General features: G+C 63.6%; 50 protein-coding genes. 27 read left to right on the top strand and 23 right to left on the bottom strand.

Annotated elements, in window-relative coordinates:
* Positions 1-308 precede the first annotated feature (308 nt).
* The 5 genes from IRZ56_RS19330 to gatC form a co-directional block, all read right to left on the bottom strand.
* Positions 309-1,352, bottom strand: a complete 1,044-nt coding sequence (locus tag IRZ56_RS19330) for a calcium/sodium antiporter (RefSeq protein WP_196146448.1) — start codon at positions 1,350-1,352, stop codon at positions 309-311.
* 61 nt (positions 1,353-1,413) lie between these two features.
* Entirely contained in the window at positions 1,414-1,800 is a 387-nt protein-coding gene (locus tag IRZ56_RS19335; protein ID WP_416764208.1) for a septal ring lytic transglycosylase RlpA family protein, read from the bottom strand.
* A 140-nt stretch (positions 1,801-1,940) separates the two neighbouring features.
* The gene (gatB, locus tag IRZ56_RS19340; protein ID WP_196146415.1) at positions 1,941-3,386 is read right to left on the bottom strand and encodes an Asp-tRNA(Asn)/Glu-tRNA(Gln) amidotransferase subunit GatB; all 1,446 of its coding nucleotides are present in this window, start codon (positions 3,384-3,386) and stop codon (positions 1,941-1,943) included.
* 11 nt (positions 3,387-3,397) lie between these two features.
* The gene (gene gatA, locus IRZ56_RS19345) at positions 3,398-4,849 is read right to left on the bottom strand and encodes an Asp-tRNA(Asn)/Glu-tRNA(Gln) amidotransferase subunit GatA (RefSeq protein WP_196146416.1); all 1,452 of its coding nucleotides are present in this window, start codon (positions 4,847-4,849) and stop codon (positions 3,398-3,400) included.
* Between the two features lie 15 nt (positions 4,850-4,864).
* Complete coding sequence (gene gatC / locus IRZ56_RS19350; RefSeq protein WP_084854553.1) at positions 4,865-5,152, bottom strand: Asp-tRNA(Asn)/Glu-tRNA(Gln) amidotransferase subunit GatC; 288 nt, start codon at positions 5,150-5,152, stop codon at positions 4,865-4,867.
* A 201-nt stretch (positions 5,153-5,353) separates the two neighbouring features.
* Here gatC and mreB point away from each other — a divergent pair, with 201 nt between their 5' ends.
* The 8 genes from mreB to tldD all read left to right on the top strand — a co-directional run bounded on the left by mreB (position 5,354) and on the right by tldD (position 16,511).
* Positions 5,354-6,391: a rod shape-determining protein MreB gene (gene mreB, locus IRZ56_RS19355; RefSeq protein WP_003255163.1), complete on the top strand. Its 1,038-nt coding sequence runs from the start codon at positions 5,354-5,356 to the stop codon at positions 6,389-6,391.
* A 212-nt stretch (positions 6,392-6,603) separates the two neighbouring features.
* Positions 6,604-7,686 (top strand): rod shape-determining protein MreC, encoded by a 1,083-nt coding sequence (gene mreC, locus IRZ56_RS19360; RefSeq protein ID WP_230386058.1) that lies wholly within the window; start codon positions 6,604-6,606, stop codon positions 7,684-7,686.
* Positions 7,686-8,174, top strand: coding sequence for a rod shape-determining protein MreD (mreD, locus tag IRZ56_RS19365; RefSeq protein ID WP_084854551.1), 489 nt, complete (start codon positions 7,686-7,688; stop codon positions 8,172-8,174). The genes mreC and mreD overlap by 1 nt, the downstream gene beginning before the upstream one ends.
* A gap of 31 nt (positions 8,175-8,205) precedes the next feature.
* Positions 8,206-8,805: a Maf family protein gene (locus tag IRZ56_RS19370; protein ID WP_196146417.1), complete on the top strand. Its 600-nt coding sequence runs from the start codon at positions 8,206-8,208 to the stop codon at positions 8,803-8,805.
* Positions 8,806-8,859: 54 nt separating this feature from the next.
* Positions 8,860-10,317 (top strand): ribonuclease G, encoded by a 1,458-nt coding sequence (gene rng, locus IRZ56_RS19375; RefSeq protein ID WP_196146418.1) that lies wholly within the window; start codon positions 8,860-8,862, stop codon positions 10,315-10,317.
* Between the two features lie 82 nt (positions 10,318-10,399).
* Complete coding sequence (locus tag IRZ56_RS19380) at positions 10,400-14,221, top strand: YhdP family protein (protein ID WP_196146419.1); 3,822 nt, start codon at positions 10,400-10,402, stop codon at positions 14,219-14,221.
* Entirely contained in the window at positions 14,218-15,069 is an 852-nt protein-coding gene (locus IRZ56_RS19385) for a carbon-nitrogen hydrolase family protein (RefSeq protein WP_196146420.1), read from the top strand. The genes IRZ56_RS19380 and IRZ56_RS19385 overlap by 4 nt, the downstream gene beginning before the upstream one ends.
* Before the next feature lie 2 nt (positions 15,070-15,071).
* Positions 15,072-16,511, top strand: a complete 1,440-nt coding sequence (gene tldD / locus IRZ56_RS19390) for a metalloprotease TldD (RefSeq protein WP_196146421.1) — start codon at positions 15,072-15,074, stop codon at positions 16,509-16,511.
* Positions 16,512-16,634: 123 nt separating this feature from the next.
* On the opposite strand, the gene yjgA is transcribed toward tldD, so the two are convergent.
* Complete coding sequence (yjgA, locus tag IRZ56_RS19395; RefSeq protein WP_196146422.1) at positions 16,635-17,156, bottom strand: ribosome biogenesis factor YjgA; 522 nt, start codon at positions 17,154-17,156, stop codon at positions 16,635-16,637.
* Positions 17,157-17,265: 109 nt separating this feature from the next.
* On the opposite strand from yjgA, the gene pmbA reads away from it, so the two are divergent.
* Positions 17,266-18,612, top strand: a complete 1,347-nt coding sequence (gene pmbA / locus IRZ56_RS19400; RefSeq protein ID WP_196146423.1) for a metalloprotease PmbA — start codon at positions 17,266-17,268, stop codon at positions 18,610-18,612.
* Between the two features lie 92 nt (positions 18,613-18,704).
* Here pmbA and IRZ56_RS19405 read toward each other — a convergent pair whose 3' ends face one another.
* A complete protein-coding gene (locus IRZ56_RS19405; RefSeq protein WP_196146424.1) occupies positions 18,705-20,291 on the bottom strand; it encodes a metallophosphoesterase in 1,587 nt (528 codons plus the stop codon).
* 357 nt (positions 20,292-20,648) lie between these two features.
* Here IRZ56_RS19405 and IRZ56_RS19410 point away from each other — a divergent pair, with 357 nt between their 5' ends.
* Both IRZ56_RS19410 and IRZ56_RS19415 read left to right on the top strand, forming a co-directional pair.
* Positions 20,649-20,807 (top strand): hypothetical protein, encoded by a 159-nt coding sequence (locus IRZ56_RS19410; protein ID WP_196146425.1) that lies wholly within the window; start codon positions 20,649-20,651, stop codon positions 20,805-20,807.
* Positions 20,804-21,712 (top strand): ZIP family metal transporter, encoded by a 909-nt coding sequence (locus tag IRZ56_RS19415; RefSeq protein ID WP_196146426.1) that lies wholly within the window; start codon positions 20,804-20,806, stop codon positions 21,710-21,712. Before IRZ56_RS19410 ends, IRZ56_RS19415 begins: the two co-directional genes overlap by 4 nt.
* A gap of 34 nt (positions 21,713-21,746) precedes the next feature.
* Here IRZ56_RS19415 and IRZ56_RS19420 read toward each other — a convergent pair whose 3' ends face one another.
* The 10 genes from IRZ56_RS19420 to IRZ56_RS19465 all read right to left on the bottom strand — a co-directional run bounded on the left by IRZ56_RS19420 (position 21,747) and on the right by IRZ56_RS19465 (position 28,745).
* Positions 21,747-22,019, bottom strand: a complete 273-nt coding sequence (locus IRZ56_RS19420) for an HPr family phosphocarrier protein (protein ID WP_196146427.1) — start codon at positions 22,017-22,019, stop codon at positions 21,747-21,749.
* Positions 22,020-22,041: 22 nt separating this feature from the next.
* On the bottom strand, positions 22,042-22,896 hold the full coding sequence (rapZ, locus tag IRZ56_RS19425; RefSeq protein WP_196146428.1) for an RNase adapter RapZ: 855 nt from the start codon (positions 22,894-22,896) through the stop codon (positions 22,042-22,044).
* Positions 22,897-22,898: 2 nt separating this feature from the next.
* The gene (ptsN, locus tag IRZ56_RS19430) at positions 22,899-23,363 is read right to left on the bottom strand and encodes a PTS IIA-like nitrogen regulatory protein PtsN (RefSeq protein ID WP_196146429.1); all 465 of its coding nucleotides are present in this window, start codon (positions 23,361-23,363) and stop codon (positions 22,899-22,901) included.
* 12 nt (positions 23,364-23,375) lie between these two features.
* Positions 23,376-23,684 (bottom strand): ribosome hibernation-promoting factor, HPF/YfiA family, encoded by a 309-nt coding sequence (hpf, locus tag IRZ56_RS19435; RefSeq protein ID WP_043213265.1) that lies wholly within the window; start codon positions 23,682-23,684, stop codon positions 23,376-23,378.
* 77 nt (positions 23,685-23,761) lie between these two features.
* Positions 23,762-25,255, bottom strand: a complete 1,494-nt coding sequence (locus IRZ56_RS19440) for an RNA polymerase factor sigma-54 (protein ID WP_196146430.1) — start codon at positions 25,253-25,255, stop codon at positions 23,762-23,764.
* Between the two features lie 155 nt (positions 25,256-25,410).
* Complete coding sequence (lptB, locus tag IRZ56_RS19445) at positions 25,411-26,136, bottom strand: LPS export ABC transporter ATP-binding protein (protein WP_084854539.1); 726 nt, start codon at positions 26,134-26,136, stop codon at positions 25,411-25,413.
* The gene (lptA, locus tag IRZ56_RS19450) at positions 26,137-26,661 is read right to left on the bottom strand and encodes a lipopolysaccharide transport periplasmic protein LptA (protein WP_196146431.1); all 525 of its coding nucleotides are present in this window, start codon (positions 26,659-26,661) and stop codon (positions 26,137-26,139) included.
* Positions 26,648-27,220, bottom strand: coding sequence for an LPS export ABC transporter periplasmic protein LptC (lptC, locus tag IRZ56_RS19455; RefSeq protein WP_084854537.1), 573 nt, complete (start codon positions 27,218-27,220; stop codon positions 26,648-26,650). The genes lptA and lptC overlap by 14 nt, the downstream gene beginning before the upstream one ends.
* An 8-nt stretch (positions 27,221-27,228) precedes the next feature.
* On the bottom strand, positions 27,229-27,753 hold the full coding sequence (locus IRZ56_RS19460) for a KdsC family phosphatase (RefSeq protein WP_084854596.1): 525 nt from the start codon (positions 27,751-27,753) through the stop codon (positions 27,229-27,231).
* A gap of 14 nt (positions 27,754-27,767) precedes the next feature.
* Positions 27,768-28,745, bottom strand: coding sequence for a KpsF/GutQ family sugar-phosphate isomerase (locus IRZ56_RS19465; protein WP_084854536.1), 978 nt, complete (start codon positions 28,743-28,745; stop codon positions 27,768-27,770).
* A gap of 232 nt (positions 28,746-28,977) precedes the next feature.
* Here IRZ56_RS19465 and IRZ56_RS19470 point away from each other — a divergent pair, with 232 nt between their 5' ends.
* The 13 genes from IRZ56_RS19470 to IRZ56_RS19530 all read left to right on the top strand — a co-directional run bounded on the left by IRZ56_RS19470 (position 28,978) and on the right by IRZ56_RS19530 (position 39,273).
* On the top strand, positions 28,978-29,787 hold the full coding sequence (locus IRZ56_RS19470) for an ATP-binding cassette domain-containing protein (RefSeq protein ID WP_196146432.1): 810 nt from the start codon (positions 28,978-28,980) through the stop codon (positions 29,785-29,787).
* Positions 29,787-30,584 (top strand): lipid asymmetry maintenance ABC transporter permease subunit MlaE, encoded by a 798-nt coding sequence (gene mlaE, locus IRZ56_RS19475; RefSeq protein ID WP_196146433.1) that lies wholly within the window; start codon positions 29,787-29,789, stop codon positions 30,582-30,584. Before IRZ56_RS19470 ends, mlaE begins: the two co-directional genes overlap by 1 nt.
* The gene (gene mlaD, locus IRZ56_RS19480; RefSeq protein WP_084854533.1) at positions 30,584-31,069 is read left to right on the top strand and encodes an outer membrane lipid asymmetry maintenance protein MlaD; all 486 of its coding nucleotides are present in this window, start codon (positions 30,584-30,586) and stop codon (positions 31,067-31,069) included. Before mlaE ends, mlaD begins: the two co-directional genes overlap by 1 nt.
* Before the next feature lie 9 nt (positions 31,070-31,078).
* Entirely contained in the window at positions 31,079-31,732 is a 654-nt protein-coding gene (locus IRZ56_RS19485; protein WP_196146434.1) for an MlaC/ttg2D family ABC transporter substrate-binding protein, read from the top strand.
* Positions 31,729-32,031, top strand: coding sequence for an STAS domain-containing protein (locus IRZ56_RS19490; protein ID WP_196146435.1), 303 nt, complete (start codon positions 31,729-31,731; stop codon positions 32,029-32,031). Before IRZ56_RS19485 ends, IRZ56_RS19490 begins: the two co-directional genes overlap by 4 nt.
* Before the next feature lie 118 nt (positions 32,032-32,149).
* Positions 32,150-32,389, top strand: a complete 240-nt coding sequence (locus IRZ56_RS19495; RefSeq protein WP_029613593.1) for a BolA family protein — start codon at positions 32,150-32,152, stop codon at positions 32,387-32,389.
* A gap of 24 nt (positions 32,390-32,413) precedes the next feature.
* Entirely contained in the window at positions 32,414-33,679 is a 1,266-nt protein-coding gene (murA, locus tag IRZ56_RS19500) for a UDP-N-acetylglucosamine 1-carboxyvinyltransferase (protein WP_196146436.1), read from the top strand.
* Between the two features lie 126 nt (positions 33,680-33,805).
* A complete protein-coding gene (gene hisG, locus IRZ56_RS19505) occupies positions 33,806-34,441 on the top strand; it encodes an ATP phosphoribosyltransferase (RefSeq protein ID WP_043213301.1) in 636 nt (211 codons plus the stop codon).
* 125 nt (positions 34,442-34,566) lie between these two features.
* Complete coding sequence (gene hisD, locus IRZ56_RS19510; protein WP_196146437.1) at positions 34,567-35,892, top strand: histidinol dehydrogenase; 1,326 nt, start codon at positions 34,567-34,569, stop codon at positions 35,890-35,892.
* A gap of 2 nt (positions 35,893-35,894) precedes the next feature.
* Positions 35,895-36,944 (top strand): histidinol-phosphate transaminase, encoded by a 1,050-nt coding sequence (gene hisC / locus IRZ56_RS19515; RefSeq protein WP_196146438.1) that lies wholly within the window; start codon positions 35,895-35,897, stop codon positions 36,942-36,944.
* 148 nt (positions 36,945-37,092) lie between these two features.
* Positions 37,093-38,373: a CynX/NimT family MFS transporter gene (locus IRZ56_RS19520; RefSeq protein ID WP_196146439.1), complete on the top strand. Its 1,281-nt coding sequence runs from the start codon at positions 37,093-37,095 to the stop codon at positions 38,371-38,373.
* A gap of 99 nt (positions 38,374-38,472) precedes the next feature.
* The gene (locus IRZ56_RS19525; protein ID WP_196146440.1) at positions 38,473-38,943 is read left to right on the top strand and encodes a nuclear transport factor 2 family protein; all 471 of its coding nucleotides are present in this window, start codon (positions 38,473-38,475) and stop codon (positions 38,941-38,943) included.
* Between the two features lie 42 nt (positions 38,944-38,985).
* The gene (locus tag IRZ56_RS19530) at positions 38,986-39,273 is read left to right on the top strand and encodes a GIY-YIG nuclease family protein (protein ID WP_196146441.1); all 288 of its coding nucleotides are present in this window, start codon (positions 38,986-38,988) and stop codon (positions 39,271-39,273) included.
* A 147-nt stretch (positions 39,274-39,420) separates the two neighbouring features.
* Here IRZ56_RS19530 and yejK read toward each other — a convergent pair whose 3' ends face one another.
* Positions 39,421-40,428: a nucleoid-associated protein YejK gene (gene yejK, locus IRZ56_RS19535; RefSeq protein ID WP_196146442.1), complete on the bottom strand. Its 1,008-nt coding sequence runs from the start codon at positions 40,426-40,428 to the stop codon at positions 39,421-39,423.
* Between the two features lie 393 nt (positions 40,429-40,821).
* Here yejK and IRZ56_RS19540 point away from each other — a divergent pair, with 393 nt between their 5' ends.
* Positions 40,822-41,103 carry an HU family DNA-binding protein gene (locus tag IRZ56_RS19540; RefSeq protein ID WP_043210728.1) on the top strand — a complete coding sequence of 94 codons (282 nt, stop codon included), beginning with the start codon at positions 40,822-40,824 and terminating at the stop codon, positions 41,101-41,103.
* A 51-nt stretch (positions 41,104-41,154) separates the two neighbouring features.
* Here the strand turns inward: IRZ56_RS19540 and rlmF are convergent, their stop codons facing one another.
* The 5 genes from rlmF to IRZ56_RS19565 all read right to left on the bottom strand — a co-directional run bounded on the left by rlmF (position 41,155) and on the right by IRZ56_RS19565 (position 47,620).
* Positions 41,155-42,111 carry a 23S rRNA (adenine(1618)-N(6))-methyltransferase RlmF gene (rlmF, locus tag IRZ56_RS19545; protein WP_196146443.1) on the bottom strand — a complete coding sequence of 319 codons (957 nt, stop codon included), beginning with the start codon at positions 42,109-42,111 and terminating at the stop codon, positions 41,155-41,157.
* A 136-nt stretch (positions 42,112-42,247) separates the two neighbouring features.
* Positions 42,248-45,094 carry a valine--tRNA ligase gene (locus IRZ56_RS19550; protein WP_196146444.1) on the bottom strand — a complete coding sequence of 949 codons (2,847 nt, stop codon included), beginning with the start codon at positions 45,092-45,094 and terminating at the stop codon, positions 42,248-42,250.
* A 186-nt stretch (positions 45,095-45,280) separates the two neighbouring features.
* The gene (locus IRZ56_RS19555; RefSeq protein WP_196146450.1) at positions 45,281-45,646 is read right to left on the bottom strand and encodes a DNA polymerase III subunit chi; all 366 of its coding nucleotides are present in this window, start codon (positions 45,644-45,646) and stop codon (positions 45,281-45,283) included.
* Between the two features lie 5 nt (positions 45,647-45,651).
* Positions 45,652-46,080, bottom strand: coding sequence for a DNA polymerase III subunit chi (locus tag IRZ56_RS19560; protein WP_196146445.1), 429 nt, complete (start codon positions 46,078-46,080; stop codon positions 45,652-45,654).
* 49 nt (positions 46,081-46,129) lie between these two features.
* A complete protein-coding gene (locus IRZ56_RS19565; protein WP_196146446.1) occupies positions 46,130-47,620 on the bottom strand; it encodes a leucyl aminopeptidase in 1,491 nt (496 codons plus the stop codon).
* A gap of 289 nt (positions 47,621-47,909) precedes the next feature.
* Here IRZ56_RS19565 and lptF point away from each other — a divergent pair, with 289 nt between their 5' ends.
* Both lptF and lptG read left to right on the top strand, forming a co-directional pair.
* The gene (gene lptF, locus IRZ56_RS19570; RefSeq protein WP_196146447.1) at positions 47,910-49,025 is read left to right on the top strand and encodes an LPS export ABC transporter permease LptF; all 1,116 of its coding nucleotides are present in this window, start codon (positions 47,910-47,912) and stop codon (positions 49,023-49,025) included.
* A complete protein-coding gene (gene lptG / locus IRZ56_RS19575; protein WP_084856636.1) occupies positions 49,018-50,079 on the top strand; it encodes an LPS export ABC transporter permease LptG in 1,062 nt (353 codons plus the stop codon). The genes lptF and lptG overlap by 8 nt, the downstream gene beginning before the upstream one ends.
* Positions 50,080-50,169: the final 90 nt, after the last annotated feature.

A 50,169-nucleotide genomic window follows, 5' to 3' on the forward strand; every position in this document is an offset into this window, starting at 1 on the left:
TTACGGAGGTGGGTGCCGGGCATGGATGCCCGGCAAGCGGCGCAGGGCCATGGATGGCCCTTCGCCGCGCCCCACCGGGAGTAATGCCGGAGCGAGGGAACCCCGGAGCGAAGCGCAGGGGCCGGATGCAGGAGCCAGCGGTTTTTGCCTACTTTTGCCCAAGAGCAAAAGTAGGTCGCCGTAAAGGCGAAAAGGTGAGTCAGCGCCGCCATGGCAAATGGATATTTCGCTATTTCAATGCAGTCGATTTTTAGAAACTGCTGGTTTCTCGGTCTCAATCACAACGACCCGCCTAAGCCCTACACCCATCAGTGCTGTCGCCGCCAGGCCCGCACTGTGGTGTACATCAATACCGCAGCAAGCACCGGCAAGACGTAGAACAGCATCAGGTGCTCCAGCCGCCCGGCCAGCGGCATGCCAGTGGTGAAGGCCACCACATGCAGGCCGTAGGCCAGGTAGAGGCAGAGAAATACCAGCCCTTCGGCACGGGTGACGCGGTAGCCGGAATAGAACACCGGCAGGCTCAACACCGCGACCCCCAGCATCACCGGCAGGTCGAAATCCAGGGCATTGGGCGAAATCGACAGTGGCTCCGGCGTGACCACCGCGGTCAGGCCCAGCACGGCCAGCAGGTTGAACAGGTTGCTGCCGATCACCGTGCCCACCGCGATTTCCCGCTCGCCGCGCAGGGCCGCGATCAGGGCCGCGGCCAGCTCCGGCAAGGACGTGCAGACGGCAACCACCGTAAGGCCAATGATGCGCTCGGACAGCCCCAGGTCGGTGGCCACCTCCACGGCAGCCTCGAGCAGCAGGTGGCCGGCCAGACTCAGCAGGCCCAGGCCCAGCAGCACCTGCAGCATCGCGCCGCTCCAGAAACGCCCGGCACTGGTGTGCACGGCCTCGGGAGCAGGATAAGTGCGGGCGTAATGCCGTGACTGGTGCCATAGCATGCCCAGGTAGCCCAGCAAGCCAAGAACCAGCAGCAGGCCTTCGAGGCGGCCCAGTTGGCCGTTTCCGGCCAGCAGGTAGACCAGGGCGCTGGCGGCGATCATCAGCGGGATATCCAGGCGTACCAGCTGCCGGGAAACGCGTAGTGGAATGACCAGCGCGGCCAGCCCGAGAATCACCAGCACATTGAAGATATTGCTGCCGATCACGCTGCCCACCGCGACGTCAGGGGCGCCCTGGAAAGCCGCCTGCAAGCTCACGGTCAATTGTGGCGCGGTGCTGCCGAAGGCCACCAGGCTCAGGCCGATGATCAATGGGCGCACATGCAGGCGCAAGGCCAGGCGCAGGGCGGCGCGTACCAGCAGCTCGGCACCGATCACCAGCAACACCAGGCCGAAGCCCAGTTGCAGGAGGCTGAAGGTGGGGAGGGTGGCCAGGTCGAAAATGGTCGGGACTCCTGTCAGGTCAGTCGCTTAGCCCTTGTACCCGGACGCGCGCTGTTCCGCTACGGATCATGCCGATTTTTTCTGCTGCAGCCCGTGACAGGTCGATCAGCCGGCCGCGGGTATGTGGGCCTCGGTCGTTGATGCGCACTACGACGCTGCGTTTGTTGGCAAGGTTGGTGACCAGCACCCGGCTGCCGAAGGGCAGGCTGCGGTGGGCGGCGGTGAGACCGTGTTGGTTGAAGCGCTCGCCGCTGGCAGTGCGTTTGCCGTGGTGGCGGGAGCCGTAATAAGAAGCGACGCCGGTCCGGTCGTAACCTCGGGAGTCGATGTCGCGGGAATCGATGTCAGGGCTGGCGCAGCCGGCCAGCAGGGAGAAGAGCGCGAGGGCGCTGAAGGAACGGCGTATCAATTCAGGGGCTCCGTTATAAGGAAGCAGCAGGCGAGGGCGTTGCCCTCGATCGCGGCACAAGGCCGCTCCTATAGGCTTGTCGAACCTGTAGGAGCGGCCTTGTGCCGAGATGGGCCGCAAGTGGCCCCAATGCCGCGTTACCCTTCGAGCTTGGCCTTGAGCAATTGGTTCACTTGCCCCGGGTTGGCCTTGCCCTTGGATGCCTTCATCGCCTGGCCGACGAAGAAGCCGAACATCTTGCCACGCTTGGCCTCGTCGGCGGCGCGGTACTGTTCTACCTGTTCGGCGTTGGCGGCGAGCATTTCGTCGAGCATCTTGTCGATCGCACCGGTGTCGGTGACCTGCTTGAGGCCACGGCTTTCGATGATGCTGTCGGCATCGCCTTCACCGGCGGCCATGGCCTCGAACACGGTCTTGGCGATCTTGCCGCTGATGGTGTTGTCGCGGATGCGCAACAGCATGCCGCCAAGCAGTTCGGCATTCACCGGTGCCTGGTCGATCTCCACGCCCAGCTTGTTGAGCAGGCTGCCCAGCTCGACCATCACCCAGTTGGCGGCAAGCTTGGCGTCGCCACCGATACGGGCGACTTCCTCGAAGTAGTCGGCCTGCTCGCGGCTGGCGGCCAGCACGTTGGCGTCATAGGCCGACAGGCCATACTGGCTCTGGAAGCGCTCGACCTTCTGCGTCGGCAACTCCGGCAGGCCGGCACGGACGGTTTCGAGGAAGCTGTCCTCGATGACCACCGGCAGCAGGTCCGGGTCAGGGAAGTAACGGTAGTCGTTGGCTTCCTCCTTGCTGCGCATCGAGCGGGTCTCGTCCTTGTTCGGGTCGTACAGGCGGGTTTCCTGGACCACCTTGCCGCCGTCCTCGATCAGGTCGATCTGGCGCTGGATCTCGCTGTTGATGGCGCGCTCGATGAAGCGGAACGAGTTGACGTTCTTGATCTCGCAGCGCGTGCCGAACTCGGCCTGGCCCTTCGGCCGGACCGAGACGTTGCAGTCGCAGCGCAGCGAGCCTTCGGCCATGTTGCCGTCGCAGATACCCAGGTAGCGCACCAGGGCGTGAATCGCCTTGACGTAGGCCACCGCTTCCTTGGCGCTGCGCATGTCAGGCTCGGAGACGATCTCCAGCAGCGGGGTGCCGGCGCGGTTCAGGTCGATGCCGGTGGAACCGCTGAAGTCTTCGTGGAGGCTCTTGCCGGCGTCTTCCTCAAGGTGTGCGCGGGTGATGCCGATGCGCTTGATGGTGCCGTCTTCCAGGGCGATGTCCAGGTGGCCCTTGCCGACGATCGGCAGGTCCATCTGGCTGATCTGGTAGCCCTTGGGCAGGTCCGGGTAGAAGTAGTTCTTGCGCGCGAACACGTTGCGCTTGCCGATCTGGGCATCGATGGCCAGGCCGAACATGCAGGCCATGCGCACGGCTTCCTGGTTCAGCACTGGCAGCACGCCAGGCATGCCGAGGTCGACCAGGCTGGCCTGGGTGTTCGGCTCGGAGCCGAAGGTGGTGGCGCTGCCGGAGAAGATCTTCGACTGGGTGGCGAGCTGGGTATGAATCTCCAGCCCGATCACAACTTCCCATTGCATGTGTGAATTCCTCAGAAGCCGTTAGGGGCGCGGGTGTGCCAGTCGGTGACTTGCTGGTAGCGGTGCGCGACGTTGAGCAGGCGGCCTTCCTGGAAGTACGGGGCCAGCAGCTGTACGCCGACCGGCAGGCCATCGACGAAACCGGCCGGCATCGACAGGCCCGGCAGGCCCGCCAGGTTGGCGGTGATGGTGTAGACGTCCTCGAGGTAGGCGGCGACCGGGTCGCTGCTCTTGGCGCCGAGCTTCCAGGCCGGGTTCGGCGTGGTTGGGCCGAGGATCAGGTCGACCTGTTCGAAGGCGGCCATGAAGTCGTTCTTGATCAGGCGGCGGATCTGCTGCGCCTTCACGTAGTAGGCGTCGTAGTAGCCGGCCGACAAGGCATAGGTGCCGACCATGATACGGCGCTGCACTTCGACGCCGAAGCCTTCGCCACGGGAACGCTTGTACAGGTCGGTGAGGTCCTTGGGCTCCTCGCAGCGGTAGCCGAAGCGTACGCCGTCGAAGCGCGACAGGTTGGAGGAGGCCTCTGCCGGTGCGATCACGTAGTACGCCGGGATGGCGTGCTGCATGTTCGGCAGGCTGATTTCCTTGACCACTGCGCCGAGCTTTTCCAGCTCCTGGACGCTGGCCTGGACCAGGTCGGCGATGCGTGGGTCGAGGCCGGCACCGAAGTATTCCTTCGGCAGGCCGATGCGCAGGCCTTCGAGTGGAGCGTTCAGGTTGGCGCTGTAGTCCGGCACCGGCTCGTCGATGCTGGTGGAGTCCTTGGCATCGAAACCGGCCATGCCTTGCAGCAGCAGGGCGCAGTCTTCGGCAGTGCGGGCCATCGGGCCGCCCTGGTCGAGGCTCGAGGCGTAGGCGATCATGCCCCAGCGCGAGACGCGGCCGTAGGTCGGCTTGAGGCCGGTGAGGTTGGTCAGTGCCGCCGGTTGGCGGATCGAGCCGCCGGTATCGGTGCCAGTGGCCACCGGCAGCAGACGCGCGGCCACGGCGGCGGCCGAACCGCCCGAGGAGCCGCCAGGCACGTGCTCGAGGTTCCACGGGTTCTTCACCGCGCCATAGTGGCTGGACTCGTTGGCCGAGCCCATGGCGAATTCGTCCATGTTGGTCTTGCCCAAGGTGACCATGCCGGCTTCGGCCAGCTTGGCAACCACGGTGGCGTCATACGGCGCCTTGAAGTTGTCGAGCATCTTCGAGCCGCAGCTGGTGCGGATGCCGCTGGTGCAGAACAGGTCCTTGTGGGCGATCGGTGCGCCGAGCAGGGCACCGGCTTCGCCGTTGGCGCGGCGGGCGTCGGCGGCACGCGCCTGTTGCAGGGCCTGCTCCTCGGTGACGCTGATGAAGCTGTTGATCTGTGGGTCGAGCTGTTTGATGCGCGCCAGCAGGGCGCCGGTCAGCTCTTCGGAGGAAAACGACTTGTCGGCGAGTCCGCGGGCGATCTCGGCCAGGGTCAATTGATGCATGGCAGGCTCTTTCCCTTACTCGATGACTTTCGGAACCAGGTACAGACCATTTTCGGTCGCCGGGGCGATGGCCTGGTAGCGGTCGCGCTGGTTGCTTTCGGTGACCTGGTCGGGGCGCAGGCGCTGGCTGGCCTCCAGGGGGTGTGCCAGGGGCTCGATGCCGCTGGTGTCGACGGCTTGCATCTGGTCGACCAGCCCGAGAATACTGTTCAAGGCATCGGTAATGCGTGGCAGTTCGCCTTCATTCAGGCCCAGGCGGGCCAGATGGGCGATCTTTTCCACGTCGCAGCGTTGAAGCGCCATGGGGATCTCCAGGAGAAACGGAACGGATGGGGTCCGAAGTGAGGAACATGCCAGCATTTTGATGGTCATACGGCGGCGATCATCTGCTGGCGTGCTCGGAAAAACTGCCAATTTAACATATTGGCTCCTTGCCCAAAATCCCTGCCATTGTTAGAGTTTGCCGCACTTTTTTACCCACGCTTTGCCTAGGGTCACTTTCCCATGTTCAAGAAACTGCGTGGCATGTTTTCCAGCGATCTGTCCATCGACCTGGGTACTGCCAACACCCTTATTTACGTGCGTGAGCGCGGTATCGTCCTGAATGAACCCTCGGTTGTTGCCATTCGTACCCACGGCAACCAGAAAAGCGTCGTCGCGGTCGGTACCGAGGCCAAGCGCATGCTGGGCCGTACGCCTGGCAACATCGCTGCCATTCGTCCGATGAAGGACGGCGTGATCGCCGATTTCAGCGTTTGTGAAAAAATGCTGCAGTACTTCATCAACAAGGTTCACGAGAACAGCTTCCTGCAGCCCAGCCCGCGTGTGCTGATCTGCGTGCCGTGCAAGTCGACCCAGGTGGAACGTCGCGCCATTCGCGAATCCGCCCTGGGCGCTGGCGCCCGCGAGGTGTTCCTGATCGAAGAGCCGATGGCCGCCGCTATAGGTGCCGGGCTGCCGGTCGAAGAGGCCCGCGGCTCGATGGTCGTGGACATCGGTGGTGGTACCACCGAAATCGCCCTGATCTCCCTCAATGGCGTGGTCTATGCCGAATCCGTACGGGTTGGCGGCGACCGCTTCGACGAAGCCATCGTCACCTACGTGCGCCGCAATTACGGCAGCCTGATCGGTGAGTCCACCGCCGAGCGCATCAAGCAGGAAATCGGCACAGCCTACCCGGGCGGCGAAGTGCGCGAAGTCGATGTCCGTGGCCGCAACCTGGCCGAGGGCGTACCGCGTGCCTTCACCCTGAACTCCAACGAAGTGCTCGAAGCGCTGCAGGAATCCCTGGCGACCATCGTCCAGGCGGTCAAGAGCGCCCTGGAGCAGTCGCCGCCGGAGCTCGCCTCGGACATCGCCGAGCGTGGCCTGGTGCTGACCGGTGGCGGTGCGCTGCTGCGCGACCTGGACAAGCTGCTGGCCCAGGAAACCGGCCTGCCGGTGATCGTCGCCGAAGATCCGCTGACCTGCGTCGCCCGTGGTGGCGGCCGTGCGCTGGAAATGATGGACAAACACGCCATGGACCTGCTCTCCAGCGAGTGATCCTGCGCCGTCCATGCGTGCATGGATTGTGTTCGCCCGGTTTACAGGTAGCACACACAGTGCTACCTGTATGCGCTGGGCTGGCGTCCGTCCGGGCGTCGTTTCCGTTCAACCCGCAAGCAGGCCGGTGCATTGCTCCATGTTCAATGACCTCCTGAATCGTCGTCCACGAGGAACGGCCCATTAAACCGCTTTTCTCCAAGGGCCCTTCGCTGGGCGTTCGTCTCCTGGTACTGGTGGTGCTGTCGGTCGCGCTGATGGTGGTCGACTCGCGTTTCGCCGTGCTCAAGCCAGTACGTAGCCAGATGGGGCTTGTGCTGATGGAGTCCTATTGGATCACCGATCTGCCGCAACGCCTGTGGCAGGGGGTGGCCAGCCAGTTCGGCAGCCGTACCGAACTGATCGCGGAAAACGAAAAGCTCAAGACCGAAGCCCTGTTGCTGCAGGGGCGCCTGCAGAAGCTGGCGGCCCTGACCGAGCAGAACGTGCGGCTGCGCGAGTTGCTCAATTCCTCGGCGCTGGTCAACGAGAAGGTCGAAGTGGCCGAGCTCATCGGCGTCGACCCCAACCCGTTCACCCACCGTATCCTGATCAACAAGGGCGAGCGCGACGGTGTATTCCTCGGCCAGCCGGTGCTCGATGCGCGTGGCCTGATGGGGCAGGTGGTGGAACTGATGCCTTACACGGCACGGGTCCTGTTGCTGACCGATACCACCCACAGCATCCCGGTACAGGTCAACCGTAACGGCCTGCGCGCCATCGCCAGCGGCACCGGCAACCCGGAGCGCCTGGAGTTGCGCCACGTGGCGGATACCGCCGACGTCAAGGAAGGCGACCTACTGGTCAGCTCCGGCATGGGCCAGCGTTTCCCGGCGGGCTACCCGGTGGCCACGGTCAACGAAGTGATCCACGATTCCGGCCAGCCGTTCGCCATCGTCCGTGCCATTCCCACGGCCGCGCTCAACCGTAGTCGCTACATGTTGCTGGTGTTCAGCGACCGGCGTACGCCAGAAGAACGGGCGACGGACGCTGCGCTCGCCCAGGAAGAAGCCGACCGCAAGGGCACGCCGGAACATGGCCAGGCCGCCGGTGAAAACGGGCAGGCCGTGCCCACCCCGGCGCCTGCCACGCCTGGCGCCGCACCGGCAACACCTGGAGCGGTACCGGCAACGCCTGCAACGGCACCTGCTGCTGCGCCTGCTCCCGCTGCTCCCAACGCGCCCGTTGCGCCTGCAGCGGCACCCGCCAGCCCGGCAGCGGCCCCTGCGGCCCCGAACCCACCCCGGAGAGAATGATGGCGCGTTCCCGCAGCAAGAACGGCTGGGCCATCTGGCTGACCTTCGCGATCGGCCTGTTGCTCAGTGTCTCGCCGATGCCTCAGTTCATGGAGGTGTTCCGCCCCATGTGGCTGGCGATGCTGGTGTCCTTCTGGACCCTCGCCGTGCCCAACAAGGTCGGCATGACCACCGCCTTCGTCCTGGGCCTGGCCGAAGACGTCCTGTATGGCACCCTGCTTGGGCAGAATGCCCTGGTGCTGACCCTGATCACCTTCCTGGTGCTGTCCCTTCAACAGCGCCTGCGCATGTATCCGATGTGGCAGCAGAGCCTGGTGATCCTGGTGATCTTCGGCATCGCCCAGCTGATCCAGCTGTGGCTCAGCGCCCTGACCGGCAACCGCCTGCCGACCTTGGCGCTGGTCTGGTCCGCCGTCATCAGTGCCTTGCTCTGGCCGTGGATCAGTTTCGCCCTGCGCGACCTGCGCCGTCGCCTTCACATCAACTGACGGCGACGCCGACTGACAGGGAGATGTCGATATGAACCCGTTGTACCTGGCCTCCGCCTCGCCACGCCGTCGTGAACTGCTGACCCAGATCGGCGTGCCTTTCGCGGTCATCAAGGCTGACATCGACGAAACCCCGCTGCCCGACGAGGGCGTCTCGGCCTACGCAGTGCGCCTGGCCCGGGCCAAGGCCGCCGCGGGTTTCGCTCAATTGGACGGCCCTGGCGTGGTGCTGGGAGCCGATACCGTTGTATCGATAGGTGGTCGGATTCTGGGCAAGCCCTGCGACCGTGAACATGCCTTGGCCATGCTGGCCGAACTGTCCGATGATCATCATCAAGTCATTACCGCCGTGGCGGTGACCGACGGCCAGCGTTGCCTGGACGTCTGCGTCGGTACCCATGTGTATTTTCGCCCCATCGGCCGCGACGAGGCCGAGCGCTACTGGGCGACCGGCGAGCCATTGGACAAGGCAGGCGGTTACGCCATCCAGGGCCTGGGCGCGGTGTTCGTCAGGGAACTGATGGGCAGCTATTCGACCGTCGTCGGCCTGCCGCTGTTCGAAACCGCGCAACTGCTGGAGCAGTTTTCCATCCCGTGCTGGCAGCAACATGAGGTGCCAGCTTCACGCTAGCCAGCCACCGGTCAGCGATCCATCATTACCGAAGACCTTTGACGAGAGCCCGCCATGAGTGAAGAGATCCTGATCAACATCACCCCGATGGAATCACGCGTGGCAGTGGTGGAAAACGGCGTTTTGCAGGAAGTGCATGTCGAGCGTACCCAGCGCCGGGGCATCGTCGGCAATATCTACAAGGGCAAGGTCGTGCGCGTGCTGCCGGGCATGCAGGCGGCGTTCGTCGATATCGGCCTGGAACGCGCCGCGTTCATCCATGCGTCGGAGATTTCCCAGCGCGAAGGCTCGGCGGTGGAGAACATCAGCGCGCTGGTCCATGAGGGGCAGGCCCTGGTCGTGCAAGTGACCAAGGACCCGATCGGCACCAAGGGCGCTCGCCTGACCACCCAGTTGTCGATCCCGTCGCGCTACCTGGTGTACATGCCGCGCAGCAGCCATGTGGGTATTTCCCTGAAGATCGAAGACGAGGCCGAGCGCGAGCGGCTCAAGCAGGTGGTCAGCGACTGCGTGGAGAAGGAAGACATCAAGGACGCCGGCGGCTTCATCCTGCGCACGGCTGCCGAAGGCGCCCGCGCCGACGATATCCTCCAGGACATCCGCTACCTGCGCAGGCTGTGGGAGCAGATCGGTAGCCAGATCCAGACCTGCGGCGCCCCGTTGGTGATCTACGAGGACCTGGGGCTGGCCCTGCGTACCCTGCGCGACCTGGTCAACCCCAAGATCGAGAAGATCCGCATCGACTCGCGGGAAACCTTCCAGAAGACCACGCAGTTCGTCGCCGAGCTGATGCCGGAAATCGCCGACCGTCTCGAGCACTACCCAGGCGAGCGACCGATCTTCGACCTGTATGGTGTGGAGGACGAGATCCAGCGAGCCCTGGAGCGCAAGGTGCCGCTCAAGTCCGGTGGCTACCTGGTGGTCGACCCGGCCGAGGCGATGACCACCATCGACGTCAATACCGGCGCCTTCGTCGGCCACCGCAACCTCGAGGAAACCATCTTCAAGACCAACCTCGAGGCCGCCACCGCCATCGCCCGGCAACTGCGCCTGCGCAACATCGGCGGCATCATCATCATCGACTTCATCGACATGGAGGACGAGGAGCACCAGCGCCAGGTCCTGCGCACCCTCGAGAAGCAGCTCGAGCGTGACCATGCCAAGACCAACATTATCGGCATCACCGAGCTCGGGCTGGTACAGATGACCCGCAAGCGTACCCGCGAAAGCCTCGAACAGGTGCTGTGCGAGCCGTGCATCGCCTGCCAGGGGCGCGGCAAGCTGAAGACCCCCGAAACCGTATGCTATGAAATCTTCCGTGAAATCCTCCGCGAGGCCCGGGCCTACCAGGCCGAGGGTTACCGGGTGCTGGCCAACCAGAAGGTGGTCGACCGCCTGCTGGATGAAGAGTCCGGCAATGTGGCCGAACTCGAGGCCTTCATCGGTCGAACCATTCGCTTCCAGGTCGAGTCCATGTATTCCCAGGAACAATACGATGTGGTGCTGCTCTGACGCGTTCTGAAACCCTTTCGCGTTCGGCGGCGCTGGTAAAACCACGGCACCGAGCCATAGTTAAGGCACGACTTGGAGGGCCATGGCCATGGGACGTCTGACCCACGTTCTAGGCGCCTTGACCCGCTGGGGGCTGGGAATCTGCGCCCTGCTGGCGGTGCTGGTGGCGCTGTATGTCAGCCTCGGTCGGGAACTGGTCCCGCTGGTGGCCGAGTACCGTGCCGATGTCCAGAACAAGGCCGAGCAGGCCCTGGGCTTGCCGGTGCATGTGGGTGCCCTGGAGGGGCGCTGGAGCGGCCTGGCGCCCGTGCTGCACGTGCGTGATCTGCAGGTGGGCGAAGGGGCCGCGGCGTTGCGCCTGGACGAAGTCAAGGTGGTTCCGGACCTGTGGGCCAGCCTCAAGGCGCGCGAGCTACGCCTGGCGCGTATCCAGCTCGGCGGGCTGCAACTGATCCTGCGCGAAGACGAGCAGGGCGCCTGGGCCCTGGAAGGCCTGCCGCGCCAGGACGATACCCCGCTGGATCCTGCGCAGGTATTACAACGTCTGCAGCAGTTGGGCAGGGTCGATGTCTTCGACAGCCAGGTCACCCTTCATCCCTGGCAGCGCGACCCCCTCACCCTTACCTATGTCAGCCTTGGCCTCGAAGCCGGGGCGTCGCGCCAGGCCCTCGACCTGCGCGGCACTCTACCGGACGGGCAACCCCTGGCGGTCAACCTGCGCAGCCGTGCCACCGCCAAGGCCTGGCGCGATGGCCAGGTACAGGCCTACCTGAGCCTGCCGCAAAGCGACTGGGCCCGTTGGTTGCCCCCGCGCTTGCTCGGGCGATGGCAGGCCGAGACACTACGGGCCGGCGGCGAATTCTGGGTCGACTGGCGCGAGGGCCAATTGCAGCGCGCCGTGGTACGCCTCAATGCGCCACACTTGCGCGGCGCCTATACCGGGCGCAAGGCGGTCGCGGTGGACAACCTGGCCGTGTCGGCCTGGCTCCAGCGGGGCGAGGAAGGCTTCGACGGCGTGGTCGATTCGCTCGCCATGAGCCTGGGCGACACCCGCTGGGAGACCCACCTGCAGCTCAGGCAGCGCCCAGGGCAGGGCTCGACCCAGGAAAGCTGGCAAGTACAGGCCGACCGCCTGGACCTGACCCTGTTGACGCCTCTGGTCGATGCCCTGGCGCCGCTGCCGGACAAACTCATGGCCGTGGTCGATGCGCTCAAGGTCACCGGCTCGCTGCGCAACCTGCGCCTGGATATCCGCCCCAAGGCCGAAGGCGACCAGCGCCTGGCGTTCGCCGCCAATCTGGAGAAGGTCGGCTTCGACGCCTACCACAACGCACCGGCGGCCGGAAACGTGAACGGCAGCATCAGCGGTGATCTCGGCCAGGGTGAGCTGCGTCTGGATACCGACGCCTTCATGCTGCACTTGTACCCGATCTTCGCCAAACCCTGGTATTACCAGAAGGCCAACGCACGGCTCACCTGGCGCCTGGACAAGGAAGGCTTCACCCTCGTTGCGCCCTATATCAAGGTGCTCGGCGAGGAGGGCAAGATCGCCGCCGACTTCCTCATCCGCCTGCTGTTCGAGGAAGGCCGCGAGGACTACATGGACCTGCGCGTGGGCCTGACCGAGGGCGATGGCCGCTACACCGCCAAGTACTTGCCCGAGGTGCTCAGCCCAGCGCTGGATGAATGGCTGCGCAGTGCCATCGTCAAGGGCTCCGTCGATGAGGGCTACTTCCAGTACCAGGGTTCGCTGAACCACGGTGCCGCCCCTGAGGCCCGCAGCATCAGCCTATTCTTCAAGGTGCATGACGCCGCCCTGGCCTTCCAGCCTGGCTGGCCTCAGGTGCAGCAGGTCGATGGCGACGTCTACATCGAGGACAGCGGTGTCCGCATCAAGGCCCGACGCGGCTTGTTGCTCGATACCCAGGTGAGCGATGTCAGCGTCGACATTCCCCATGTCGACGAGGGCCAGCACAGCCACCTGTACCTGAACGGCGATTTCGATGGCAGCCTGGGCGATGGTTTGAAGATCCTCCAGCAAGCGCCCATCGGCACGGGCGAGATCTTCGCCGGCTGGGAAGGCGAAGGGCCGCTCAAGGGCAAGGTCAATCTCGACATTCCCCTGGCCCATGGCGAGCGGCCCAAGGTCGTGGTCGATTTCGCCACCGCCGACGCGCGCCTGAAAGTGGCTCCGCCGACCCTGGATCTGAGCCGACTCAAGGGCGATTTCAGCTTCGACCTGGATAAAGGCCTGAGCGGCAAGGGCATCACCTTCCAGGCATTCGGCAAGCCGGTCACGGCGCAGATCTTCGCCGAAGGCCAGCCCGGGCAGATCCAGACCCGCATCAATGCCACCGGCAGCGTCGGCCTGAAGGCACTGACCGACTGGTTGAAATTTAACCAGCCACTGCCGGCTGCGGGCGAGCTGCCCTACCAAGTGCAAGTGAGCCTGGGGAGTCGCGACAACCGCTTGACCGTGAACTCCTCGCTCAAGGGGCTGGCGATCGACCTGCCGGCACCGTTCACCAAGGCTGCGCGGGATACCCTGGACAGCCGCTTCAGCATGACCCTGCAAGGGCCCGAGCGACGCCTGGATGCCAGCTACGGCGACCTTGCGCACCTGGCCTATGCCGCGCCGATCGAGAACCTTGCCCAAGGGCGAGGCGAACTGCTGCTGGGCAGCGGTAGTGCACAGCTTCCAGCGGGCCAGGGTGTGCGGGTTCGCGGGCGCCTGGAAACTTTGGACCTGGCGCCCTGGCAAGCGCAGATGGAGCGTTTCGCAGGCCAGGACCCAGGTGGTAACGCCAGGCAGCGCTTGCAGGGCGTGGACCTGAGCATCGGCCAGCTCAAGGCGTTCGACTTGGACCTGAACCAGGCTGTCGTGCGTCTGGCGCGGGGTGCCAGTGCCTGGGACCTGCGCCTGGACAGCCGTGAAGTCATCGGTAATGCGCGGGTGCCCGATGCCAAGGCAGCGCCGATGGTCGTCAGGCTGCAGACCCTGCGCCTGCCGCCGGAGGAGCCTGCGGGCAAGCAACCAGAGGATGCACCGGACCCGTTGGGCAGCTTCGACCCACGCAAGGTTCCGGCCCTGGATGTGACTGTCGACAAGCTGTATCGCGGTGACGATCTGTTCGGCAGCGTCGCGATCAAGCTGCGGCCTACCCCGCGCGGCATGAAATTCGATGATGTCGACCTCGACCTCAAGGGCCTGCGTATCGACGGCAGCGGTGGCTGGGAAGGGGAACCAGGGAGCACGGGTAGTTGGTACAAGGGCCGACTGGAGGGCAAGAACCTTGCCGATGTGCTCAAGGCCTGGGGCTTTGCGCCCACCGCCACCAGCCGCGACTTCCGCCTGGACGTGGATGGCCGCTGGCCGGGTTCGCCGGCCTGGGTTGCGCTCAAGCGTTTCTCCGGCAGCCTCGATGCCGCCTTGCGCTCCGGCCAGTTCGTCGAAGTGGAGGGCGGGGCCCAGGCGCTGCGGGTGTTCGGCCTGCTCAATTTCAATTCCATCGGCCGCCGCCTGCGCCTGGACTTCTCCGACCTGTTCGACAAGGGCCTGGCCTACGACCGGGTCAAAGGCCTGCTGGTCGCCAGCCAAGGGGTCTACGTGACCCGTGAGCCGATCACCATCAGCGGGCCGTCGAGCAACTTCGAGCTCGATGGCACCCTCGACCTGGTTCGCGACCGTGTCGATGCCAACCTGCAGGTCAGCCTGCCGGTCACCAACAATCTGCCGTTGGCTGCCCTGATCGTCGGTGCGCCGGCTGTCGGCGGCGCCTTGTTCCTGGTCGATCGGTTGATCGGCGATCGGGTGTCGCGTTTCGCCAGCGTGCACTATCGCGTCGAGGGGCCCTGGAAAGAGCCTAAAATCACCTTTGTGAAACCTTTCGAGAAACGCCAATGAAGTCAGCGGTCATCCAGATGGTCAGCCAGGACGATGTAGCGGCTAACCTGCGACAGGCCAGGGCCTTGCTTGAGCAGGCTGCCAGTGGCGGTGCCCGGCTGGCAGTGCTGCCCGAGAACTTCGCCGCCATGGGCCGGCGCGATGCGGCGGCCATCGGTCGGGCCGAAGCCCTTGGTCAGGGCCCGATCCTGCCGTGGTTGAAACGCGCGGCCCGCGACCTCAGGTTATGGATTGTCGCAGGCACCTTGCCGTTGCCGCCGGTCGGTCAGCCCGACGCGAAGGCCCATGCCTGCTCGTTGCTGATCGATGAACACGGTGAAGTGGCAGCGCGCTACGACAAGCTGCACCTGTTCGATGTGGACGTGGCCGACAACCGGGGCCGTTACCGCGAATCCGATGACTACGCCCACGGCGCTCAGGTCGTGGTGGCCGATACCCCGGTGGGGCGCCTCGGGCTTTCGGTGTGCTACGACCTGCGCTTTCCCGAGCTGTACAGTGCACTGCGCGCCGCCGGAGCTGAATTGATCAGCGCGCCATCGGCTTTCACCGCAGTGACCGGCGCGGCGCATTGGGAGGTGCTCATTCGGGCCAGGGCCATCGAAACCCAGTGCTACCTGCTCGCCGCCGCTCAGGGCGGCACCCACCCAGGGCCGCGGGAAACCCATGGCCATGCGGCGATCGTCGACCCTTGGGGGCGTATCGTCGCTGAACAGGCGCGCGGCGAAGGCGTATTGCTGGCCGAGCGCGACAGCATTGAACAGGCGTCCATCCGGGCGCGAATGCCGGTTGCCCAGCACCGGCGCTTTTTCTCGCAGGACGCCTTGCGGCCTGCGCACACCTCGGAGTGACTATGAGCCAGATGTTATTCACCGTCAGCGAACAGCTCCTGGCCCCCGGCGGACTGACCCTGGACAGCCTGCAGGCTGTGCTGGGCGAGTTGGCAGGCCCAGGCATCGATGCCGCCGACCTGTATTTCCAGGGCCAGATCTCGGAAACCTGGGCGCTGGAGGACGGCATCGTCAAGGAGGGTAGCTTCAACCTCGACCAGGGCGTGGGCGTGCGTGCCCAGTCTGGTGAGAAGACCGGTTTCGCCTACAGCAACGCTATCAACCTCGAGGCGCTGACCTCGGCGGCCCGTGCTGCCCGTTCCATTTCTCGCGCCGGGCAGGAGGGCCGCGTGCAGGCCTTCCGAAGCCAGGAAGTGACGGCGTTGTACGCCCAGGACAACCCGCTGGACGTGCTCAGCCGCGCCGAGAAAGTCGAGCTGCTCAAGCGTGTGGACGCCGCGACCCGTGCCCTGGACCCCCGTATCCAGCAGGTCACCGTGAGCATGGCCGGGGTCTGGGAGCGCATCCTGGTGGCTGCGGTCGATGGCAGCCTGGCGGCCGACGTGCGGCCGCTGGTTCGTTTCAACGTCAGTGTGATCGTCGAGCAGAACGGCCGTCGCGAGCGTGGCGGGCAGGGGGGTGGTGGGCGCACTGACTACCGCTACTTCACCGAGGAGCGAGTCATGGGCTACGCCCGAGAGGCCCTTCGTCAGGCGTTGGTCAACCTCGAGGCCAAGCCGGCACCGGCCGGTACCCTGCCGGTCGTGCTGGGCCCGGGCTGGTCCGGCGTGCTGTTGCACGAGGCCGTGGGCCACGGCCTGGAAGGCGACTTCAACCGCAAGGGCAGCTCGGCCTACAGCGGGCGCATCGGTGAGCAGGTAGCCTCCAAGCTGTGCACCATCGTCGACGACGGCACCCTGGAAGGCCGGCGGGGCTCCCTGAGCGTCGATGACGAGGGCACCCCGACCGAATGCACCACCCTGATCGAGAACGGCATCCTCAAAGGCTACATGCAGGACAAGCTCAATGCGCGGCTCATGGGCATGGCGGTCACCGGCAACGGTCGTCGCGAGTCCTACGCCCACCTGCCGATGCCGCGTATGACCAACACCTACATGCGTGCCGGTGAAAGCGACCCGCAGGAAATCATCGCCTCGGTGAAAAAGGGTATCTATTGCGCGAACCTTGGCGGTGGCCAGGTGGATATCACCAGCGGCAAGTTCGTGTTTTCCACCAGCGAGGCGTATTTGATCGAAGACGGCAAGATCACCGCGCCGGTCAAGGGCGCCACCCTGATCGGCAATGGTCCGGAGGCCATGAGCCGGGTCTCGATGGTCGGTAACGACCTGGCCCTGGACAGCGGGGTGGGGACATGCGGCAAGGATGGGCAATCGGTACCGGTGGGCGTTGGCCAGCCGACCTTGAAGCTCGATGCGATTACCGTTGGGGGTACCGGCGCGTGATGCCGGCGTGGGCCGTTGTGGGAGCGGGCGTGCCTTGCGGACACCGACGAGGCCGGTGCCAGCCAGTACTGCGGCGCCTGCTTCGCGGGGCAAGCCCGCTCCTACAGGCCCCCTCGGCAGGGCTCAGCGCAACCCGCGCTGCAGTTCGTCGAGGTCACGGATGTACTTGAAGACCTTGCGCGCAGCGGCTGGCGGCTTATTTCGTGCTTTCTCGTGCTGGGCGTGGCGGATCAGCGAACGCAGGTGCTGGCGATCGGTGTCGGGGTACTCGTTGACGAAACGTTCGAGGTCATCGTCGGTGCCGTCGACCAGGCGATCGCGCCAACGCTCCAGGTTATGGAAGCGCTCGTTGTACTGGCGGGTCGAGCTGTCCATCTGCTCGAGCACGGCATGGATCGCGTCGATGTCCTGTACGCGCATCAGCTTGCCGACGAACGACATGTGGCGTTTGCGGGCGCCATGAGCCGTGTGCTTGGAGGCTTCGGCCAGCGCCTTGCGCAGCTCGTCGGTCAAAGGCAGGCGCGCCAGGGTATCGGCCTTGAGCGTCGTGAGGCGCTCACCGAGTTCGACCAACGCATGCAGTTCGCGCTTGATCTGGGTTTTGCTTTTTTCGCCGTCGAAGGCGTCGTCGTATGAATCAACCATGGTGGCAGTCCGCTGGAAATCGCCGCCATGATAACCAGTCGGGGGCCGCTTGTCCGGCCCGGTCGTACAATGACCCAAGCCGAACGCAGAATTTTGAGTGGAGAAAACCATGAGTGCAGTCCAGAGCGTAGGCCCCAAGGACCTGCCAGCCTTGCAGGAACAGGTCGAGGCGATCATCGCAGAGGCGCGCCGCCAAGGCGCCAGCGCCTGCGAGGTCGCGGTGTCGCTGGAGCAGGGCCTGTCCACCACGGTGCGTCAGCGTGAGGTCGAGACGGTCGAGTTCAACCGTGACCAGGGCTTCGGCATCACCCTCTACGTCGGCCAGCGCAAAGGCTCGGCCAGCACCTCGGCGAGCGGCCCGGAGGCCATTCGCGAGACCGTCGCGGCCGCCCTGGCCATTGCCCAGCATACCTCCGAGGATGAATGTGCAGGCTTGGCCGACGCGGCACTGATGGCCCGTGAGATCCCGGACCTCGATCTCTATCATGACTGGGGCCTGGAGCCGGAAAAGGCCGTCGAGATGGCGTTGGCCTGCGAAGCGGCGGCCTTCGATGCCGACCCGCGCATCCTCAATGCCGACGGCACGACCCTGAACACCCACCAAGGCTGTCGGGTTTATGGCAACAGCCATGGCTTCATCGGCAGCTATGCCTCCACGCGCCATAGCTTAAGTTGCGTGATGATCGCCGAAGGCGAAGGGCAGATGCAGCGCGACTATTGGTATGACGTCAACCGCCAGGGCAACCTGCTGGCCGACCCGCGCAGCATTGGCCAGCGGGCCGCACAGCGCGCGGCCAGCCGCCTGGGCGCGCGCCCGGTGCCGACCTGCGAAGTGCCGGTGCTGTTCTCTGCCGAACTGGCCGGTGGCCTGTTCGGCAGCTTCCTGTCGGCGATCTCCGGCGGCAACCTGTACCGCAAGTCATCGTTCCTTGACGGTGCCATCGGACAACGCCTGTTCCCCACCTGGCTGACCCTCGACGAGCGCCCGCACCTGCCGCGCGCCTTGGGCAGTGCCGCCTTCGATGGCGATGGCCTGGCCACCTATGCCAAGCCGTTCGTCGACAAGGGCGAGCTGGTTTCCTACCTGCTGGGTACCTATTCGGGTCGTAAGCTGGGCCTGCCGAGCACCGCCAACGCCGGTGGTGTGCATAACCTCTTCGTCACCCATGGGGTCGAAGACCAGGCAGCCTTGATCCGCCGTATGGGACGTGGCCTGCTGGTGACCGAATTGATGGGGCATGGCCTGAACATGGTGACCGGTGATTACTCCCGCGGCGCGGCGGGCTTTTGGGTGGAGAACGGCGAGATCCAGTTCCCTGTCCAGGAAGTGACGATCGCCGGCAACATGAAGGACATGTTCCAGCAGATCGTGGCGATTGGCAGCGATATCGAAACCCGTAGCAATATCCACAGCGGCTCGGTGCTGATCGAGCGGATGACGGTTGCGGGGAGCTGAGCCTTGTCTGCGGGCTGTTGTTTCGACATGCGGCGACATTGTCGCCGTAGTTCGAAACAACAAGCATTATGCCGTAGAGAGGACAGGGCGTTTTAGCAATTCATAGAGGGCAGCCGCGAGATCAGGTGCTTCGCCGGAAGGCTTTTATCGCCCGGGGAGACCATGTTGAACGCACGCACGCCAATATAATATTTCATATGCTTATAGCTGTGGTAGATGCTCACAGGGATCGGGCAGTGAAAGTCGGGGGTTGTCCCGACTGTTTTGATCAAGCTGTTGTTTTCGGAGAAAACGCCTACCTCGAACATTGTGCTTTTCGGCCAATTGTCATTTGTCGGTCTTTCCCAGCGTGCAATAAAACCATGTTGCTCCCAGTTCGGATATTTTTCGGGGCAAAAGCGACCGGGTGCCATTATCTGATCGGGGGTTTTTATGCTTCCATTGTGGGTGGCGGTAGTGCCTTTGTCGGTATGGCCGACGAGAGTGATGCCGTACGTGGTGTTCGGCTTGAGATTGTCGAAGTTGAGATGGATTTCTTCGGCGGCGTTTTGGTTTTTTGCGAAGTAGACCGTTCTTGCTTTTCCATCAAAGGTGTAGATGACACGCTCCCAGGCCAGTTGGTGATTTGGCGTCTGGTGGAGCGTGACATAGACTTCGTTGGCGGCGATTCTGTAACTTGCGTGTACGCGTGGGGCCGTGATGGGCTCTCCTAATTTGAAGGATCCCATTGGTTTGCTCTCGATAATGTTTTTTGTGGCGCGTTTTATGTACACGGTCGCATGACGTGTATGGGTTTCGGCCACAAGGAAGGTTTTTGTGAAGGCGGCGCCGCTATTGAAAACCGGGACAGCGCCGACGTTTTTTTCCTGCCTCGCGACATGGGTATGACCATGGAAGATGGCTTTGACATCATAGTCATTGACGAGCTGCTGGAATCGGCCGTTATCGTCCTTCGAGTAGTGTGAGTCTGTGGGCGCGCGGTGAATATTCACGATGACGTGTTTTTTATTGTTTCGAGCATTTTTTAGTTGCCCTTCCAGCCAGTCTAAGGATTGAGTGATATCGAATGTCAGGGTCCATCGAGGATCCGCGTCCGCGTTGAATTTTGTAGCGTACGCCGGGTGGTTCTGAAGCTGGATGAACATGAAGTCGCCGAGGATCTTCGAGTAGGCCAGGCTGCCCCGGTAGAGCTTATAGCCGGTGGTGTTGTCCCATATGACATTCTTGAAATCCAGAGCGTCTGGAGCCAGGCTCTTGGCATGCTCGAACATGTCCAGGACCGCATCCCGTGCACAGCCATTCCTATAGCAATCATTTACATTATTGTCGTAGTCATGGTTGCCGAGCCCCATGTAGACCGAGCGGCCAAGTTTCGCTATCTGCTTGTTCATCTCGTTGACTTGATCGCCATGATAGAACTCGGTGATGTCGCCGTTGATGAACACCGGGACGCTATCGCGGCCTTGAGGATGGGTGTCTCTATACGTGTTGATGTGCGCGTATTGTTCCGTGATTTGGGATGATGACAGGGCTTTTTCTTCCTTGCTGTTGTCGTACCCATATTCAATGGTTCGAGGGTACTGGGGGTCGGAAGTGATAACCCAGCAAAAAGCGTCTTGGGTGATCGTGCTCTTTGTAGTTTGGGTAGGGGCGTCGTCGAAAGAGGTGGTGCGGTTCATGGGTGTTTCCCTGTATGGCTAGTCAACGTTCTGCAGTTGCGCAGCGCATTGAATAATCAAGGGGTCCCCGGATTCGCGTAACTGTCATGCTTGAGAGGTGAGGGTGTCTCAATGGGTGTCGGTTAGTTTTACGGTGGGACTAATGCTTTTATGAAGTAGGCGGCTTCAATTTTGATTGAAGTGTTTGGCTCCTGATGTCGTAAGGAAAACTAACCGGTACCCAGGAATGTGCGATTTTCATGGGCGGTGAGCATCTCCAGGATTTAAGGTGTTACATAAGCCTGGAAATACAGGGGGTATGGGGAACGCTCGGAGAGTTACATCATCGTGGCGCGATAAATTCACCGAGAGCGTTCAATGAATGTATTTGAAAAACTACGAATGAGGCTTGTATTGCCGCAGGTATTGGGCAAGCCGCCGATGAACAGGCCGCTATTGCATGAGCGCCGCAACTGCAAGGCGATGAAGGCTGCTGGCGGTAAACAAGCACGTCATGCTTTTGAGGCAGTGGAATGAAGCGATCTTACTTTCAGGCGCGGATCGCACCCTCTGGACGTATTCGCTTTTTTCGGCTGGGGTTAGGGATTTTGCTGTTTCTGGCCGGCGCAGCGCTTCTGCTAATAGAGAGCCTTGCTGCGCTCACTTTTGAGCCTAGCGTTTTGCGGGCGCTTGGAGCGGGTGGGTTGTGTGCCTTGGGTACGGCGTTGGGGGCTTTACCTGTGCTGGTGATGCGGAGCATGCCGGCGGCCCTGACTGATGCGCTGTTGGGAGTTGGCGCAGGCGTCATGCTGGCGGCGACGGCATTCTCCCTGGTTACCCCTGGGCTCGAGGCCGCACGGGACGTTGGCTTCAACTCATGGGCGGCCGGAGCCCTGATCAGCGTTGGCATGCTGTTCGGAGCTCTATGCCTGCTGCTGGTGGGCCTGAAGTTCTCTGGCGCCTCGCCGCAGGCTTTGGTAGGCGTTGGAAGCCAGCCGATGATTTCCGTTCGGATTCGGCTGTTCGTGATTGCCATCGTTGCCCATAACATCCCGGAAGGCATGGCCATCGGTGTGGCAGCGGGTAGTGGCATGTCCGAGGCTGACAGCCTGGCCATTGGCATCGCGCTGCAGAATGTGCCCGAGGGGTTGGTGATCGCGCTGGTGTTGGCCTGGGCAGGGATGCCGCGTTTCAAGGCATTCCTGATCGGTGCGGCTTCGGGGCTGGTAGAGCCTCTGGCAGCGGTGATCTGTGCCTGGCTGGTGAACGTTGCCCAATTGCTGCTACCGCTCGGCCTAGCGTGTGCGGCGGGGGCGATGTTGCTGGTAGTGACCCAGGAGATCATCCCGGAGTCGCGTAGCAATGGGCATCACCGGTTAGCCGGCCTGGGGCTGTGCATCGGGTTCTGTTTGATGATGGTGCTGGATACGGCGATGTCTTGAGTTGCAGATCCACAAGGATTACGACTTCAGTGGGTTACTCACCTTCATCGAAGTAATTGTTGATCAAGTCGACCAGTGCTTCCATGGCTTCGTTGTCCTGCTCGCCCTCGGTATGCAGGTGCACCGAGGTGCCCTTGCCCGCCGCCAGCATCATCACCGCCATGATGCTCTTGCCATCCACCAGCTTGTCCGGCGCGCGCCCGACCCTGACCTGGCAGGGGAAGCGGCCGGCCACGCCGACGAACTTGGCCGCCGCCCGGGCATGCAGGCCAAGCTTGTTGATGATGGTGATTTCGCGGGCGGGCATCGTGGGGCGGATATCCTGTGGGCTAGAGGTCGCGGTGGCGGACCTGGACGTTTTTCAGGGATTGTTGCAGCAACTGGCCCAAGCGCTCGGTCAGGTACACGGAGCGGTGGTGCCCGCCGGTGCAGCCGATGGCGATGGTGACATACGCACGGTTGCTGGCAGCGAAGCGGGGCAGCCATTTGAGCAGGTAGCTGGAAATGTCCTGGAACATCTCCTCGACGTCCGGCTGGGTGGCCAGGTAGTCGATCACTGGCTGGTCCAAGCCGGAATGCTCACGCAGTTCCGGCTTCCAGTACGGGTTGGGCAGGCAGCGTACGTCGAACACCAGGTCGGCGTCCACGGGCATGCCACGCTTGAACCCGAAGGACTCGACCAGGAAGGCGGTGCCGGGCTCAGGCTGGTTGAGCAGGCGCAGCTTGATCGAGTCTCGCAGCTGATAGAGGTTCAGGTTGGTGGTGTCGATCTTCAGGTCGGCCAGGTCGGAGATCGGGCCGAGTAGCTCGCTCTCGACGCGGATCGCTTCTGCCAGGGAGCGGTTGGCGTTGGTCAGCGGGTGGCGCCGGCGGGTCTCGGAGAAACGCTTGAGCAGCGTCTCCTCGTCGGCGTCCAGGTACAGCACGTCGCATTGGATATGCCGGCTCCTGGCATCTTCGAGCAGGTCGGGGAAGCGGCTCAGGTGGCTGGGCAGGTTGCGTGCGTCGATGGAAACGGCCACCTTCGGTTGCAACAGCTCGGTGTTGATCAGTGCGTTTTCGGCCAGTTGCGGCAACAACCCGGCGGGCAGGTTGTCGATGCAGTAATAGCCGTTGTCTTCCAGGACATCGAGGGCGGTACTTTTGCCGGAGCCGGACCGGCCGCTGACGATGATCAGGCGCATGTTCAGTGCTCGTTCTGTGCGTCCAGGACTACCTGGTACAGGGCCTCGCTGCTGTCGGCGGCACGCAGGCGATCGCGAACCTCCTTGCGATCGAGCATGCTGGCGATCTGGCGCAGCAGTTCAAGGTGCGCATCGGTGGCAGCTTCTGGCACCAGCAGGACGAACAGCAGGTCCACGGGCGCGCCATCGATGGCGTCGTAGTCGATAGGAGCATCCAGGTGCAGCAGGGCGCTGACGGGGGTCGTGCAGCCTTCGAGCCGGCAGTGGGGAATGGCGATGCCATTGCCGAAGCCGGTGGAACCCAGTTTCTCGCGGGCAATCAGTTTATCGAAGACGTCTTGCATCTCCAGTTCGGGAATTTGCTCGGCGATCAGGTTGGCGACCTTTTCCAGGGCGCGCTTCTTACTGCCGCCCGGCACGTTCACAAGGGAACGGCCGGGGGTCAGGATGGTTTCAAGTCGGATCATGGATGAGGGGGATCAGCGGGCGGCTGCACCTTGCAGCAGGCTTTGCTGTTTTTCCTTGTGTTTTTTCAGTTGGCGGTCGAGCTTGTCAGCCAGGGCATCGATCGCTGCATACATGTCTTGGTGTTCGGCGTTGGCAACCACTTCTCCGCCGGGAATCTGGAGCGTGGCCTCGACCTTCTGCTGCAGTTTCTCGACTTTCATGATCACCGTGACGTTGGTGATCTTGTCGAAATGTCCTTCCACCCGGGCGAGCTTCTCGAGTACGTACTCACGCAGTGGTTGGGTGACTTCTACATGCTGTCCACTGATGTTGACTTGCATACAGCTTCTCCTTTGTTGCCCGTGCATAAAGGGCAGGTATTGCACCTGCCACTGAAACGCTATGGCACAGCCAGGGGCTACATCAGTCGCTTGCGCTCGCTCGACGGTGCGATGCCGAGGGACTCGCGGTACTTGGCGACGGTGCGACGGGCTACCTGGATGCCTTGTGCCTCCAGTAAACCAGCGATCTTGCTGTCACTCAATGGCTTTTTCTGATTTTCCGCTGCAACCAGTTTCTTGATGATCGCGCGGATTGCCGTAGACGAGCATTCACCGCCTTCGGAGGTGCTCACATGGCTCGAGAAAAAGTATTTCAATTCGTAGATGCCACGCGGGGTGTGCATGTATTTCTGCGTGGTGACCCGGGAAATGGTCGACTCGTGCATGCCCACCGCTTCGGCGATGTCATGCAGTACCAGCGGCTTCATCGCCTCGTCGCCCTGATCGAGGAAGCCGCGTTGGTGTTCGACGATTTGCGTGGCGACCTTCATCAGCGTTTCGTTGCGGCTCTGCAGGCTCTTGATGAACCAGCGCGCCTCCTGCAACTGGTTGCGCATGAACGTGTTGTCGGCGCTGGTGTCGGCGCGGCGGACGAAACCTGCGTATTGCGGGTTGACCCGCAGGCGGGGGATCGCTTCTTGGTTGAGTTCCACCAACCAGCGGTCGTTGTCCTTGCGCACGATGACATCCGGCACCACGTACTCCGGCTCGCTGGACTCGATCTGCGAGCCTGGGCGCGGGTTGAGGCTCTGTACCAGCTCGATGACCTGGCGCAGTTCATCTTCCTTGAGCTTCATGCGGCGCATCAGCTGGCTGTAGTCGCGGCTGCCGAGCAGGTCGATGAAATCGGTGACCAGGCGCTGGGCCTCGGCCATCCACGGCGTGTTGGCTGGCAACTGGCGCAGTTGCAGCAACAGGCATTCGCCGAGGTTGCGTGCACCGATGCCGGCGGGCTCGAACTGCTGGATGCGGTGCAGTACGGCCTCCACTTCATCCAGTTCGATATCCAGCTCGGGGTCGAAGCCTGCGCAGATCTCCTCGAGGCTGTCCTCCAGATAACCCTGGCCGTTGATGCTGTCGATCAAGGTCACGGCGATGAGCCGGTCGGTGTCGGACATCGGTGCCAGGTTCAACTGCCACAGCAGGTGGCTCTGCAGGCTCTCGCCGGTGGAGGTGCGGGTGGTGAAGTCCCACTCGTCGTCATCGCTGGCCGGCAGGCTGCTGGCACTGGTCTGGTAGATGTCTTCCCAGGCCGTGTCCACGGGCAGTTCGTTGGGGATGCGTTCGTTCCATTCGCCTTCTTCCAGGGTTTCGGCGTTGGCCGTGCTTTCCTGGAAACTGTTGTCCTGGGCTTCGGCGACGGGCTTGCTCTCGGCGTTGTCGGCCATGGGGTCGCTGTTGTCGAAGTCGTCGCCGTCTTCCTGACGTTCGAGCATCGGATTGGATTCCAGCGCTTCCTGAATTTCCTGTTGGAGGTCCAGGGTGGAGAGCTGGAGCAGACGGATGGCCTGTTGCAACTGCGGTGTCATCGTCAGTTGCTGGCCCATTTTTAGGACGAGCGATGGTTTCATGGCTGGGGCTTAATACCTTGTTCGCCGGCGCGCATGCGCCATCCACTACACGAAGGGCGCCGGGGCGCCAATTTTAAGCAAGTTATATGCCTGAAATTGTAGCGTTTGCCTAGAGCACTGCAACATTTGCAGCAGTGCCCAGGCAGACTCCGGGCTCAGAGTCGGAACTCGTGGCCCAGGTAGACTTCCTTGACCAGGTCGTTGGCCAGGATCGTCTCGGCATCGCCTTCGGCGATCAGTTGTCCATCGTTGACGATGTAGGCGGTCTCGCAGATATCGAGCGTCTCGCGGACGTTGTGGTCGGTGATCAGTACACCGATACCCTTGGCCTTGAGGTGATGGATGATCTGCTTGATATCGCCCACGGAAATCGGGTCAACACCGGCGAAGGGTTCGTCCAGCAGGATGAACTTCGGCGCGGTGGCCAGGGCCCGTGCGATCTCGACGCGGCGGCGTTCGCCACCGGAGAGGCTCATGCCGAGGTTGTCACGGATGTGGCTGATATGGAACTCCTGCAGCAGGCTTTCCAGCTCCTTGCGGCGGCCGTCGCGGTCGAGGTCCTTGCGGGTCTCGAGGATGGCCATGATGTTGTCGGCCACCGACAGCTTGCGGAAGATCGAGGCTTCCTGGGGCAGATAGCCGATGCCGGCGCGGGCGCGGCCATGCATGGGCTGGTGGCTGACATCCAGGTTGTCGATCAGCACGCGGCCCTGGTCGGCGCGGACCAGGCCGACGATCATGTAGAAGCAGGTGGTCTTGCCGGCGCCATTGGGGCCGAGCAGGCCGACGATCTGGCCGCTGTCGATCGACAGGCTGACGTCGCGGACGACCTGGCGGCCCTTGTAGCTCTTGGCCAGGTGCTGGGCTTTGAGGGTTGCCATTTACTCGGCCTTCTTCTTCGGCTGAATCACCATGTCGATGCGCTGACGCGGCGAGGTCACATTGCCACCACGACCGGCGGTGGCCACCTGGGTCTTGGTGTTGTAGACGATCTTCTCGCCTTCGGTGGTGTTGCCTTCGTTCTCGACCTTGGCGCGGTCGGTGAGGATCACCATGTCCTTCTGCGCCTGGTACTGGATGGTCACGGCCCAGCCTTTCATCTTGTCGGGCTTGGCGGTGCTCTGCTGCTGCTCGAAATACGCCAGGTTGCCCACCGAGGTGACCACGTCGATATCGCCGGAGGCGGCGCGGGTGATGGTCACGGTGTTGCCTTTGATCATCATCGAGCCCTGGGTGATGATCACGTCGCCGGTATAGGTGGCTACGCCTTGCTTGTCGTCCAGGTGAGCGTTGTCGGCCTGGATGCGGATAGGCTGGTCACGATCGTTGGGCAGGGCCAAGGCGCTCGCGCTTCCCAGTGCCGCGCTCAGGCTGAGCAAAAAGGGGAGGGTTTTAACGAGCCTCATACTGTCCTCTTACGTTGGACAGCAGGTCCATCCTGCCGTCTTTCAAATACGCTTTCATTCCTTTGCCCGTAGTGGTCCCACCGGCGCCGTCGATTCTAACGGCTTGCTCGGTCTGCGCATATTGCTTCTGCGGGAACACGGTCATGCGGGACGTGGTGACGATCATTTCGCGCTGCTTTTCATCGGTGCGGGCCACGCGGACCTTCTCGATGAGTTCGACCTCGGTGCCGTCCGGGTTGACCTCGGCGCGCTCGCTCTGCACGTGCCATGGGTACTGGGTACCGCGGTACAAGTGCAGGTCGGGCTTGGTCAGCAGGGAGACTTCGCTGGCCTTTAGGTGCTCGACCTTGTCGGCGGTCATCTCGTACTGCATCTTGCCGTCCGGCATGAACTGCACGCTGTGGGCGTTGATCGCGTAGTAGTCGATGGCGCTTTCGTCGACCTGGGCCACGGGCTTGTCGAGGAAGCTCTCGGGGCTGATGTTCCAGTAGCCGACCGCCACCAGCAGTGCGGCGATCGCACCGAGCAGCACGATATTTCGGGCTTTCTTGCTGAACATGTGCGGCCTTAGAGGTAGTTGGCGTTGGCAGCGTCCAGGTTGCCCTGGGCCTGCATGATCAATTCACAGAACTCTCGGGCTGCGCCTTCGCCGCCGCGGGCCTGGGTCACACCATGGGCGTGCTGGCGAACGAACGGTGCGGCGCTGGCCACTGCCATGCCCAGGCCTACGCGACGGATCACCGGCAGGTCGGGCAGGTCGTCGCCCAGGTAGGCGACTTGTTCATAGCTTAGGCCCAGTTCGGCGAGCAGGCCGTCGAGCACCACAAGTTTGTCCTCGCGGCCCTGGAACAGGTGCGGGATGCCGAGGTTGCGGGCGCGGCGCTCGACCACCGGCGTCTTGCGCCCGCTGATGATGGCGGTGGTCACGCCCGAAGCCATGAGCATCTTGATGCCATGGCCGTCGAGGGTGTTGAAGGTCTTGAACTCGCTGCCGTCCTCGAGGAAGTACAGGCGCCCATCGGTGAGCACGCCGTCGACGTCGAAGACCGCCAGCTTGATGGCTTTGCCGCGTTGCAGCAGATCCGGGTTCATCGTGTTGTCCTCCATCACATCACGCCTGCGCGCAGCAGGTCATGCATGTTCAAGGCGCCGGTCGGGCGGTCGTTCTGGTCGACCACCACCAGTGCGTTGATCTTGTTGTCTTCCATGATGCGCAGGGCCTCGGCGGCGAGCATCTCGGCGCGGGCGGTCTTGCCGTGCACGGTCATCACCTGGTCGATGATGGTCTTGTGCACGTCGATGTTGCGTTCCAGGGCGCGGCGCAGGTCGCCGTCGGTGAACACCCCGGCCAGGCGGCCGTCGGCTTCCAGGACCACGGTCATGCCCACCAGGCTTTTGCGCGACATCTCTACCAGGGCGTCCTTGAGCAAGGTGCCACGCTGCACGATCGGCAGCGCCTCGCCGGTGTGCATGACGTTTTCCACCTTCAGCAGCAAGCGACGGCCCAGGGCACCGCCCGGGTGGGAGAAGGCAAAGTCCTCGGCGGTGAAGCCGCGCGCCTCGAGCAGCGCGATGGCCAGGGCGTCGCCCAGGACCAGGGCCGCGGTGGTGGAGGAGGTGGGTGCCAGGTTCAGCGGGCAGGCCTCCTGGGCGACGCTGGCGTCGAGGTTGACCTCGGCGGCCTGGGCCAGGGGCGAGTCGGGGTTGCCGGTGAGGCTGATCATCTGGATGCCCAGGCGCTTGATCAGCGGCAGCAGGGTGACGATCTCGGCGGTGCTGCCGGAGTTGGACAGGGCCAGGATGACGTCATCACGAGTGATCATGCCCATGTCGCCATGGCTGGCTTCGGCCGGGTGCACGAAGAACGCCGGCGTGCCGGTGCTGGCCAGGGTCGCGGCGATCTTGTTGCCGATGTGGCCCGACTTGCCCATGCCGAGGACGACGACCCGGCCTGTGCTGGCCAGGATCAGCTCGCAGGCCTTGACGAAGTTGTCGTCGATACGCGGCAGCAGGCCCTCTACGGCTTCGAGTTCCAGGCGCAGGGTGCGCTGGGCGGATTGGATCAGCTCGCTGGATTGGCTCATGTCGAAAAGCAATGTCTGATAAAAAGGCGCCGATTATAGCTGCAATGTGCGAAAGGCTCATCCATCGATTGTCGTACTGGCTGTCGTTGGCCTGAACAGCCTGCGTGATGGCCTTGGGGCGCACCTTGCAGCGGTGCTATAGTTCGCCGCTATTCGGCCCGCCGTTGGCGCGTGTGCCTTCATGAAGAGGGCAGGCGTCCATTGAGACGAGGCTGCATCGCAAGGAGTCTAGATGAGTGTGGATAGCGCCTACGCGGTCGAGTTGAAGGGGGTTTCCTTCAAGCGCGGTTCGCGCAGCATTTTCAGCAATGTGGACATACGCATCCCCCGTGGCAAGGTCACCGGCATCATGGGGCCTTCCGGGTGCGGCAAGACCACGCTGTTGCGCCTGATGGGCGCACAGTTGCGCCCTTCGGGCGGCGAAGTCTGGGTCGCCGGGCAGAACCTGCCGACCCTGTCGCGGGGAGACCTGTTCGATGCGCGCAAGCAGATGGGCGTATTGTTCCAGAGCGGCGCCCTGTTCACCGATCTTGACGTATTCGAGAACGTCGCCTTCCCATTGCGGGTCCATACCCAGCTGTCGGACGAGATGATTCGCGACATCGTCCTGATGAAGCTGCAGGCCGTGGGCCTGCGCGGTGCCATCGATCTGATGCCGGACGAACTTTCCGGCGGCATGAAGCGCCGCGTAGCGCTGGCCCGGGCGATCGCGCTGGACCCGCAGATCCTCATGTACGATGAACCGTTCGTCGGCCAGGACCCGATCGCCATGGGCGTGCTCGTGCGCCTGATCCGCCTGCTCAACGATGCCCTGGGCATCACCAGTATCGTGGTATCCCACGACTTGGCCGAAACCGCGAGCATCGCCGACTATATCTATGTGGTGGGGGATGGCCAGGTGCTGGGGCAGGGCACGCCCGACGAGCTGATGGGCTCGGACAACCCGCGTATCCGCCAATTCATGAAGGGCGACCCGGACGGCCCGGTGCCTTTCCACTTCCCTGCGCCTGACTATCGCGCCGACCTGCTGGGAGCGCGGTGATGCGCAGAAAATCCGTACTCGAACGTATCCGCCTGTTCGGCCGCGCGGCCATCGACGTCCTGGCCGTGCTAGGCCGTTCCTGCCTGTTCCTTGGCCATGCCCTGGGCGGGCGCGGCGGCATCGGCGGCAGCTTCCAGCTGCTGGTCAAGCAGCTCTATGCGGTGGGCGTGCTGTCGCTGGCCATCATCGTCGTCTCCGGCGTCTTCATCGGCATGGTGCTGTCGCTGCAGGGCTACAGCATCCTCACCAAGTACGGCTCCGAGCAGGCCGTGGGGCAGATGATCGCCCTGACCCTGCTGCGTGAGCTGGGGCCTGTGGTCACCGCCTTGCTGTTCGCCGGCCGCGCGGGTTCGGCCTTGACCGCCGAGATCGGCAACATGAAGTCCACCGAGCAGTTGTCGAGCCTTGAGATGATCGGCGTCGACCCGCTCAAGTACATCGTCGCCCCACGCCTGTGGGCTGGGTTCATCTCGCTGCCGTTGCTGGCGCTGATCTTCAGCGTGGTCGGCATCTGGGGTGGATCCTGGGTCGCCGTGGACTGGCTGGGAGTCTATGAAGGCTCGTTCTGGGCCAACATGCAGAACAGTGTTTCCTTTACCGACGACGTGCTCAACGGGCTGGTCAAGAGCCTGGTGTTCGCCTTCGTCGTGACCTGGATCGCCGTATTCCAGGGGTATGACTGCGAGCCCACTTCAGAAGGGATCAGCCGTGCCACCACCAAGACCGTGGTCTACGCCTCGTTGGCAGTCCTGGGTCTGGACTTTATTCTGACCGCCTTGATGTTTGGAGATTTCTGATGCAAAACCGCACCCTGGAAATCGGTGTCGGCCTGTTCCTCCTGGCCGGGATCCTGGCGTTGCTGCTGCTGGCCCTGCGCGTCAGCGGGCTGTCCGCCAGCCCGAGCAGCGACACATATAAAGTTTATGCGTACTTCGACAATATCGCCGGTTTGACGGTCAGAGCTAAAGTGACCATGGCCGGTGTGACGATCGGCAAGGTCACGGCCATCGATCTGGACCGCGACTCCTATACCGGTCGGGTGACCTTGCAGCTGGACAAGAACGTCGACAACCTGCCGACCGACTCCACTGCCTCGATCCTGACCGCAGGGCTGCTCGGTGAGAAGTACATCGGCATCAGCGTGGGCGGTGAAGAAGACGTGCTCAAGGATGGCTCCACCATCCATGACACCCAGTCGGCGCTGGTGTTGGAAGATCTGATTGGCAAGTTCCTGCTCAATACCGTGGGCAAGGAACCCAAAGAAGCCCAACCCGCTAATTAAGGAGTTTCCATGATTTCGATCCTGCGACGCGGCCTGCTGGTTCTCCTGGCGGCCTTCCCCCTGCTGGCCATGGCAGCGCCGGGTCAGTCGGCCCGCGACGTGGTACAGGGCACCACCAGCGAGCTGCTGGCAGACCTGAAGGCCAACAAGGAGCAGTACAAGAGCAACCCGCAGGCGTTTTACGACGCCCTCAACCGCATCCTGGGCCCTGTGGTCGATGCCGACGGCATCTCCAAGAGCATCATGACTGTCAAGTACTCGCGCAAGGCTACGCCTGAGCAGATGCAGCGCTTCCAGGAAAACTTCAAGCGCAGCCTGATGCAGTTCTATGGCAATGCGCTGCTCGAGTACAACAACCAGGGCATCACCGTCGACCCGGCCAAGGGCGAAGAAGGCGATCGCACCAGCGTCGGCATGAAGGTCACCGGCAACAACGGTGCGGTCTATCCGGTGCAATACACCCTGGTCAAGCTCGGTGGCGAGTGGAAGGTGCGCAACGTGATCGTCAATGGCATCAACATCGGCAAGCTGTTCCGTGACCAGTTCGCCGACGCCATGCAGCGCAACGGCAACGATCTGGACAAGACCATCGACGGCTGGGCCGGCGAAGTGGCCAAGGCCAAGGAAGCTGCCGACAAATCGCCCGACAAGGAAGTGAAATGAGCGACACCGGCGTGACCATGGCCGAGCCGGGCGTCCTGCGCCTGGCCGGCGTGCTGGACTACCGCAGCGGCCCGGCCCTGCGCAAGGAAGGCAAGGCACTGATCGCCGCCTGTCGCGAACCGAAGGTGGTGTTCGATTGTTCGTCGGTGGCCCGTTCCACCAGCGTCGGCCTCTCGCTGCTGCTGGGCTTCATCCGTGATGCCCAGGCCGCAGGCAAGGGCTGGGAGCTGCGCGGCATGCCCGACGACATGCGCGATATCGCCGAGGTCTACGACCTCGATGAAGTGCTGGCGGGCTGATGGCTCGCCGTTAAGGGATGGCCCCTCGGTCAGCAGGCCCCACCATGGGCTTCGCAGGCGAGGGGCTTTTTTGTATGATGGCCGACCCGCGCGCACTGGGCGCCGATTGAGGTTGAGCATGCAGGCCGTAGAAGTTAAAAGCTTCCTTGAAGAGAAATTGCCGGGAACCCGGGTCGAAGTTGAGGGCGAAGGCTGCAACTTCCAGTTGAACGTGATCAGCGACGAGCTGGCCGGCCAGAGCCCGGTCAAGCGCCAGCAGGCGATCTATGCTCACCTGAATCCGTGGATCGCCGATGGCAGCATCCATGCGGTAACCATGAAATTTTTCAGCAGCGCAGCCTGGGCTGAGCGCACCTGAGCCAACGTTGGCGGCGAGATTGCAATGGACAAACTGATTATCACTGGCGGCGCGCGTCTCGATGGCGAGATCCGCATTTCCGGGGCGAAGAACGCCGCCCTGCCGATTCTCTCGGCGACCCTGCTGGCTGACGGCCCGGTCACCGTGGGCAACCTGCCGCACCTGCACGACATCACCACCATGATCGAGCTGTTCGGTCGCATGGGCATCGAGCCTGTGATCGACGAGAAGCTCTCGGTGGAAATCGACCCGCGCACCATCAAGACCCTGGTCGCACCCTACGAGCTGGTCAAGACCATGCGCGCCTCGATCCTGGTGCTCGGCCCGATGGTCGCCCGTTTCGGTGAGGCCGAAGTGGCCCTGCCCGGTGGTTGCGCGATCGGTTCGCGCCCCGTCGACTTGCACATTCGCGGCCTGGAGGCCATGGGGGCGAAAATCGACGTCGAAGGCGGCTACATCAAGGCCAAGGCACCCGAGGGCGGCCTGCGTGGTGCGCATTTCTTCTTCGACACCGTCAGCGTGACCGGTACCGAGAACATCATGATGGCCGCTGCCCTGGCCAAGGGCCGCAGCGTCCTGCAGAACGCCGCGCGCGAGCCGGAAGTGGTCGACCTGGCCAACTTCATCAACGCCATGGGCGGCAAGATCCAGGGCGCGGGCACCGACACCATCGTCATCGACGGTGTCGAGCGCCTGCACTCGGCCACCTACCGCGTGATGCCCGACCGTATCGAGACCGGTACTTACCTGGTCGCTGCTGCCGTGACCGGTGGCCGCGTGAAGGTCAAGGACACCGATCCGACCATCCTCGAGGCCGTGCTGGAGAAGCTCAAGGAAGCCGGTGCCGAAGTCACCGCCGGCGAAGACTGGATCGAGCTGGACATGCATGGCAAGCGGCCCAAGGCCGTCAACCTGCGTACCGCCCCGTACCCGGCCTTCCCGACCGACATGCAGGCGCAGTTCATCTCGCTCAACGCCATCGCCGAAGGCACTGGCGCGGTGATCGAGACGATCTTCGAAAACCGCTTCATGCACGTCTACGAAATGCACCGCATGGGCGCTCAGATCCAGGTCGAGGGCAATACCGCGATCGTCACCGGGGTCAAGGCACTCAAGGGCGCACCGGTCATGGCCACCGACCTGCGGGCTTCGGCCAGCCTGGTCCTGTCGGCCCTGGTGGCCGACGGCGATACCCTGATCGATCGCATCTACCACATCGACCGTGGTTACGAGTGCATCGAAGAAAAACTGCAGATGCTGGGCGCGAAAATTCGCCGCGTACCGGGCTAGTCATCTGAGGTATGGGGGCAGAAGCTTGCCGATGTTCTCGGGGCAAGCCCTGCTCCCATACGCGAATCATAGGCGGCCAGGTCGACGACCTGGCCGGCAGTAGCCGCTTAAGGACCGACGTTTCCCATGTTGACCATCGCGCTATCGAAGGGCCGAATCCTCGACGATACCCTGCCATTGCTGGCCGAGGCCGGTATCGTGCCGACCGAGAATCCGGACAAGAGCCGCAAGCTGATCATCCCCACGACCCAGGACGACGTGCGCCTGCTGATCGTGCGCGCTACCGATGTGCCGACCTATGTCGAGCATGGCGCCGCCGACCTCGGGGTGGCCGGCAAGGACGTGCTGATGGAGTACGGTGGCCAGGGCCTCTACGAGCCCCTGGACCTGCAGATCGCCCGCTGCAAGCTGATGACCGCAGGTGCCGTAGGCGCGCCGGAGCCCAAGGGTCGCCTGCGCGTGGCCACCAAGTTCGTCAATGTAGCCAAGCGCTACTACGCCGAGCAGGGCCGTCAGGTCGATATCATCAAGCTGTACGGCTCGATGGAGCTGGCGCCGCTGATCGGCCTGGCCGACAAGATCATCGACGTGGTCGACACCGGCAATACCTTGCGTGCCAACGGTCTGGAGCCCCAGGAACTGATCGCCACGATCAGCTCGCGTCTGGTGGTCAACAAGGCCTCCATGAAAATGCAGCACGCGCGCATCCAGAGCCTGATCGATACCCTGCGCCAGGCCGTCGAATCCCGACACCGCGGCTGACCTTTGCGCGCGACTTCTCGTCGCGCCCGTCTATCCGCGTCATAGCCAACTTTCTCGGGTGCCCGCGCGGATGGACTGGTAGCCTAGGGCGCCTGAGCATTCGCCAATAAAACGAGGCCCTCGCCATGACCGTGTCCACTGCAATTGCCCGTCTCAACGCTGCTGACCCGGATTTCGCCCGACATCTGGATCATCTGCTGAGCTGGGAAAGCGTGTCCGATGACGCGGTCAACCAGCGCGTGCTCGACATCATCAAGGCCGTGCGCGAGCGCGGCGATGCCGCCCTGGTGGAATTCACCCAGCGCTTCGATGGCGTCGAGGCCAAGGGCATCGACGACCTGATCCTCGGCCGCGAGCGCCTGGAGCTGGCGCTGACCCGCATCACCGAGGCCCAGCGCCAGGCGCTGGAGACTGCGGCCAACCGTGTGCGCAGCTACCACGAACGGCAGAAGCAGGACTCCTGGCAGTACACCGAGGCCGACGGCACCGTGCTCGGTCAGAAGGTCACGCCGCTGGACCGTGCCGGCCTGTATGTCCCGGGCGGCAAGGCATCGTACCCGTCGTCGGTACTGATGAACGCCATCCCGGCGAAGGTCGCCGGGGTCGGCGAAGTGGTGATGGTGGTACCGACCCCACGTGGCGAGGTCAATGAACTGGTGTTGGCCGCAGCCTGCATCGCCGGCGTGGACCGTGTCTTCACCATCGGCGGCGCCCAGGCGGTCGCGGCCCTGGCCTATGGCACCCAGAGCGTGCCCCAGGTGGACAAGATCGTCGGCCCGGGCAACATCTACGTGGCCACCGCCAAGCGCCACGTCTTCGGCCAAGTCGGCATCGACATGATCGCCGGGCCTTCGGAGATCCTCGTGGTGTGCGACGGCCAGACCGACCCGGACTGGATCGCCATGGACCTGTTCTCCCAGGCCGAGCATGACGAAGACGCCCAGGCAATTCTGGTCAGCCCGGACGCTGCGTTCCTGGACCGCGTCGCCGCGAGCATCGACAAACTGCTGCCGACCATGGAGCGTGCCGAGATCATCGAGAAGTCGATCAACGGCCGTGGCGCGCTGATCCAGGTGCGTGACATGCAGCAGGCGATGGACGTCGCCAACCGCATCGCGCCCGAGCACCTGGAGCTGTCGGTGGCCGACCCACAAGCCTGGCTGCCGCACATCCGCCATGCCGGCGCGATCTTCATGGGCCGTCACACCAGCGAAGCCCTGGGCGACTACTGCGCCGGCCCCAACCACGTGCTGCCCACTTCCGGTACCGCCCGGTTCTCCTCGCCACTGGGGGTGTATGACTTCCAGAAGCGTTCATCGATCATCTTCTGCTCCGAGCAGGCCGCTTCCGAGCTGGGCCACACCGCGTCGGTCCTGGCCCGTGGCGAGTCGCTGACTGCCCACGCCCGCAGCGCCGAATACCGCATCCTCACCGAGAACAAGGGGAACTGAACATGAGCCGATTCTGGAGCCCCTTCGTCAAGGACCTGGTGCCCTACGTGCCGGGCGAGCAGCCCAAGCTGGCCCGCCTGGTCAAGCTCAACACCAACGAGAACCCCTATGGCCCGTCGCCCAAGGCACTGGCGGCCATGCAGGGGGAACTGAACGACAACCTGCGCCTGTACCCGGACCCCAATGCCGATCGCCTCAAGCAGGCGGTGGCCGAGTACTACGGCGTGACGGCGCAGCAGGTATTCGTCGGCAACGGCTCGGACGAAGTGCTGGCGCACATCTTTCACGGCCTGTTCCAGCATGACGGCGGCCCGCTGCTGTTCCCCGACATCAGCTACAGCTTCTACCCGGTGTACTGCGGCCTGTACGGCATCCCGTTCGAGCCGGTGGCACTGGACGAGCAGTTCCAGATCCGCATCGCGGACTACAACAAGCCCAATGCCGGCATCATCTTCCCCAACCCCAACGCGCCGACCGGTTGTCTGCTGCCGTTGCAGGCCGTAGAGCAGTTGCTGCAGGCCAACCCTGATTCGGTCGTGGTGGTGGACGAGGCGTACATCGATTTTGGCGGCGAAACGGCCATCAGCCTGGTGGGCCGCTACGACAACCTGCTGGTGACCCAGACGCTGTCCAAGTCGCGCTCCCTCGCCGGCCTGCGGGTTGGCCTGGCGGTGGGGCACCCGGACCTGATCGAGGCGCTGGAGCGGATCAAGAACAGCTTCAACTCCTACCCGCTCGATCGCATGGCGATCGTGGGGGCGGCGGCAGCGTTCGAGGACCGCGCCTACTTCGACGAGACGTGCCGCAAGGTGATCGACAGCCGCGAGGCGTTGGTCGCTGAACTGCGCGACCGTGGTTTCGAGGTGCTGCCTTCGGCGGCCAACTTCATCTTTGCTCGGCATCCGCAGCAGGATGCCGCGGGGATTGCGATGCGGTTGCGGGAGCAGGGAGTTATTGTCCGACACTTCAAGCAAGCGCGGATCGCGCAGTTCTTGCGGATTACCATCGGCACGCCGGAGATGAACCAGGCACTGCTCGATGCGCTTGGATAAGGCAGCGGTTCAGGCGTAGGTGCTTGCGGCGACGCCTCGATTGGCGTTGTCTCTTCAGTGGGGTTGATGGTGGGGTTATGGGTCCGATCGCGGGACAAGCCTGCCCCTATCACCCTCGCCTTCAACGAACCCTGACCACGAGAAACCCATGGACGAACGCACGACCCACCCCGGCCCGCCCCACGAGACGGAGCTCGACGAACTGCTGATCGACGCCGAGGCTGACGACGAACAGGTCCAGCAACAGCCTGTGGTGCTGCACAAACCCTGGTTGCTATTGCTTGGCCTGGTACTGGTGGCGCTGAACTTGCGCCCGGCCCTGTCGAGCATGGCGCCGGTGCTGGGGCAGGTGTCCGAAGGCTTGGGCCTGAGCGCGTCCCAGGCGGGCTTGGTGACCACCCTGCCGGTGCTCTGCCTCGGCCTGTTCGCGCCGCTGGCCCCCGTGCTGGCGCGCCGTTTTGGCAGCGAGCGGGTGATTCTCGGCATCCTGCTGGCCCTGGCGCTGGGGATCCTGGTGCGCAGTGCCTTGGGGGCGCCCGGGGTGTTTCTCGGCAGCCTGGTGGCCGGTGCCAGCATCGGAATCATCGGTGTGCTGCTGCCGGGTATCGTCAAGCGCGACTTCCCTCGGCATGCCGGCACCCTGACCGGTGTCTACACCATGGCCCTGTGCCTGGGAGCGGCCGTTGCGGCCGGAGCGACCGTGCCGCTGGCCCAATACTTCGACGACAGCTGGGCCCTGGGCCTTGGGTTCTGGCTGGTGCCCGCCTTGCTGGCGATGCTGGTCTGGCTGCCCCAGGCGCGCCGGGGGCATGGCTTGCACAAGGTGGCGTATCGGGTAAAGGGGCTGTGGCGTGATCCGCTGGCCTGGCAGGTCACGCTGTACATGGGCTTGCAGTCGTCGTTGGCCTATATCGTCTTCGGCTGGCTGCCGTCGATTCTCATCGGCCGGGGCCTGAGCCCGACAGAAGCGGGTCTGGTGCTGTCCGGCTCGGTGATCGTGCAACTGGTCAGTTCGCTCAGCGCGCCTTGGCTGGCAACCCGGGGCAAAGACCAGCGCCTGGCCATCGTCATCGTCATGCTGATCACCCTGGCGGGGTTGTTCGGGTGCTTGTATGCGCCACTCTCGGGCCTGTGGGGCTGGGCGGTCGTGCTTGGCCTGGGGCAGGGCGGTACCTTCGCCCTGGCATTGACCTTGATCGTGTTGCGTTCGAACGATGCCCATGTCGCGGCGAACCTGTCGAGCATGGCCCAGGGAGTAGGGTACACACTGGCCTCCATGGGGCCCTTCGCGGTGGGGTTGGTGCATGACCTGACCGGCGGCTGGTCTGCCGTGGGGTGGATCTTCGCAGCCTTGGGCGTCGGGGCCATCGTGTTCGGCCTTGGGGCTGGGCGGGCCTTGCATGTGCAGGTAACCAGCGAGCGGGTGTAGGCCTTTTCTTCGATGGGGGCATCGAAGGCTCGAATGGGCATGGCGCCAGCGCGCGTCACGGATTATCGTTCGAGCTTCCACTTCTCGACGGATTGCGCCATGAGCGATGCCAACCAAGCACTGATCACCCGTTTCTACCAGGCTTTCCAGCGCTTGGATGCCGAGTCCATGGTGGCTTGCTACAGCGAAGACATTACTTTCAGCGACCCGGTGTTCGGCACCTTGCGCGGCCAGGACGTCGGCGATATGTGGCGGATGCTGACCACACGAGCCAAGGATTTTTCGCTGACTTTCGACCACGTTCAGGCCAATCAGGACAGCGCCAGTGCGCATTGGGTGGCGCGTTACCTGTTCAGCCAGACCGGGCGCACGGTGGTCAACGACATCCAGGCGCGTTTCGTCATTCGCGACGGCCTGATCCTGCAGCATGACGACGGTTTCGATTTCTGGCGCTGGTCCCGCCAGGCCCTAGGGTTGCCTGGCCTGGTGCTGGGCTGGTCGCCAATGTTGCAGAACAAGGTGCGCTTGCAGGCATTCAAGGGGCTCCGGGCGTTTCAGCAAGCGCGTTGAGCGAGTAAGCTGGCAGCTTTCCTGGTGGCCCTGAACGACGCTGTGAGCGAGACACTTCCTCCCCCCAACCCCAAGCCGTGGTACGTCTACCTGGTGCGTGCCGCCAATGGTTCGCTGTATTGCGGTATCAGCGATGACCCGCAGCGGCGCTTTCTGAAGCACCAGAAGGGACAGGGGGCGCGTTATTTCAAGACCAGCCCGGCCCAGGCGCTGGTCTATGTCGAGCAGTGGCCGGACAAGGCCGAGGCATTGCGCCAGGAGCGCCTGGTGAAGAAGCTGCGCAAGTCGGCCAAGGAAGCCCTGGTGGCGGCCTATGCCGAGGGGGGCTGAACGTTAGAGGGCGTCAGCGCCATCGCCGGCAAGCCGCTCCCTCAAAGGATCAGCGCCCGAAGGGCTGGATCTCCCACAGGTGCGGCGGTGTCTCTGGAGGCAGCGCAGCGCAGGTGGGAGCCGGCTTGCCGGCGATAAGGCGCAGCCTCAATCCTTGCGGCGCTTGAGCTGATCGACCAGCTGGGTCGGCAGGCCCTTGATGATCAGGGTGCCGGCTTCCTCGTCATACTCCACCTTCGAGCCGAGCAGGTGAGCCTCGAAGCTGATCGACAGGCCTTCGGCCCGGCCGGTGAAGCGGCGGAACTGGTTGAGGGTGCGTTTGTCTGCCGGGATCTCCGGCGATAGGCCGTAGTCCTTGTTGCGGATATGGTCGTAGAAGGCCTTCGGGCGGTCCTCGTCGATCAGGCTCGACAGTTCTTCCAGGGTCACCGGCTCGCCCAGTTTGGTCTGGGTGGTGGCGTAGTCGACCAGGGTCTGGGTTTTTTCCCGGGCCGCTTCCTCGGGCAGGTCCTCGCTCTCGACGAAGTCGCTGAAGGCCTTGAGCAGCGTGCGGGTTTCACCGGGGCCGTCCACGCCTTCCTGGCAGCCGATGAAGTCGCGGAAATAGTCCGAGACCTTCTTGCCGTTCTTACCCTTGATGAACGAGATGTACTGCTTGGAGTTCTGGTTGTTCTTCCATTCCGAGAGGTTGATACGCGCCGCCAGGTGCAGTTGGCCGAGGTCCAGGTGGCGCGACGGGGTGACGTCGAGCTCGGCATTCACCGCCACGCCTTCGCTGTGGTGCAGCAAGGCGATGGCCAGGTACTCGGTCATGCCTTGCTGGTAATGGGCGAAGAGGATGTGGCCACCGGTGGAGAGGTTGGATTCCTCCATCAGCTTTTGCAGGTGCTCGACGGCGATACGGCTGAAGGCGGTGAAGTCCTTTTCCTCGTCCAGGTACTGCTTCAGCCAGCCGCTGAGCGGGTAGGCACCGGACTCGCCGTGGAAGAAGCCCCAGGCCTTGCCCTGCTTGGCGTTATAGCTGTCGTTGAGGTCGGCCAGCAGGTTTTCGATGGCGTCGGAGGCGGCGAGTTCGGACTCGCGCGCGTGCAATACTGCGGGGCTGCCATCAGGTTTCTTGTCGATCAGGTGAACGATGCAATGACGGATTGGCATGGATATCTCGAATAGGTGTCGGGCGGTGGCGGACCGCGCTGCAAAGTCGCCCAGTTTAACCCAGGGCAGGGGCGATGCAGTGGCCAGATGTTGGCGGAAATGTCTGTTGTTCGTTTTTTGTTCAATTTTTTGCGTTTTCCGCTAAACCCCCCGAAAAACCTGCATTAAATCGAAGCCGGCAGCGGATATTTATCCATTCCTGTGGTAGCTTTGCGCGGTCTTGCGCCCCTTGGGTGGCGCATTGCCGGCAGATCGCTTGGCCGTGTCGAACCAAACGCCGATTTTCGTATCTACATACGCGATTGGCGCGGCCCGCCTGGCCGCCCAGGGCTGGCCCGATTACGACCTGGCACACTGCATAATCACTGAATTTGATAGGGAAGGAACACCACCATGGCATTGACCAAAGACCAACTGATTGCCGATATCGCCGAAGCCATCGACGCGCCGAAGACCACCGCGCGTAACGCCCTGGAGCAACTGGGCCAGATCGTCGCCGACCAACTGGAAAACGGCGCTGAAATCACCCTGCCAGGCATCGGCAAGCTGAAAGTCTCCGAGCGTCCTGCCCGTACCGGCCGCAACCCTTCGACTGGCGCTGCCATCGAAATCGCTGCCAAGAAAGTCGTCAAGTTCGTACCTGCCAAGGTCCTGAACGACGCCGTCAACAAGTAAGACGTTGATGCGTTGAACGAACCGCGCCCGGCTTGCCTGGGCGCGGTTTTTTCATGCCTGCGGTTTGCCCTCGCGCCGGGCATGCCAGGCCTGGCGAGCGGCGTCGTCCTGGAAACTCCAGGCGACCATGCGGCTCTGCTTCTGGCCCTGGCCCATGGCGACGACACGTTGCGCCTTCGCCCCGGCCTTCTTCAGGGCCGCCTCGATACCCGGCAGGTTGCTGGCCTTCGACACCAGGCTGGTGAACCACAGCACCTGTTCCCCGTACGGCACGCTCTCGCCCACCAGTTGGGTGACGAAACGAATCTCGCCACCTTCGCACCACAGCTCATTGTTCTGCCCGCCGAAGTTCAGGACCGGTAGCTTGCGCTTGGGGTCCTGCTTGCCCAGGTTCTTCCACTTGCGTTGGCTGCCACGGGTGGCTTCGTCCCGGGAGGCATGGAAGGGCGGGTTGCACAGGGTCACATCGAAACGCTCATCGCTTTGCAGCAGGCCGTCGAGGATATGCCGTGGGTTGCCTTGCTGGCGCAGGGTGATCACCTTGGCCAGGCCATTGGCCTGCACGATCGCCTTGGCCGAGGCCAGGGCGATCGGGTCGATGTCCGAGCCGAGGAAGCGCCAGCGGTAGTCGCTGTGGCCGAGCAACGGGTAGATGCAGTTGGCACCGACGCCGATGTCCAGCGCATGCACCTGGGGGCCGCGGGGGATGGCACCGCCGCAATCTTCGGCCAGCAGGTCGGCCAGCACGTGGATATAGTCGGCCCGGCCTGGGATCGGCGGGCACAGGTAGTCGGCCGGGATGTCCCAGTGCTGGATGCCGTACTGGGCCTTGAGCAGGGCACGGTTGAACACCCGCACCGCCTCGGGGTTGGCGAAGTCGATACTGAGCTTGCCGTAGGGGTTGGTGATGGTGAAGCGGGCAAGGTCCGGGTGGGCCTTGATCAGGCTGGGGAAGTCGTAGTGGCCCTTGTGTCGGTTGCGCGGGTGCAGGGTGGGTTTCTGGGTCATGGTAGGGTCCTGAAAAAGCATCGCCGGCAAGCCGGCTCCCACAGGTCAGTGCAAGGTTCAGGGTCTGCACGTTACCTGTGGGAGCCGGCTTGCCGGCGATGGGCTGCAAAGCAGCCCGCTATGGCTTCACTCGATGTTACAGCGCTGCAATCCGCGCATGCTGCTCGGTCAGGTTGGCCAGGGCCTGCTCGGACTCGGCCAGCTTGGCGCGCTCTTTCTCGATCACGGCAGGCGGGGCCTTGTCGACGAACGCAGCGTTGGACAGCTTGCCGCCCACGCGCTGGACTTCGCCTTGCAGGCGCTGGATTTCCTTGTTCAGACGCGCAAGCTCGGCATCCTTGTCGATCAGGCCGGCCATCGGCACCAGTACCTGCAGGTCGCCCACCAGTGCGGTAGCCGACAGTGGCGCTTCGTCCTGCTCGCCCAGTACGGTGAACGACTCGACCTTGGCCAGCTTCTTGAGCAGTGCCTCGTTCTCCTGCAGGCGACGCTGGTCGTCGGCATTGGCGTTCTTGAGGAACAGCGGCAGCGGCTTGCCTGGGCCGATGTTCATCTCGGCGCGGATGTTGCGCAGGCCGACCATCAGCTGCTGCAGCCACTCGATGTCGCCTTCGGCGGCGGTGTCGATGCGGCTCTCGTTGGCCACCGGCCACGGTTGCAGCATGATGGTCTTGCCGTCGATACCGGCCAGCGGCGCGATGCGCTGCCAGATCTCCTCGGTGATGAATGGCATGAACGGGTGAGCCAGGCGCAGGGCCACTTCCAGCACGCGTACCAAGGTGCGACGGGTGCCGCGGGCGCGCTCGACCGGAGCGTTCTCGTCCCAGAGCACCGGCTTGGACAGCTCCAGGTACCAGTCGCAGTACTGGTTCCAGATGAACTCGTACAGGGCCTGGCTGGCCAGGTCGAAGCGGAACTGCTCGAGCTGACGGGTGACCTCGGCCTCGGTGCGCTGCAGCTGCGAGATGATCCAGCGGTCGGCCAGCGACAGCTCGTAGGCCTCGCCGTTCTGGCCGCAGTCTTCGCCTTTGTCCAGCACGTAGCGGGCGGCGTTCCAGATCTTGTTGCAGAAGTTGCGGTAGCCTTCGACGCGGCCCATGTCGAACTTGATGTCGCGGCCGGTGGAGGCCAGCGAGCAGAAGGTGAAGCGTAGGGCATCGGTGCCGTAGCTGGCGATACCTTCCGGGAACTCGGCCTTGGTCTGCTTGGCGATCTTCTCGGCAAGCTTGGGCTGCATCATGCCGCTGGTGCGTTTTTCCAGCAGGGCGTCGAGGGTGATGCCGTCGACGATGTCCAGCGGGTCGAGCACGTTGCCCTTGGACTTGGACATCTTCTGGCCCTGGCCATCACGCACCAAGCCATGGACGTAGACGGTCTTGAACGGTACCTGCGGGGTGCCGTCCTCGTTCTTGATCAGGTGCATCGTCAGCATGATCATCCGAGCGACCCAGAAGAAGATGATGTCGAAGCCCGTGACCAGCACGTCGGTGGAGTGGAATTTCTTCAAGAACTCGGTCTGTTCCGGCCAGCCCAGGGTGGAGAAGGTCCACAGGCCCGAGCTGAACCAGGTGTCGAGTACGTCGTCGTCCTGGCGCAGGGCCACGTCGGCGCCCAGGTTGTGCTTGGCGCGCACCTCGGCTTCGTTGCGCCCGACATAGACCTGGCCGGCCTCGTCGTACCAGGCCGGGATGCGGTGGCCCCACCACAGCTGGCGGCTGATGCACCAGTCCTGGATGTCACGCATCCAGGAGAAATACATGTTCTCGTACTGCTTGGGCACGAACTGGATGCGGCCGTCTTCCACGGCGGCAATGGCAGGCTCGGCCAGCGGCTTGGTGGAAACGTACCACTGGTCGGTCAGCCACGGCTCGATGACGGTGCCGGAGCGGTCGCCCTTCGGTACTTTCAGGGCGTGGTCGTCGATGCTGACCAGCAGGCCCTGGGCGTCCAGGTCGGCGACGATCTGCTTGCGCGCGACGAAACGGTCGAGGCCGGCGTATTGGGCGGGCAGGGTGGTGTCGATGTTCTCGTTGACGCTGCCGTCGAGGTTGAAGGCCTGGGCGCTTGCCAGCACCAGGGCGTTCTTGTCGAAGATGTTGAGCAGCGGCAGGTTGTGGCGCTTGCCGACTTCATAGTCGTTGAAGTCGTGGGCCGGGGTGATCTTCACGCAGCCGGTGCCGAACTCCGGGTCGCAGTAGTCGTCGGCGATGATCGGGATGCGGCGGCCCACCAAGGGCAGCTCGACGAACTTGCCGATCAGGGCCTGGTAGCGTTCGTCGTTCGGGTTGACCGCGACGGCGGCATCGCCGAGCAGGGTTTCCGGACGGGTGGTGGCGACGACCAGGTGGTCCTTGCCTTCAGCGGTCTTGGCGCCATCGGCCAGCGGGTAGCGCAGATTCCACAGGTGGCCCTTCTCGTCGTGGTTTTCCACTTCGAGGTCGGAGATGGCGGTGTGCAGCTTGGTATCCCAGTTGACCAGGCGCTTGCCGCGGTAGATCAGGCCGTCTTCATGCAGACGTACGAAGGCTTCCTTGACCGCCTCGGAGAGGCCATCGTCCATGGTGAAGCGTTCACGGCTCCAGTCTACCGACGAGCCCAGGCGACGGATCTGGCGGCTGATGTTGCCACCGGACTGCTCTTTCCACTCCCAGACCTTCTCCAGGAACTTTTCGCGGCCCAGGTCATGACGGTTCTGGCCCTTGGCCTCGAGCTGGCGCTCCACCAGCATCTGGGTGGCGATGCCTGCGTGGTCGGTGCCCGGCTGCCACAGGGTGTCGCGACCCTGCATGCGGCGGAAGCGGATCAGGGCGTCCATGATCGCATTGTTGAAGCCATGGCCCATGTGCAGGCTGCCGGTCACGTTCGGCGGCGGGATCATGATGGTGTAGGACTCGCCTGCACCTTGTGGGGCGAAATAGTTCTCGGACTCCCAGGTGTTGTACCAGGAAGTTTCGATGGCGTGCGGCTGGTAGGTCTTATCCATGCGCGGCGGGACCCTATGGCATTAATTCGGGAAAGCCGGGAAGTATAACCAAGGTGGGGGTTCGAGGCGACAGGGGCAGGGGCTGCTTTGCAGCCCTTTCGCGGCACAAGGCCGTTCCTACAGACGCCACGGTCCCTGTAGGAGCGGCCTTGTGCCGCGAAAGGGCCGCAAGGCGGCCCCAGGGCATCATTCCGAACGCTTGATCAGCCGTTCCATGCGCGCATCCAGGCGGCGCTTGATCTCGTTCTCGATGTGCGGCGTGAAATCGTTGATCACGTCTTGCATGATCTGTTGGGCGGCGGCGCGCAGGTCAGCTTCCAGATGCAGCAGGGTGTCCTGGCGGCGGGTCTGCGGGTCGTCCTCGTCCACCGCTGGTGTGGCTTCGGTGGGCGGCGCCGTGTTGCCGGCCGGTTCGTCGAGCAGCAGAGGGATCTGCTCGACCGTTTCGGTCAGCAGCGGCGGTTGCAGGTCGGCGTCGCCCAGCAACTGGCGGATCGACTCGAGGTCGTCGAGCAGATGCGCGGAGTCAGGTAGGGGGGAGTGCTTGTCCATCATCGTCAAAGTCGCTGTAAGCGGTGGTCTTGCAGAGCATAGCCCCGTTCACGGTAGAAACGGAATCGCTCCCGAGCAGCCTGGCGGACGGCCGGAGCCTCGACGACGATCTCGGCCACCCGTTCGAACTGACCGACGAACCCAGGCACGTCGGCCCCCAGGTTGATCAGCAGGTCATGGTGGGTGCCGGCATCGTCGCCCAGCCCCAGGGCCACCACGGCGTCGGCATGGGCCTCGGCTGGGTCATGGGGCACGAAGGCTTCTCCCTTGAAACGCCACAGGCGTTCGTCCAGCACGGCGCGCTGCTCGGCATCCTGGCAGTGCAGGTAGACCCGGTGGCCGAGGCGCCAGGCCTTCTCGCACAACTTGCAGGCGAAATCCAGGCGTGCCGCCAAGTCGTCGGTGGGCAGGATGTAGAAGTCGACTTTGCTCATGGTCAGGTCTGCCAGCCGATGGCGCGCGAACGCCACCGGCCTGGAGGCATCAGGCGTTGGCGCGGTCGAGCAGGTACTGGGTCAGCAGCGGGACCGGGCGGCCCGAGGCGCCCTTGTCCTTGCCGCCGCTGATCCACGCGGTGCCAGCAACGTCCAGGTGTGCCCAGTCGTAGGCCTTGGCGAAGCGCGACAGGAAGCAACCGGCGGTGATGGTGCCGGCCTTCGGCCCGCCGATGTTGGCGATGTCGGCGAACGGGCTGTCCAGCTGCTCCTGGTACTCGTCGAACAGCGGCAGCTGCCAGGCGCGGTCGTCGGCGCGCTTGCCGGCGTCGAGCAACTGGCCGACCAGGTCGTCGTTGTTGCCCATCAGCCCCGAGGTGTGGCTGCCCAGGGCGACGATGCAGGCGCCGGTCAGGGTGGCGATGTCGATCACTGCCTGGGGCTTGAAGCGCTCGGCGTAGGTCAGGGTGTCGCACAGCACCAGGCGGCCTTCGGCGTCGGTGTTGAGGATCTCGACGGTCTGGCCGCTCATGGTGGTGACGATGTCACCCGGGCGGGTGGCGCCACCGCTGGGCATGTTCTCGGCGCAGGCCAGCAGGCACACCAGGTTGATCGGCAGCTGCAGTTGCAGCACTGCAAGCAGGGTGCCGAACACGCTGGCGGCGCCGCACATGTCGTATTTCATTTCATCCATGCCGGCACCGGGCTTGAGGCTGATGCCGCCGGTGTCGAAGGTGATGCCCTTGCCGACCAGCACGAATGGCTTCTCGCTCTTCTTGCCGCCCTGGTAGTTGAGCACGATCAGGCGTGGCGGCTGGTCGCTGCCCTGGCCCACGGCATAGAAGGCACCCATGCCCAGGTCCTTGATCTTCTTCTCGTCCAGGACCTCGACCTTGAGGTTCTTGTGCGCCTTGCCCAGTTCCTTGGCCTGCTCGGCCAGGAAGCTTGGGTGGCACAGGTTCGGCGGCAGGTTGCCCAGGTCGCGGGTGAAGGACATGCCGGCGGCGATGGCGCTGGCGTGTTTCACGGCGCGTTCGACTTCGCCCTGGCCGGCCTTGTCGGCCAGCAGGGTGATCTTCTTCAACGCGCGGGGCTCGGCCTTCTGGCTCTTGAAGCGGTCGAACACGTATTCGCCGTCGAACAGGGTCTCGGCCAACAGGCGGTACTTGCTGTAGTAGGCATCGCGGCCGGTGACGCTGACATCATCCAGGGCCAGTACCGCGTCGCCGCCGTTCAGGCCCTTGAGTACGCCGGCGACGCTGGCGACCAGCTTGCGCCAGGCGCGATCGCCCAGCGCTTCCTTGCCGCTGCCCACCAGCAGCACGCGCTCGGCCTTGAGGCCTGGCAGGCTGTGCAGCAGCAGGGTCTGGCCGGGCTTGCCGGCCAGGTCGCCACGCTTGAGCACGGCGCTGATGGCACCGTTGCTGGCCTGGTCGACGGCCTTGGCGATTTCGCCGAGCTTGCGTCCTTCACCAACGGCCAGTACCAAGGTGGCGGTTTTCAAGGAGGCGGCGGCTACACTTTTTACAACCAGTTCCATGTCAGGGTCCCCGAATGATCAGTCAGTTGGCGCGGTCTCGTGCACACGCTCGAAACGGGCCTGGCCGCGTGCTCGCGTGCCAGTGGAAAAGCTGCCAGTTTGAGCCTGCGGCAACCTCGATGACAACCCCGACATGCGCCGTCATGCGCGGCCAAGTGACAGGCACTGCCAATCACAGGATAATGCGCGCACTTTACATGGAGGTTCGCCTTCGGCGAACCGGCATAGGTCTTGGCTGTCCGAAGCCCTTGAATGGCTTTGCGCCCCTGACAACCCAGGAGTGTCTGGTTTGATCGTCTTCCGTTATCTGTCCCGCGAGGTCCTGGTGACCTTGAGCGCCGTCAGCGCCGTGCTGCTGGTGATCATCATGAGTGGGCGCTTCATCAAGTATCTGGCCCAGGCCGCCCAGGGCGTGCTCGATCCGAGCGTTCTGTTCCTGATCATGGGCTTCCGCCTGCCGGGCTTCCTGCAGCTGATCCTGCCGCTGGGCCTGTTCCTCGGCATTCTCCTGGCCTACGGCCGGCTCTACCTGGAAAGCGAGATGACCGTCCTCTCGGCCACCGGCATGAGCCAGCAGCGCCTGCTACTGCTGACCCTGGCCCCGGCCGGGCTGGTCGCCCTGCTGGTGGCCTGGCTGAGCCTGAGCTTGGCCCCCCAGGGCGTGGCCCAGGTGCAGCAGATCATCAACCAGCAGGACGCCCTGACCGAATTCGATACCCTGGTGCCTGGGCGCTTCCAGACCCTGCGCGACGGTTCGCGGGTGACCTACACCGAAGAGCTGACCGACGATCGCATCAACCTGAGCGGCGTGTTCATCTCCGAGAAGCGTTTCAATCAGGACAAGACCAAGGACCGTGCGCCTTCGGTGCTGGTCGCCGAAAAGGGGCACCAGGAAGTGCAGGCCGACGGCAATCGCTACCTGATCCTGGAAAACGGCTACCGCTACGACGGCAACCCGGGCCAGGCCGACTACCGCGCGATCAAGTACGACACCTATGGCGTGCTGCTGCCCAAGCCCGAGGTCAGCGAGGAAGTGACCGACCGCGAGGCCATCCCCACCTCCGAGCTGTTCGGCAAGAAGGCGCTGCGCGAGCAGGCCGAGCTGCAGTGGCGCCTGTCGCTGCCGCTGCTGGTCTTCGTGGTGACCTTGCTGGCCGTGCCGCTGTCGCGCGTCAACCCGCGCCAGGGCCGTTTCCTCAAGCTGCTGCCGGCGATTCTTCTGTACATGGCCTACCTGACGATGCTGATTTCCGTACGCGGCGCCCTGGAGAAGGGCAAGATTCCGATCGCCCTGGGCATGTGGTGGGTGCATGGGCTGTTCCTGCTGATCGGCCTGGGCCTGATGTACTGGGAGCCACTGCGCCTGAAGCTCGCCGCCCGTCGTTCGGAGGTGGCCCATGGCTAAGCTGGATCGCTACATCGGCCAGAGCGTGCTGCTGGCCATCCTGGCGGTGCTGGGGATCATCCTCGGCCTGGCTTCGCTGTTCGCCTTCATCGACGAGATGGGCGACTTGAGCAACACCTATACGGTGATGGACGCCGGCCGTTTCGTGTTGCTGACCGCGCCGCGCCGGTTGTACGAGATGCTGCCGATGGCCGCGCTGATCGGCTGCCTGATCGGCCTGGGCAGCCTGGCCAGCAGCAGCGAGCTGACCATCATGCGCGCTGCCGGCGTGTCGATCGGGCGCATTGTCTGGGCGGTGATGAAGCCGATGCTGGTGCTCATGCTGGTCGGCCTGCTGATCGGCGAGTACGTGGCCCCGGTCACCGAGAACAAGGCCCAGGCCGACCGCTCGCTGGCCCAGGGTGGCGGCGACGCCCAGAGCTCCAAGCGTGGCATGTGGCACCGCCAGGGCGAGGAGTTCGTGCACATCAACTCGGTGCAGCCCAATGGCCTGCTGCTGGGCGTGACCCGTTATCGCTTCGATGCCGAGCGTCACATCGTGACCTCGAGCTTCGCGCGCCGGGCGCAGTACAACCAGGATCACTGGATCCTCAGCGACGTCGCCACCACCCATTTCCGTGGCGACCACACCGAGGTGGTGAAGACCCCTCAGGAACGCTGGGACGTTTCGGTGACACCGCAACTGCTCAACACCGTGATCCTGGCGCCCGAGTCGCTGTCGATCACCGGCCTGTGGGACTACATCCACTACCTGTCCGAGCAAGGCCTGAACAATGCCCGTTACTGGCTGGCATTCTGGACCAAGGTGTTGCAGCCGGTGGTCACCGCGGCCCTGGTGCTGATGGCGATTTCCTTCATCTTCGGCCCGCTGCGTTCGGTGACCCTCGGCCAGCGGGTGTTCACCGGCGTGCTGGTGGGCTTCGTGTTCCGCATCGGCCAGGACCTGCTGGGGCCATCGAGCCAGGTGTTCGGCTTCCCACCGCTGCTGGCGGTGGTGATCCCGGCCGGGATCTGTGCGCTGGCGGGTGTGTGGTTGTTGCGCCGGGCGGGGTAGTGCCTATCAGTTAAGGACGCGGGTGCGCTGCACGCCCATCGCCGGCAAGCCGGCTCCCACAAGCCTCCAGGGCAGCACGGTCCTGTGGGA

Origin of the sequence: Pseudomonas guariconensis (genome assembly GCF_015680235.1) — a bacterium.
Classification (GTDB): Bacteria; Pseudomonadota; Gammaproteobacteria; order Pseudomonadales; family Pseudomonadaceae; genus Aquipseudomonas; species Aquipseudomonas guariconensis_A.

Coding starts and splice junctions, on each gene's coding strand:
- gatB (WP_196146415.1), bottom strand. CDS start 3,386: ATGCAATGGGAAGTTGTGATCGGGCTGGAGATTCATACCCAGCTCGCC.
- gatA (WP_196146416.1), bottom strand. CDS start 4,849: ATGCATCAATTGACCCTGGCCGAGATCGCCCGCGGACTCGCCGACAAG.
- gatC (WP_084854553.1), bottom strand. CDS start 5,152: ATGGCGCTTCAACGCTGCGACGTGGAAAAGATCGCCCATCTGGCCCGC.
- mreB (WP_003255163.1), top strand. CDS start 5,354: ATGTTCAAGAAACTGCGTGGCATGTTTTCCAGCGATCTGTCCATCGAC.
- mreD (WP_084854551.1), top strand. CDS start 7,686: ATGGCGCGTTCCCGCAGCAAGAACGGCTGGGCCATCTGGCTGACCTTC.
- IRZ56_RS19370 (WP_196146417.1), top strand. CDS start 8,206: ATGAACCCGTTGTACCTGGCCTCCGCCTCGCCACGCCGTCGTGAACTG.
- rng (WP_196146418.1), top strand. CDS start 8,860: ATGAGTGAAGAGATCCTGATCAACATCACCCCGATGGAATCACGCGTG.
- IRZ56_RS19380 (WP_196146419.1), top strand. CDS start 10,400: ATGGCCATGGGACGTCTGACCCACGTTCTAGGCGCCTTGACCCGCTGG.
- IRZ56_RS19385 (WP_196146420.1), top strand. CDS start 14,218: ATGAAGTCAGCGGTCATCCAGATGGTCAGCCAGGACGATGTAGCGGCT.
- tldD (WP_196146421.1), top strand. CDS start 15,072: ATGAGCCAGATGTTATTCACCGTCAGCGAACAGCTCCTGGCCCCCGGC.
- yjgA (WP_196146422.1), bottom strand. CDS start 17,156: ATGGTTGATTCATACGACGACGCCTTCGACGGCGAAAAAAGCAAAACC.
- pmbA (WP_196146423.1), top strand. CDS start 17,266: ATGAGTGCAGTCCAGAGCGTAGGCCCCAAGGACCTGCCAGCCTTGCAG.
- IRZ56_RS19405 (WP_196146424.1), bottom strand. CDS start 20,291: ATGAACCGCACCACCTCTTTCGACGACGCCCCTACCCAAACTACAAAG.
- IRZ56_RS19410 (WP_196146425.1), top strand. CDS start 20,649: ATGAATGTATTTGAAAAACTACGAATGAGGCTTGTATTGCCGCAGGTA.
- IRZ56_RS19415 (WP_196146426.1), top strand. CDS start 20,804: ATGAAGCGATCTTACTTTCAGGCGCGGATCGCACCCTCTGGACGTATT.
- IRZ56_RS19420 (WP_196146427.1), bottom strand. CDS start 22,019: ATGCCCGCCCGCGAAATCACCATCATCAACAAGCTTGGCCTGCATGCC.
- rapZ (WP_196146428.1), bottom strand. CDS start 22,896: ATGCGCCTGATCATCGTCAGCGGCCGGTCCGGCTCCGGCAAAAGTACC.
- ptsN (WP_196146429.1), bottom strand. CDS start 23,363: ATGATCCGACTTGAAACCATCCTGACCCCCGGCCGTTCCCTTGTGAAC.
- hpf (WP_043213265.1), bottom strand. CDS start 23,684: ATGCAAGTCAACATCAGTGGACAGCATGTAGAAGTCACCCAACCACTG.
- IRZ56_RS19440 (WP_196146430.1), bottom strand. CDS start 25,255: ATGAAACCATCGCTCGTCCTAAAAATGGGCCAGCAACTGACGATGACA.
- lptB (WP_084854539.1), bottom strand. CDS start 26,136: ATGGCAACCCTCAAAGCCCAGCACCTGGCCAAGAGCTACAAGGGCCGC.
- lptA (WP_196146431.1), bottom strand. CDS start 26,661: ATGAGGCTCGTTAAAACCCTCCCCTTTTTGCTCAGCCTGAGCGCGGCA.
- lptC (WP_084854537.1), bottom strand. CDS start 27,220: ATGTTCAGCAAGAAAGCCCGAAATATCGTGCTGCTCGGTGCGATCGCC.
- IRZ56_RS19460 (WP_084854596.1), bottom strand. CDS start 27,753: ATGAACCCGGATCTGCTGCAACGCGGCAAAGCCATCAAGCTGGCGGTC.
- IRZ56_RS19465 (WP_084854536.1), bottom strand. CDS start 28,745: ATGAGCCAATCCAGCGAGCTGATCCAATCCGCCCAGCGCACCCTGCGC.
- IRZ56_RS19470 (WP_196146432.1), top strand. CDS start 28,978: ATGAGTGTGGATAGCGCCTACGCGGTCGAGTTGAAGGGGGTTTCCTTC.
- mlaE (WP_196146433.1), top strand. CDS start 29,787: ATGCGCAGAAAATCCGTACTCGAACGTATCCGCCTGTTCGGCCGCGCG.
- mlaD (WP_084854533.1), top strand. CDS start 30,584: ATGCAAAACCGCACCCTGGAAATCGGTGTCGGCCTGTTCCTCCTGGCC.
- IRZ56_RS19485 (WP_196146434.1), top strand. CDS start 31,079: ATGATTTCGATCCTGCGACGCGGCCTGCTGGTTCTCCTGGCGGCCTTC.
- IRZ56_RS19490 (WP_196146435.1), top strand. CDS start 31,729: ATGAGCGACACCGGCGTGACCATGGCCGAGCCGGGCGTCCTGCGCCTG.
- IRZ56_RS19495 (WP_029613593.1), top strand. CDS start 32,150: ATGCAGGCCGTAGAAGTTAAAAGCTTCCTTGAAGAGAAATTGCCGGGA.
- murA (WP_196146436.1), top strand. CDS start 32,414: ATGGACAAACTGATTATCACTGGCGGCGCGCGTCTCGATGGCGAGATC.
- hisG (WP_043213301.1), top strand. CDS start 33,806: ATGTTGACCATCGCGCTATCGAAGGGCCGAATCCTCGACGATACCCTG.
- hisD (WP_196146437.1), top strand. CDS start 34,567: ATGACCGTGTCCACTGCAATTGCCCGTCTCAACGCTGCTGACCCGGAT.
- hisC (WP_196146438.1), top strand. CDS start 35,895: ATGAGCCGATTCTGGAGCCCCTTCGTCAAGGACCTGGTGCCCTACGTG.
- IRZ56_RS19520 (WP_196146439.1), top strand. CDS start 37,093: ATGGACGAACGCACGACCCACCCCGGCCCGCCCCACGAGACGGAGCTC.
- IRZ56_RS19525 (WP_196146440.1), top strand. CDS start 38,473: ATGAGCGATGCCAACCAAGCACTGATCACCCGTTTCTACCAGGCTTTC.
- yejK (WP_196146442.1), bottom strand. CDS start 40,428: ATGCCAATCCGTCATTGCATCGTTCACCTGATCGACAAGAAACCTGAT.
- IRZ56_RS19540 (WP_043210728.1), top strand. CDS start 40,822: ATGGCATTGACCAAAGACCAACTGATTGCCGATATCGCCGAAGCCATC.
- rlmF (WP_196146443.1), bottom strand. CDS start 42,111: ATGACCCAGAAACCCACCCTGCACCCGCGCAACCGACACAAGGGCCAC.
- IRZ56_RS19550 (WP_196146444.1), bottom strand. CDS start 45,094: ATGGATAAGACCTACCAGCCGCACGCCATCGAAACTTCCTGGTACAAC.
- IRZ56_RS19555 (WP_196146450.1), bottom strand. CDS start 45,646: ATGGACAAGCACTCCCCCCTACCTGACTCCGCGCATCTGCTCGACGAC.
- IRZ56_RS19560 (WP_196146445.1), bottom strand. CDS start 46,080: ATGAGCAAAGTCGACTTCTACATCCTGCCCACCGACGACTTGGCGGCA.
- IRZ56_RS19565 (WP_196146446.1), bottom strand. CDS start 47,620: ATGGAACTGGTTGTAAAAAGTGTAGCCGCCGCCTCCTTGAAAACCGCC.
- lptG (WP_084856636.1), top strand. CDS start 49,018: ATGGCTAAGCTGGATCGCTACATCGGCCAGAGCGTGCTGCTGGCCATC.